Raw genomic sequence first — 57,671 nt, forward strand, 5'->3', positions numbered from 1 at the left:
GCCGAAGATCTGATCGGCGGGCATCGTTTCAAGTGGACCGGCAAATGGCAGAGCATCAGTCTCAATCCTGAGGTCCTGCCCTATGCGATCTGGCGTATTCGCTCAAGGGAGGCATGAATGGACACGATGAATGCAGATAGCGCGCCGCAGCCGCTCTGGTACAAGGATGCGATCATCTACCAGCTGCACATCAAGTCGTTTTACGATGCCAATGGCGACGGGGTCGGCGACTTCGCCGGCCTGCACCAGAAGCTCGATCATATAGCAGCCCTCGGCGTCAACGCCATCTGGCTCCTGCCTTTCTTTCCCTCTCCGCGCCGAGACGACGGTTACGACATTGCCGACTACGGCAGTGTCAGCCCCGATTACGGAACGGTGGAGGATTTCCGGGCTTTCGTCGATGCCGCCCATCAGCGCAATATCCGCGTGATCATCGAACTCGTCATCAACCACACCTCCGATCAGCATCCCTGGTTCCAGCGCGCGCGCCAGGCGCCGGCGGGGTCGCCGGAGCGCGACTTCTACGTCTGGTCGGATACCGATCAGAAATTTCCGGAAACGCGGATCATTTTCATCGATACGGAAAAGTCCAACTGGACATGGGACGCCGTCGCCGGTGCCTACTATTGGCACCGCTTCTATTCCCATCAGCCCGACCTCAATTTCGACAGTCCCCTTGTCATGGAGGAATTGCTGAGGGTGATGCGCTTCTGGCTGGAAACCGGCATCGACGGTTTTCGTCTCGATGCGATCCCCTACCTCGTCGAGCGCGAGGGGACGATCAACGAAAACCTGCCGGAAACCCACGCGATCCTCAAACGCATACGCGCCGCGCTCGATGCCACCCATCCCGGCGTGATGCTGCTTGCCGAGGCCAATCAGTGGCCGGAGGATACGCGCGAATATTTCGGAGAGGGTGACGAATGCCACATGGCCTTCCACTTCCCGCTGATGCCGCGCATGTATATGGCGATCGCCAAGGAGGATCGGTTTCCGATCACCGATATCCTGCGCCAGACGCCGGAGATTCCCGACAACTGCCAATGGGCGATCTTCCTTCGCAACCACGACGAGCTGACGCTCGAAATGGTGACCGACGCCGAGCGGGACTATCTCTGGGAGACCTATGCATCCGACAAACGTGCCCGCATCAATCTCGGCATAAGGCGGCGCCTGGCGCCATTGATGGAGCGCGACCGCCGGCGGATCGAGCTGATGAACGGGCTTCTTCTCTCGATGCCGGGAACGCCGGTGATCTATTACGGTGACGAGATCGGCATGGGCGACAATATCTATCTCGGCGACCGGGACGGGGTAAGGACGCCGATGCAATGGTCTCCGGACCGCAATGGCGGTTTCTCCAGGGCAGATCCGGCCCGTCTCGTCCTGCCGCCCGTCGCTGACCCGCTTTACGGTTTCGAGGCCGTCAACGTCGAGGCGCAGAGCACGGACGCGCATTCGCTGCTCAACTGGACGCGCAGAATGTTGGCGTTGCGCGGCAGGCATCCCGCCTTCGGGCGCGGCACGCTGCGGTTCCTTTCACCGGAAAATCGTAAGATCCTTGCCTATCTCAGGGAGTATGAAGGCGAGGTCTTGCTTTGTGTTGCTAGTCTCTCGCGGCTGCCTCAGGCCGTCGAACTCGACTTGTCGAGCTTCGAGGGGCGCGTTCCCATTGAACTGACCGGCATGTCGCCGTTTCCGCCGATCGGCCAGTTGACCTATCTGCTGACCTTGCCGCCCTACGGTTTCTTCTGGTTCCAGCTGACGGCCGATGCCGACCCGCCGGCGTGGCGCACCGCACCGCCGGAACAGCTTCCCGATCTGTTGACGATGGTCATCCGGCGTAGTCTGCTTGACCTCGTGGATGAACCGGGTCATGCACGCATCCTGAGCGGCGAAATCCTGCCCGCCTATCTCTCCAGGCGGCGGTGGTTCGGGGCAAAGGACCAGGCGCTTCAGGCCGCCCGACTGATCTCCGTGACACCAATCCCATTCGCCGACGGCGTCGTCCTCGGCGAGTTGGAGGTCGTGCTGCCGAACCACAGCGAATCCTACCAACTGCCGCTCGCGGTCGCCTGGGACGATGCCCACCCTTCCGCGCTTGCCCAGCAGCTTGCGCTTGGGAGGATTCGCCAAGGTCGACGCGTCGGTTTCCTCACAGATGGATTCGCCGTGGAGACAATGGCGCGCGGCATTCTGCACGGACTTCGCGACCGCTCGCGCACCACCGGCCGGACCGGCACGCTCGAATTCCTTGGGACGGAACAGCTCGACAATCTCGATATTTCAGGCGAGCTGCCGGTGCATTGGCTATCGGCTGAACAGTCCAACAGCTCGCTGCTCGTCGGCGACGTAGCGATGATCAAACTGATCAGGCACATCTTCCCGGGCATCCATCCGGAAGTCGAGATGACGCGCTATCTTACCCGCGCCGGTTATGACCACACGGCGCCCCTGCTCGGCGAGGTCGCACATACCGATTCCAGCGGACGCCGTTCCACCTTGATCATCGTCCAGGGCGCGATCCGCAATCAGGGCGACGCCTGGAACTGGATGCTGAACAATCTACGCCGTGGGGCCGACGAACTGGTGCTGAACGATCCGGCGGTCCAACCAGACGACGACGTCTTTCGGTCGCTGATCAGTTTCGTCGCGATGGTGGGCCTCAGGCTCGGCGAATTGCATGTCGTGCTCGCTGCGAAGACCGGGGACGAGGCCTTCAGCCCGGTGGTTGCCGGCGACAGCGAGGTCGAGGCGATGAAGAAGGCCGTTGCCGGGGAGCTCGTATATGCCTTGTCGAAGCTCGACGAACGCGACGAGAATGCCGACCCCGCAATCGACCTGCTGGCAGCGCCGCTTCTCGAGCGGCGCTCCGAACTCGCAGAGCTCGCTGGGACGCTGGCGGAGAGCTGCCGCCATACGCTGATGACACGCACGCATGGCGACTTCCATCTCGGCCAGATCCTCGTCAGCGAGGGTGATGCCGTCATCATCGACTTCGAGGGCGAGCCTGCGAAAAACCTGGCCGAGCGCCGCGCCAAGACGAATCCGCTGCGCGATGTCGCCGGGCTTTTGAGATCGCTGAGCTACCTCGTGGCCACCGCCCAGCTCGATAACGACGCGGTCATCGAACATGAGAACGAAGTCCGGCGCGAGGCGATCGCCCGCTTCGGGCGCCATGCCGAGGAGGCCTTTCTCGATGCCTATTCGCAGGCGGTTTCCGTATCGAAGGAGCTTGACATGTCACACGATCAAAGACGGCGCGTTCTCGATGCCTTTCTTCTCGAAAAGGCCGCCTACGAGATCGCCTATGAAGCTCGCAACCGGCCGAAATGGCTTCCGATCCCGCTATCCGGCCTTACCGAAATCGTATCGCGTCTGGCGGGGGTCACGGCATGAATGTTGAGCGCTCGGAACTTCTGGCGGGCATCGGACAGGATGCGCTATGGGCCTTGATTGAGGGGCGCCATGGCGATCCGTTTTCGATCCTCGGTCCCCACCAAAGCGGCGGCATGACGATCGTGCGGGTGTATCTGCCCGGCGCTGAAGCGGTCGATCTCATCGATGCGACGAGCGGCCGGGTGGTGGCGCCGTTCAGCATTGCCCACCCGTCCGGCCTCTTTGCCGCGGCGGCCGCCTCGAGGACGGGATACCGGCTGCGGATCACATGGCCGGATGCAGTTCAGATCACCGAGGACCCCTACAGTTTCGGTCTGCTGCTCGGAGAACTCGACCTTCATCTGATATCGGAGGGCACTCACTACGATCTGAGCCGGACGCTCGGCGCTATGGCGATGTCGATCGACGGAATATCGGGCGTTCGTTTCGCCGTGTGGGCTCCGAATGCGCGCCGCGTTTCGGTCGTCGGCGACTTCAACGCCTGGGACGGGCGGCGAAACCCGATGCGGTTGAGACAGTCGGCGGGCGTTTGGGAGCTGTTCATCCCCCGGCTGGCCCCCGGCGAAAGATACAAGTTCGAGATCGTCGATGCTGAGGGAACCTGCCTGCCGCAGAAGGCCGACCCGGTGGCGAGGGCGAGCGAGGCCGCTCCGTCCACCGCCTCCATCGTCGCATCGTCGACGCCGTTTCGATGGACCGATGACGGTTGGATGAAGGGCCGGTCCCGGCAAGACAGGCTGGAGGGTGCGTTCTCGGTCTATGAAGTGCACGCCGGCTCCTGGCTTCGCGATCTAAAGGACGGCAGCAGGTCGCTCGACTGGGTCGAACTCAGCCAGCGGCTGGTTCCCTATGTCAGCGACATGGGCTTTACTCATATCGAGCTGATGCCGATCATGGAGCATCCGTTCGGCGGGTCCTGGGGCTATCAGCCGCTCGGCCTGTTTGCTCCGACCGGCCGATATGGGACGCCTGAGGATTTCGCCTATTTCATCGACCGATGCCATGGCGCCGGGCTCGGCGTCATCCTCGACTGGGTTCCGGCCCATTTTCCCACAGACGTCTGGGGGCTTGCCCGCTTCGACGGCAGCGCGCTCTACGAACACGAAGATCCGCGCGAAGGCTTTCACCGCGACTGGAACACGCTGATCTACAATCTCGGCCGCAACGAGGTGAAAGGGTTCCTGATCGCCAGCGCGCTGGAATGGCTGGAGCGCTACCATATCGACGGTTTGCGGGTCGATGCCGTTGCCTCGATGCTTTACCGCGACTACAGCCGCAACGAGGGCGAATGGATTCCCAACCAATATGGCGGTCGGGCAAATCTGGAAGCGGTCGAATTCTTCAAGCACCTGAACAGCATCATCCACGAGCGCTGCCCACACGCGATGACCATCGCCGAGGAATCGACGGCCTGGCCCGGCGTGACCAAGCCGCCGGAGCAAGGGGGGCTGGGGTTCGACATCAAATGGAACATGGGCTGGATGCATGACAGTCTGAGCTATATCGAGAAGGATCCGATTTACCGGAGCTACGCCCATGGCACGATGACCTTCGGAATGATCTATGCCTATTCCGAACACTTCATTCTGCCGATTTCGCATGACGAGGTCGTCTACGGGAAAGGCTCGCTGCTGACGAAGATGCCAGGCGACGAATGGCAGAAATTCGCCAATCTGCGCAGCTATCTGGCCTTCATGTGGGGCCATCCCGGCAAGAAGCTGTTGTTCATGGGGAGCGAAGTCGCCCAGCCTGGCGAGTGGAACCATGACGGTTCGGTGACCTGGGATGTGCTGGACCGGCCTCAGCATGTGGGGATTCAGCGGCTGGTGAAGGATCTGAACGGCCTCTACGCGGACGAGCCGGCATTGCAGTTCGGCGACTTTCATCCCGAGGGGTTCGAATGGGCGGCAGCCGACGACGCCGTCAATTCCGTCCTCGGTATGCTCCGCTATGGGCCCAATCGCGCTTCAGCGGTGCTGGTCATGTCGAACTTCACGCCGGTGCCGCGCTACGGCTACAGGATTGGTGTGCCCAGCGACGGTATCTGGATCGAGCGGATGACGACGGACGCGCGGGAATATGGTGGCTCGGGCCTGGTCAACGGCGCGGTGTCGACTGAACCCGTGCCCGCCCACGGCAGACCCGTCTCCCTGTCGCTGACACTGCCGCCCTTGTCGACGATCTTCCTGCAAGGGCCGTCGCCTTGACGAGGTCTGTTGCGGCTTCCCTATCGTTTGGCATCATTCGGCGTGCGGAGCCGGATGAATGAAAGGCCAGGGGCTCGCCTCGGATCCCTTTTCGACCGGAACCTCGATGAGAACGGGTTCGTCGAGAGAGAGGGCCTTCTCGATCGCGTCTTTCAATTCGCCGGGGCTCGTCACTCTGAACGCGCGAATGCCGAAGCTCTCGCCAAGGGCGACAAAGTCCGGATTGGCGAGGTCCGAGCCAAGGTAGCGACCCTTATAGGCCTGTTTCTGGTCGCGCAGTACGTTGCCAAAGGCAGAATTGTTGAAGACGAGAGCGACGACATTGATCTTGTGCTGGACGGCAGTGGCAAGTTCCTGAACGCCGAACATGAAGCCGCCATCGCCGGAAACAGAAATAACAGCTTTGTCGGGGTGGGCGACTTTGACGCCCAAAGCCGTGTTGAAGCCGAAACCCAGATTGTCCTGGTAACCGCATGTCACGTACTGGCGAGGGCCATAGACCGGGAATGCAAATCGGGCGGTAAAGCCCATCTGGCAGATTTCCTCGACGAAGAAGCTGTCCCTTGGGAGAGCTTCTCGGATGGCATCGAGATAGGCCAGCTGCGGCTGTACTGCCTGGAAACGAGACCTGGCCTCCTTGTTGAGTTCGGCAAATTCGAGCGTGCGATCCTCGCGGTTGGAACCTGCCAGGGCATCGAGCAGAGCCTGTGCGCCCGCCTTGGCATCCGAGACGATGCCGACATCGGGCTTGAGGCGGACCATTTCGGTCGGATCGATATCGATGCGGATGACCTTGAGACCTTTGGGCAGCCACTTCCATCGCATGAACTGCAATTCGAGCCGGCTGCCGATTCCGATCAGAACATCAGTATTCTTCCAGTATTCGTAGGCGGCGACGAAATTCAGGAAATTCGGATGGTCGTCGGCGACGATGCCCTTGCCGGAGCGATGGGCGGTGACGGGTGCCTGCAACAATTCTGCAAGTGCTGCGATCTCGGCGCCGGCATCTGCCGCACCGCCGCCGACCATGATCATCGGATTCGTCGCACCTGAAATCAATGCCGCTGCGGCGGCGATCGCATCCAGGTTCACGACCGAAGAAGGTGCTCTCGAACCGACGGGAAGGTCGATTTCGGGGCCGGATTGTCCAAAGACGTCCCATGGCGCTTCGACCGCTCCCGGACCCTGGCGGCCGGAGAGCATTTTACTGACGACCCCGGCCATGACAGGACCGGTTTCGGACTGGTGATTGATGCGTTCCGCCGTCTTTGTGATTCCGCGCATCGTGGCGAGTTGATCCGGCAATTCGTGCAACTGCCCTCTGCCTTGACCGATCAAATGGGACATGATGTTGCCGGTAATGCAAAGCACCGGCGCGTTGGCGCCATAAGCGGTGCAGAGAGCCGCACCGGAATTGAGGACGCCTGGGCCAGGCACGACGGTATAGGCGCCGATCCGGCCGGTGGACTTGGCATAGCCGTAGGCCATGTAGCCGGCGCCCTGCTCGTGCCGGGTGTGAATGAACCGAACCTTATCACCGGCGCCGTAAAGGGCATCGTTGAAATCATACATGTGGTCGCCGGGGATGCCGAAGACCGTGTCGATCCCATGGTCGACGAGGGAACGGGTCATCGCCTGACCGGTCGTTTCTTTCCTGCTCATCTGAAGACTCCAATGCGGGCGTTCGGCTAGACGACCGTCGACGATTTCAGGCAGTCTTCGGCTCGAAGCGCCGCGACAATGGCGCCGGCGTCGGTCGGCTGCATGCCGGCAAGATTCATGCGCCCGGAATCCGCCATGTAGATGCCGTGGCTCGTTCTGAGCGCTACTGCCGTATCCTTCGACATGGAGAGATTGGAGAACAGACCGCGCTGCCGGCCTATGAAGGCCAGATCGGGGGAGGCGGCGGCGAGCGCTGCCCGATTACCGTTGACACGCTGGCACATCTCTTCGAGTTCGGCGCGCCACATTGCCGTCATCTCGGTGCTCTCGAGGATAGTCCTGACGATTGCGGCGCCATGATCGGGCGGCATGGACCAGTTGACTCGAGCAAGGGACGCCATATTACTTTCGGCTTTCCTCAGGTCATCACCATTGCGGGCCATGACATAGAGGGCGCCGACACGCTCGCGATAGAGACCGAAATTCTTGTCGCAGGAATAGGCGATCAGCGCCTCATCGACTGCGTCGAGGACCATGCGTGTTGGCGCGGCATCCTGTTCGAGGCCGTCGCCAAGGCCCTGATAGGCGAGATCGATGAACGGCACCAGCCTATGCGCGACAAGGAGCTCGGTAATCCGCCGCCACTGTTCCATGGTGAAGTCGATACCGCTCGGATTATGGCAGCAACCGTGAAGGAGAACGACGTCGCCTTCCCGATTGGAAGACAAGGCGTCGATCACGCTTTCGAATGTCACCTGCTGCGACGCCAGGTCGACGAAAGCGTACTCCTTTACCGGCAAGCGCGCCGAGCTGAAGATTGGCGCATGATTTGGCCAGCTTGGCGTCCCGAGCAGAACCTTCGCCGACGGATTTGCCGCTTGGATGAGCTCGGCCCCGAGACGCAGGGCGCCGCTTCCGCCCGGTGTCTGAATGCCGACGAGGCGTTGCGTAAACGTCGGCGATTTTCCGAAGATGATGGGCTGCAAGAGGCTGACGAATTGCATATCGCCTTCTGGGCCGAGATATTTCTTGCTGTCCTGGGTCTCCAGGAGATACTGCTCCGCCGCTTTGACGGCTCGCATCACCGGCGTGCGTCCCATGGCGTCACGATAGACGCCGACACCAAGGTCGATCTTTCCGGGGCGATCGTCGGCCTGGAAGGCCTTGATGAGTGCAAGCAGGCTGTCGGCTGGCCGGCTGTTCAGTTCGTCAAACACAAGTCCACCTCGTTTCCGTAATTCTGACTCGCAGACTAGCTGAACTTTCGTGACGAATTTCTGCGATTATCTCCTTGCAGCGGCGCCTTCATGCAGACAATCGGCGCAATATGGCTATAATGTGCAGAAATTCACCGTATGAGGAGGGGTGGCCATGCTTGACCCGTTCGATATCAAATTGCTTGCCGCTCTCCAGCAAAACAGCGAGGTGACGCAGAGCGAGCTGTCTCAGAAGGTCAATCTCTCCGCGACCCAATGCGCGCGCCGTTTGGAAAGACTTCGCAACGAGCAATATATCCAGAGCGTCGTCGCCATCCTCAATCCCGTGAAACTGGGTTTTACCGTCGTTGCCCATACGCTCGTCAGCTTGAGAGCACATACGGAAGGCGGCAACGAGCGGCTTCATCGCTTCATCGAGACCGCGCCGGAGATCCTGGAATGTTATTCGCAGACCGGCGATGCCGACTTTCTGATGAAGGTCATGACGCGCGACCTCGAACATCTCAGCCAGTTTCTCGAACGAATGATCCGGGTCACCGACAATCTGGCGTCGGTCAAGTCAAGCATCGTCCTCAAGACACTGAAAAAGACGACCGCTTTGCCGCTGCAGATCGTGACGTGAGAGCCGCTCTCACCTGAGATAATGGATATGCGGGCGCGAATGATAGGGAGAGGTTTCGATACGGGCCTCGACGGAAAAGACATTCCTGAGAAGATCCTCGCTCAACACGTCCTGCGGTGCGCCGGAGGCGACGATCCTGCCCTGCTGCATGATGATCAGCTGATCGCAGAACATGGCGGCATGGTTGAGATCGTGCAAAGCGACGATGCTTGTAATCGGCAGGCCGGAGACGAGCCGCATCAGGCCGATCTGGTGCTGGATGTCGAGATGGTTCGTCGGCTCGTCGAGAATCAGCTCCTGCGGCGACTGGGCAAGCGCCCTGGCGATATGAGTGCGCTGCTTTTCGCCGCCCGAGAGATTCTGCCAGCGATCGTCGCGCTTCTCCGCCATGCCGGCGCGCGCCAACGCCTCTTCTACCGCCTCTTCGTCGGCCTTCGTCCAGCCTGAAAACATCGACCGGTGCGGGAACCGGCCGAGCTTGACGACGTCGATGACCCGCAGATTGGCATTTGTCGTGGCGTGCTGCTCGACGAAGGCGATCCGCCGGGCGATCGAGCGGCGGCTGATCGTACCGATGTCGCTGCGGTCGAGCGTGACGCGGCCGGAATGCGGCCGCTTCAGGCCAGCCAGAAGCCGCAGGAGTGAGGTCTTGCCCGAGCCGTTCGGCCCGAGCAGGCCGAGCATCCTGCCGGGCGGCGCTTCCAGGGAAACGCCATCGAGAATGGTCTTCTTGCCAATTTTCCAGATGAGGTTGTCGGCCTTGATGCTCATGATGCGCGCTGGAACCGGTAAAGGATGATCGAGAAGAAGGGGACGCCGACCAGGGCCGTGACGACGCCGATCGGCAGGATCTGGTTCGGAATGAGGGCGCGCGCCGCGATGTCGGCGAGCACCATAAAGATCGCCCCGGCAATGGCGCAGGCCGGCAGCAGGCGGACATGCAGCGGCCCGACGACAAAGCGGGCGACATGCGGCACGACGAGGCCGACGAAACCGATCGACCCCACCATGCTGACGATCGTCGCCGTCATCATCGCCGTCAGCGCGAAGAGCACCATCCGCGCGCGACCCACATTGACGCCGAGCGAGGATGCCGCTTCGTCGCCGAAGGCGAAGGCGTCGAGCACGCGGGCGTAAAACAGGCAGCCGACGAGGCCGAGGCCGACAATGATCGAGACCAGTGCGAATTCCGGCCAGCGCACGCCGCCAAAGCTGCCGAGCAGCCAGAACATGACGTCGCGGGCCTGCTGCGCATTGGCCGAGGTGGTGACGATATAGGAGGTCGAGGCGTTGAAGAGCTGCGATGCGGCGACACCGGCAAGGATGGTGCGGTCCGCCCCGCCGCGCGTGCCATTCGACAACAGCGCGACGAAGAAGAAGGCTGCGAAGGCGCCGGCAAACGCGCCGGCGGAAAGCGAAACCGCACCGGCGCCCATTCCCAGGATGACGATTGCGACGGCGCCGGTCGAAGCGCCGGCGGAGATGCCGAGAACATAGGGCTCGGCAAGTGGATTGCGCAGCAGCGACTGCATGATCGCGCCCGACAGCGCAAGGCCCGCGCCGCAGAAGGCGGCGACGAGCGCCCGGCTGAGACGATAATCCCAGATGACGGTCTCATGGATGCGGTTCAGTTCGACCGCTGTCCATCCCAGCCGGTTGGTGACGGCCGAAAACGTGGTCGCCAGCGGGATCGGCAGGTCGCCGATCCCGACGCTGACGCCAATGGCGACAGCGATGAGGCCGAAAGAGGCGAGGAGCAGAGCAAGGACGGCTCCCAGCTGCCGGAAGATACGGCCCGCTTCCGTCACTTCAACAGACCGAGAGCCTTCAGCTGGCCGGCCACCTGTTCAGCGCCGTAGACCGTGCGGACGGTCGGGTTCATGGCCTGGCCATCCATGATCACGATCGCCTTGTTCTTGACGGCGGGGATCTGGCTGACGGCCGGATCGGTGTTCAGGAAATTGATCTTGGCCTCCGGCTTATCGAGCTCCCAACGGTTGCGGTCGAGACTGGCGACGACGATGACATCGGGATTGGAGGCGATGATGCCTTCCCAGCCGAGCGTCGGCCATTCCGCTTCCGCTGATATCGCGTTGTGTCCGCCGAGCAGGTCGGCGATAAAGCCGGACGCGCTGTTCTTGCCGCCGAGATAGGCATCGGCCGACGGGCTGGGGCTGGAGAACCAGAAGACGTAGGAAAGGTTCTTGCCGTCCTTCGAAACGCTGGAGCGAAGCTTGGCTTCGCGCGCCTTGAAGTCGGCGATCAGCGCCTGGCCGCGATCGGCGACGTCGAAGATCTGCGACAGTTCGTCGATCTCCTTGTAGAGAATATCCATGTTCCACAGCTCGGCACGGCTGCCGTACTGGTCCTTGACGTCCTTGGTGCTGAGGCAGGTGCTGGGCGAGAGATAGGTGGCGACGCCGACCTTGTCGAAATCTTCGCGCTTGGCGACCTTGCTATTCGGCCCGATCAGGCTCGGCAGAGCCGCCGCCACGAAATCGGGATTTTCGGCGAGGATCGCTTCGAAGGTCGGCATCTCGACGGTCAGAAGCTTGACCTTGGCATTGGCTTCTGCGAGCTGCGGCAGGACGTTGCTCGGCCAGAAGGCGGTGCCGGCCATCTTGTCCTCGAGGCCAAGCAGCAGCAGGATTTCCGCGCTGTTCTGGCCGAGGCCGACCGCCCGCTCGGGCGCCTTCTGGAAAGTCACCTGCGCGCCGCAGTTTTCCAGTGTCAGCGGGTAGGTCGTCGAACCGGCTAAAGACGGACTTGCGGCAAGGCCGATCATGGCGGAGAGGCCGCAGGCGGCCAGAATTGATTTGAGGCTGGTCACGTAGAGATCCCGGTGCATGAGTGTGTACGGCCGGGGTATAGCCACAGGAGCCGCCGAGAAACAAGACCAAATGGATCAACTTATAGCAAAACCGGCAGCGCTGAACATTCTGCCCGGATGGCGCACTACCGAAGCGTGTCTCGATTTCAAGTTCTATCGGTGTTCGAGAAACTCCCGGATCGTCTGCGAGAGCGCTTCAGGATTCTCTTCGGCCACGTGATGGCCGCTGTCTATGCCGCAGCCGTGCACGTCATCCGCCCAGTTCCGCCAGATGGCGACGGGATCGCCATAGATCTGCTCCATGTCGTCGCGTAGCGACCAGAGACAGAGCATGGGGCAGGTCACTTTCCGGCCGGCGTCGCGGTCCTCGCGGTCGTGGAGATGGTCGATGCGGAGGCCGGCGCGGTAGTCCTCGATCATCCCATGGATCGCGGCTGGATCGCGGACGACGTCGACGAGGTCGTCATAGGCTTGCCTTCCCATCAGCGCTGGCGAGAGTTTGTCATACCATGCGAGGGGATCGGCCAAGATCGCCCGTTCCGGCTTTTCCGGTTGAGCGAAGAAGAACCAGTGGTACCAGTCTCTCGCAAATTTCCAGTCGGCGCGTTCGAGATGCTCGATCACGGGGATGCCGTCGGCGATGATGAGTCTCTGCACACGGTCGGGATGATCCATCGCCATGCGGAAGGCAGTCAAGCTTCCGCGGTCGTGACCGACCACCGCGAAGTTCTCGTGCCCCAGTCTCAGCATCAGTTCAACCAGGGCTTCCGCCTTTGCGCGCTTCGAAGAGTTGCGGCTGTCGGGAGCATCGAGCGGCTGGTAGGAGCGGCCGAAACCGGGAAGGTCGGGGCAGACGACCGTGAAATGGGGCGACAGCAGATCGGCCACCTTGCCCCAGGTCATATGTGTCCTGGGATGGCCGTGGAGAAGCAGAACGGCCGGTCCCGTTCCGCCGTGACGGACGCGAAGCGACCCCGGCCCGGCGTCGACGGTATCGAGAGAAAAGCCTTCGAACATGCTCAGCTGAGCTTCCCCACACGCTTGGCATAGTCTGAAAACGTGGCCCCTTCACCCTTCCGACCGGCTTCGCCGGCAAGCTGCAGCACGCGGATCGGAAACAGGATCGCCGCCCGGTTGGCGCCTGACAGCTCGTGGTCGTCATCCTCCTCGATCGCCTTTTGAGCCTTCCAGAGCGCAGCGTCGATCTCCTCGCGCGTGAGCAGTTGCTTATCGACGATCGCATCACATATCGAGGCCATCGCCATAATCAGGCCCTTGAGCTGCAGATTGGCGGTATTCATGAGAACTCCCAGGTGAAGTAAGGATTTCTAGTCCGGTTCGACCGGCCGGATCGTGTCGACCGAGACCGTACCGTCGAGGATGCCGCGCTTTATATCACGTCTGTTCCGATCGATTTCGATCACGGTGTAAAGCTTGTCGTCGCGGAAGGCGCTGGCATTGACTGTCGTCACGTCCTCGGCGGGCGCTGCGTCGACTTCCATGAAGTCAAGTTCGCGCGCCGCGGCGACGATCCTGGCATCGCCTGGCGTTCTCGCGGCGACGACGACGGTACCGTGTCCGGGAGAATTGTCCCATCTCGGATCGTCGGGTGCGGCGATCGGCTCCAACCGGTAGATGTTGAGCATCTCGCCACCGGCGTCGGGCGACGCTTGCGCAGCCGCATCCTCAATTTGCGCCTGGCTCTCGACCGACTTTCCGAAGGTGGTCGGGCTGGTCGCGTTGTTGATCTCTTCCTTGCCTGTCCTTGAGACGTTCGACATGTCGCTCTCCATTGTCAAGACGGAAACGACAGCCGGCGGCAAAGTGTTCCCGCGCAAGAAAAACCGTAAATTCCACAGAGATGGTTTCCGGCGAGCATTTCCGATATCTGCAACTATCAGGCTCATTTTGGGCGGTGAATCATGTTAGAATGCACGCGGGACGGCCCATACCATTTTCTGAGTTGAGCGCTAAATTACCGATCGTCGAAGAGGGGGATTTTCGTGAGCAACCAAACCAGCGAATTCGCGCGCGACAGCGTTGCGGTAGACAGCCTCAATGGGCACGACCCAAAAACGATGGCGTTCGACGACGCCAGCGCGTTTCTGGAAGTCCTTGTCGCGGTCAGGCGCGGCGACTTTTCCGTACGGATGCGGTCCGACCTGACGGGTCTCACCGGCAAGGTCGCCGATGCCCTCAACGACATCATCGCCGCCAATCAGCGCATGGCCCAGCAGCTCGAGCATGTCGGGCAGGTGGTCGGCCGGGACGGGCGCACGAGCACACGCGTACGCTTCGGCCTGTCGGACGGCTCCTGGTCCGAAATGGAGGGATCGATCAACGGTCTGATCGACGATCTCCTGTGGCCGACGACCGCCGTTACCCGGACGATCACCGCCGTTGCCAAGGGAGATCTCTTGCAGACCGTGCCGCTCGACGTCGACGGGCGGGCGCTCAAAGGGGAATTCCTGCGTTCGGCCGATATCGTCAACACGATGATCAAGCAGCTGAGCGTCTTCACTTCGGAAGTGACGCGCGTCGCGCGCGAGGTCGGCACCGACGGAAAACTCGGCGGCCAGGCACAGGTGCCGGAGGTGACGGGCGTTTGGAAGGACCTCACCGAAAGCGTGAACTCGATGGCGTCGAACCTGACGGCGCAGGTGCGCAATATCGCGGAAGTGACGATCGCCGTTGCGAATGGCGATCTTTCCAAGAAGATCACCGTCGACGTGCGCGGCGAGATCCTGCAGCTGAAGGAGGCGATCAACACCATGGTCGACCAGCTCAGGTCCTTCGCCTCGGAGGTGACGCGCGTCGCCCGCGAAGTCGGCACCGAAGGCAAGCTCGGCGGACAGGCGCTGGTGCCGGGCGTGGCCGGCACCTGGAAGGACCTGACCGATTCCGTCAACGCCATGTGCGGCAACCTGACCGCCCAGGTCCGCAACATCGCCCAGGTGACGACGGCTGTGGCGCGCGGCGACCTGTCGCGCAAGATCACCGTCGACGTCTCCGGCGAAATCCTGGAGCTCAAGGAAACCATCAACACGATGGTCGACCAGCTGAACGGCTTTGCCGGCGAGGTGACGCGCGTGGCGCGTGAAGTCGGCACTGAAGGTCGGCTCGGCGGACAGGCGCAGGTGCCCGGCGTCGCCGGTACCTGGAAGGACCTCACCGACAACGTCAATTCCATGGCCTCGAACCTCACCGCGCAGGTGCGCAACATCGCCGAGGTCTCGACGGCGATCGCCAATGGCGACCTGTCGAAGAAGATCACGGTCATGGTGTCGGGGGAAATCCTCGAGCTGAAGGAGACCATCAACACGATGGTCGATCAGTTGAACGCCTTTGCGTCGGAAGTCACCCGCGTCGCTCGCGAAGTGGGCACGGAGGGCCGGCTCGGCGGTCAGGCCAATGTGCGCGGCGTCGCCGGCACCTGGAAGGATCTGACCGAGAACGTCAACTCGATGGGCGGCAACCTGACGGCGCAGGTGCGCAATATCGCCGAGGTCTCGACTGCGATTGCCAATGGCGACCTGTCGAAGAAGATCACCGTCGACGTGAAGGGCGAGATCCTCGAATTGAAGGAAACCATCAATACGATGGTGGACCAGCTGAATGCCTTCGCTTCGGAAGTGACCCGCGTCGCCCGCGAAGTGGGCACGGAGGGCCGGCTCGGCGGCCAGGCCAATGTGCGCGGCGTCGCCGGCACCTGGAAGGACCTGACCGACAGCGTCAATTCCATGGCCTCCAACCTGACGGGCCAAGTGCGCAACATCGCCGAAGTCGCGACCGCCGTCGCCCAGGGCGACCTCTCCAAGAAGATCACCGTCACCGTGTCGGGGGAAATCCTCGAACTGAAGGAGACCATCAACACGATGGTCGATCAGCTCAACGGCTTTGCCGGCGAGGTGACGCGCGTGGCGCGCGAGGTAGGCACGGAAGGGCGACTCGGCGGCCAGGCGAACGTGCTCGGCGTCGCCGGCACGTGGAAGGACCTGACCGACAGCGTCAATTCCATGGCCGGCAATCTGACGGCGCAGGTGCGCAACATCGCCGAAGTCTCGACCGCAATCGCCAATGGCGATCTGTCGAAGAAGATCACGGTATCGGTCTCGGGCGAAATCCTTGAGCTCAAGGAAACGCTGAACACCATGGTCGACCAGCTGAACCGCTTCGCCTCTGAGGTGACGCGCGTCGCGCGCGAGGTCGGAACGGAAGGCAAGCTCGGCGGCCAGGCGCAGGTGCCGGGTGTCGCCGGCACCTGGAAGGACCTCACCGAAAACGTCAACTCCATGGCCTCCAACCTCACCGGCCAGGTGCGCAACATCGCCGAAGTCACGACGGCGGTGGCGCGCGGCGACCTGTCGCGCAAGATCACCGTCGACGTGAAGGGCGAAATTCTCGAACTGAAGAACACCATCAACACGATGGTCGATCAGTTGAACGCCTTTGCCGGCGAGGTGACGCGTGTGGCCCGTGAAGTCGGCACCGAAGGCAAGCTCGGCGGCCAGGCGCAGGTCTCCGGCGTCGCCGGCACCTGGAAGGATCTGACCGACAGCGTCAATTCCATGGCCGGCAACCTGACGGCGCAGGTGCGCAACATCGCCGAAGTGGCGACCGCAATCGCCAATGGCGACCTGTCGCGCAAGATCACCGTCGACGTGCGCGGCGAAATCCTGCTCTTGAAGGATACTTTGAATACCATGGTCGATCAGCTTCGCTCCTTTGCCGGCGAGGTGACGCGTGTCGCCCGCGAGGTCGGCACCGATGGCAGGCTCGGCGGCCAGGCGGTCGTTCCCGGCGTCGCCGGCACGTGGAAGGACCTGACCGACAACGTCAACCTGCTTGCCGCCAATCTGACGACCCAGGTTCGAAACATTGCCGAAGTCACCACCGCCGTGGCGCGCGGCGACCTGTCGCGCAAGATCACCGTCGATGTGAAGGGCGAAATTCTCGAACTGAAGAACACCATCAACACGATGGTCGATCAGCTGAACGCCTTTGCCGGCGAGGTGACGCGCGTTGCCCGCGAAGTTGGTACCGAAGGCAAGCTCGGCGGGCAGGCGCAAGTGCCGGGTGTCGCCGGCACCTGGAAGGACCTGACCGACACCGTCAACGTCATGGCCGCCAACCTGACCGAGCAGGTCCGCGGCATCGTCAAGGTGGTGACGGCGGTGGCGAACGGCGACCTCAAGCAGAATCTCACCGTCGCATCCAAGGGCGAGGTGGCCGCCCTTGCCGAAACCATCAACAACATGACCAATACGCTCGCGACCTTTGCCGATCAGGTGACCACGGTGGCACGTGAGGTGGGCGTGGAAGGCCGCCTCGGCGGTCAGGCGAACGTGCCCGGTACCGCGGGAACCTGGAAGGATTTGACCGGCAACGTCAACCTGCTTGCCGCCAATCTGACGACGCAGGTGCGCGCTATTGCCGAAGTGGCGACGGCCGTCACCAAGGGCGACCTGACGCGCTCGATCAAGGTCGACGCGCGCGGCGAAGTGGCCGAGCTCAAGGACAACATCAACACGATGATCGACAATTTGCGCCTGACCACCGAGCGCAACACCGAGCAGGACTGGCTGAAGACCAATCTGGCGCGCTTCACCAATATGCTGCAGGGACAGCGCGATCTGACGCTGGTTGGCAAGATGCTGCTGTCGGAGCTCGCACCTCTGGTCGGCGCCCATCAGGGGGTCATCTACCAGGTGGATGCCGACGAGCGGCAGCCGGTCTTGTCGCTGCTCTCCGTCTATGCGCAAGGGGGCGAGGCGGCGCATCCGGCGCGGCTCGAATTCGGCCAGGGACTTGTCGGTCAATGCGCCAGCGATGCCCGTCGGATCCTGGTCACCGACCTTCCCGACAACGTCGTTCCGATAAGCTCCGGCGTGTTCACGACCCTGCCGAGAAGCGCCATCGTGCTGCCGGTGCATTTCGAGGGGCAGGTGAAGGCGGTGATCGAGCTTGCCTCCGCCGGCGAATTCACCGAGTTGCAACTGTCCTTCCTCGACCAACTGACGACATCGATCGGCATCGTCCTCAACTCGATCGAAGCGACGATGCAGACCGAAGGCCTGCTCAAGCAGTCCCAGCAGCTCGCCGCCGAGCTTCAGACGCAGCAGCGCGAACTGCAGCAGACCAACGAGCAGCTCGGGCAGAAGGCGCAGCAGCTCGAAGAACGCAACGTCGAAGTCGAGGCGAAGAACCAGGAGATCGAGCAGGCCCGGCGCGCGCTGGAGGAAAAGGCCACAGAGCTCGCGCTGACATCGAAGTACAAATCCGAATTCCTCGCCAACATGTCGCATGAGCTGCGCACGCCTTTGAACTCGATCCTCATCCTCGGCCAGCAGCTGGGAGAAAACCCTGACGGCAACCTGTCTGGAAAACAGGTCGAGTTCGCCAAGACGATCCACGGCGCGGGCACCGATCTGCTGAACCTCATCAGCGACATCCTCGACCTGTCGAAGATCGAGTCCGGAACGGTCTCGGTCGATGCCGAGGAGATCTTCGTCAGCAACCTGCTCGAGATGATGGCGCGGCCATTCCGGCATGAGGCCGAAAACCGGAGCCTGTCGTTCTCGGTCGATGTCGGCGCCGATGTCGCAAAGAGCCTCATCACGGATTCGAAGCGACTGCAGCAGATCCTCAAGAACCTGCTGTCGAATGCCTTCAAGTTCACCGCGCAGGGCGGCGTGACGCTTCGCGTTGCCTCGGCGACGAGCGGCTGGTCGTCCGATCATCCCTCGCTCAGGCACGCACCTTCGGTGATCGCCTTCGAAGTCGTCGACACCGGCATCGGCATCCCACCTGAAAAACAGCGCATCATTTTCGAGGCGTTCCAGCAGGCGGATGCCTCGACAAGCCGCAAATATGGCGGTACCGGCCTTGGTCTGGCGATCAGCCGCGAACTGGCAAACCTCTTGGGCGGTGAGATCCAGCTGCGCAGCACGCCGGGGGTCGGCAGTACCTTCGTCCTCTACCTGCCGCTCACCTATGTCGGTGCCAGCGCGGTTGCGCCGAAGTCGGTACCGCCGGCAAATGTCGTGGAATTCGCCGAGGCGGCAGCAAACCGCCGTGCCGAGAAGACCGTCGAACATGTCGAAGACGATCGCCACCAGATAGTGGCCGGCGACTCGGTGTTGCTCGTCGTCGAGGACGATGCGCATTACGCCCGCGTCCTGGTGGATCTCGCCCGCGACAACGGATTCAAGGTTCTGGTGGCTATGCGCGGCAGCGACGCGCTCGCACTCGCGCAGGACTACAGGCCGGCGGCGATCTCGCTCGACATCTTCCTGCCTGACATGCTCGGCTGGACGGTGCTCAGCCAGCTCAAGCAGAATCCGCAGACGCGGCATATTCCGGTCCAGATCATCAGCCTCGACGAGGATCGCCAGCATGGGCTGACACGCGGCGCCTTCGCGTTCATGAGCAAGCCGACGACGCCGGAAGGGCTCGGCAAGGCGCTGTCGCGATTGAAGGCCTATGCTGAGCCGCGTCGCAAGCATCTGCTGCTCGTCGAAGACAATGAGGCCGAACGTCTGAGCGTCACTGCTCTTCTCGGGCACGACGATATCGACATCACCAGTGTCGGCTCCGGATCGGAGGCTCTTGCCGCTCTTCGGCAGAATGCCGCCGACTGCGTGGTGCTCGACCTTTCGCTTCCCGACATGTCCGGCTTCGACGTGCTGGAGCAAATCCGCGACGATGCCGAAATCGGCGAGGTGCCGGTGGTCGTGTTTACCGGTCGGGAGCTTTCCGCTGAGGAAGATGCGACGCTGCACAGCATGGCCCGCAGCGTCGTGGTCAAGGGGGTCGAATCGCCTGAGCGTCTGCTGGATGAGACGGCCCTGTTCCTGCATCGGGTCGTCGCCGACCTTCCGGCCGCAAAACAGGCGACGCTGCGGGAGTTGCACAGCTCCGACGAGGATCTGGTCGGTGAGACTGTGCTGCTCGTCGACGACGACGCCCGTAACATCTTCGCGCTGAGCAGCGTCCTCGAACGCCGGGGAATGAAGGTCCTGACCGCGACGACAGGCAGCGAAGCTATCGACGTCATCAACAACGAACCCTCGGTCGCGATCGTCCTGATGGACATCATGATGCCTGGAATGGACGGCTACGAGACGATGCAGGTCATCCGTTCGGAGCCCCGGTTCCGGCGGCTGCCGATCCTGGCGCTGACGGCCAAGGCGATGAAGGGCGACCGCGAGAAATGCCTGGAAGCGGGCGCGTCCGATTATCTGGCGAAGCCGGTCAATACCGAACAGCTTCTATCGGCTCTTCGCATGTGGCTGCATCGCTGAGGACATGGCCATGAACCCTGTCAACATCCTCCTCGTCGACGACCAGCCGGCAAAGCTCCTGAGTTACGAGGTCATTCTCGAAGAGCTCGAGGAAAACCTCATCAAGGCGCAATCCGCTCGTGAAGCCTTCGAGCATCTGTTGCGCACCGAAATCGCGGTCATTCTCGTCGATGTCTGCATGCCCGAACAGGATGGGTTCGAGCTCGTCAGCATGATCCGGCAGCATCCGCGCTATCAGAATACGCCGATCATCTTCGTTTCCGCCGTCATGCTGGCGGAACCGGACCGGCTGCGCGGCTATGCGGTGGGAGCGGTCGACTACGTCTCTGTCCCGATCGTCCCCGAGGTGCTGAGAGCCAAGGTGCGGGTCTTTGCCGATCTCTACAGGAAAACGAGGGAACTCGAACGCCTGAACGTCGAGCTGGAGGCGCGCGTTCACCAGCGCACCGCCGAGCTCGAGGCGTCGGCAGCGCAGTTGCGTGAGCTCAACGAGGAACTCGAGCACCGGATCGATCAACGGACGCGCGAGCGCGAAGAGGCGCTCGCACAGCTGTTCGAGGCGCAGAAGCTCGACACGATCGGCCACCTGACCGGTGGCGTGGCCCACGACTTTAATAACCTTCTCATGGCGGTTCTCGGCAGCCTGAACCTTCTGAAGAAACGGCTTCCGGCCGATGAACGCAGTGAACGCCTGGTGACGAACGCGATCCAGGCGGCCGAGCGCGGTACCGCGCTGACCCAGCGCCTGCTTGCCTTCGCACGCCGCCAGGAGCTCAAGCCGCAGGCGGTCGACTTCTTCAGGCTGTTCGAAAACGTCGAGGATCTTCTCGCCAAGGCGGTGGGGCCGCGCATCGAAATCCGCAAAAGCATCCCGGCGGATCTGGCGCCCCTTCTGGTCGACAGCAACCAGCTGGAACTGGCGCTGCTTAACCTGTTCGTCAATGCCCGGGATGCGCTCGAAAGCGGCGGAGCCGTGACGGTGGCCGCGGCGGCAGCCGAAGACGCCAGGCCGACCGGCCTCGCGGGCGGAAATTACATCAGGATATCGGTGTCGGACGATGGCGAGGGGATGGACGAGGCAACGGTCTCGCGTGCCGCCGAACCGTTTTTCACCACCAAGGGGGTTGGCAAGGGTACCGGTCTCGGGCTGTCCATGGTTCATGGCCTGGCGGCGCAATCCGGCGGCTCTATCCAGATATCGAGCGTCAGGGGCAAGGGCACGACCGTTTCCCTGTGGCTGCCCGTTGCCGAGACATTCGTCAAGGTGCAGCCTCCCGTCGAGCCTCCGGCGACGGAGCCTTTGAAACCGGCGTCGCGGCCGCTTGCCATTCTGGTCGTCGATGACGACGCCCTTGTCAGGACGGGAACCGTGGCGATGCTGGAGGATCTCGGGCACCTGCCGCAGGAAGCGTCTTCCGCTTCCCAGGCTTTGGAATTCTTTGCCGATGGGCAGGGTTGCGATCTCGTCATCACCGATCATGCCATGCCGGGCATGACGGGCGCCGAGCTTGCGCGTCACCTTCGCTCTTCCTTTCCAGGCCTGCCCATCATCCTTGCCTCGGGCAACGCCGAGTTCTCAGAAGACCATGGCGTCGGCCGGATGCTGCGGATGAAGAAGCCATTCACGCAGGAACAGCTTCAGGCGGCCATGGATCAGGCGATCTCGGGCAAAGTCGTGGCGGCCTGACGGTCGAAGTGGGGATGTGCCGGAGTCTATTGCGTTCTGAGCCGGCTCTAACTCTCGTCGCTTTCAAACCGCTGCCCGGCATAGAGGATGCGGAGGATAACAACCTCGGTGGGATCAACCACGAATGCCACGCTTACCCGGCGCTCGAAACCGACAATGCGTAACCCCGGTCGGACATGATCGCGGATGCTGCCGCGCTCGGGGTACGTTTCGAACCCACTTACAAAGGCCTTGATGCGGGCCACGTAAATCGCGGGCGACGGCAGAAGATGCGGATGTCTTGCGGACGAAACTATAGATACCCGACAAATCCAATTCCGCCTCATCAGTGAGGCGGATATTATAGCGCTTCATCAATCTTCTTCCCGATCGATTTCGTCCATGCGCGCTTCGAGGCGCTTCCAGACCTCGTCGAGGGGTTTGGCCTTGGTGGGATCGGCCTTGTGGGCATCATAGGTGGCCGCAACTTCTGTTCGCAGCCAATGCTCGACGGCATTCTCGCGTTCCTGCAAAGCCCGCAGTCCCTCGCGTATGACTTCGCTCTCCGAGGCGTAATCGCCGTTGGACACCCGCTGTTTAACGCGCTTCGCCATTTCCATGGGCAACGTGATGCTCATCTGTTGCGTCGAGCGCATCGATTAAACTCCTGCTTTTTGCAGGTTTATAACACGGGATAGGATAAAATCCTACTCCCGATAGGATGGAATCATACTCTTCGGGTGTCTCCCGGAGGGGCACCTCGCGACGGTGGCCCCTTTTGCGCTCTCCGTGCCTGCGAAACTTTTTGCCCTGACAAAAGTTACCTAAATCCCATCCCCATTTTCATCGAAGGCTTTCCTTTGACCCAAATGATGTTCGGACCTGCATTCACCGAAGAGGGCATTCTATTCCGCCTCTGGGCTCCCCTGCATGAAAGCGTGTCGCTGAAGATCGAAGGCGCTGATCCGCGGCAGATGCAGGCGGTCGGGGACGGCTGGCACCATTGCACGGTCGCGGATGCCAGTGTCGGTACGCGCTACCGCTTTGTCCTGCCGGATGGTCTCGAAATTCCCGATCCCGCCTCGCGGTTTCAGCCGCAGGATGTGCACGGGCCGAGCGAAGTGGTCGACCTTTCCTCCTATCGCTGGAAGACGAGTGACTGGACGGGTCGGCCCTGGGAGGAGATGGTCATCTATGAGATGCATATCGGCTGCTTCACGCCGGAGGGTACTTTCAAGGCCGCGATCGAGCGGCTCGACCATCTGCAGGCGCTGGGCGTTACGGCGCTGCAGATCATGCCGCTGAGTGAATTTCCCGGCCGTTACAGCTGGGGTTATGATGGCGTGCTTCTTTATGCTCCGGACAGCAGCTACGGCCGGCCGGAAGATTTCATGGTGCTGGTGGACGCAGCGCACCAGCGCGGCATCTCGGTTTTCCTGGACGTGGTCTACAATCACTTCGGGCCTGACGGGAACTATATCCCCTCCTATGCGCCGCTCTTTACCGACCGTCACAAGACGCCCTGGGGCAACGGCATCAATTATGATGGCGACGGATCGGAGATGATCCGCGAGTTCATCATCGAGAACGCCATCTATTGGATTACCGAGTTCAGGCTCGACGGTTTCCGCTTCGATGCCGTCCACGCCATCAAGGACGACAGCGCCGAGCACCTGCTTCATGCGCTTGCCCGCCGCGTCAGGGCCGCCGCCGGCGACCGGCATGTGCACTTGATCGTCGAAAACGAGGAAAACGACAGCGAGTTGTTGGAGCGTGGCGAAGACGGGGAGGCGAGCCTCTTCACCGCTCAATGGAACGACGACATGCACCATGTGCTGCATATCACCGCCACGGGCGAAACCTTCGGCTATTATGCCGATTACGCCGGTGACGCCGGCAAGCTCGGCCGAGCGCTGGCGGAAGGCTTCGTGTTTCAGGGGGAGCACATGCCCTACCGCGGCGCAAGCCGCGGCAGGCCGAGCGGCCATCTCCCGCCCACCGCTTTCATTTCCTTCATCCAGAACCATGACCAGATCGGCAATCGGGCGCTGGGGGACCGGGTTCTGGCTTCGAGCCCGGCTGATGTCGTCAAGGCCGTCGCCGCCATTTACCTGCTGGCGCCCGAGATTCCGATGCTGTTCATGGGGGAGGAATGGGGCGCCAAAGAACCTTTCCCATTCTTCTGCGATTTCGACGAGGACCTGAACGAGAAGGTCAGGAAAGGCCGCCGCGAGGAGCTTTCCCGTCTGCCGGGCTTCGACGCCGACGACCTTCTCGACCCGACGGCGCCATTGACCTTCGCCGCCGCCAAGCTGGATTGGTCGAAACTCGCCTCTTCCGAGGTCCTTGGTTTTTACAGAACGCTTCTCGACCTCCGACGCCGAAGGATCGTGCCTTTGCTGAAGGGTGCCGGCGTCGGAAACGCGGCCTATCGCTCGGCGGGAAGCGCGCTCGCGGTGGATTGGACCCTGGCGCAAAACCGGCGTCTTCATCTGCGTGCCAACCTCGGCTCCGAGGCGGCGCCGCTCGCCTCGCAGCAGGGTGACGGCGAGTCGATCTTCCGTCTCGGCGGCAGCGATGGCGGCAATCTCGCGCCCTGGACGGTGATCTGGAGCATCGGCGAGGCGTGACGGCGTGCTGACAGGAAGGCGATCGACCGATGAAATCTGCTGAGCTCGACAAGCTCGCCCGCCGGCACGGCATCAGCCTGACCAGGCCCAGTCCGGACAATCGGGAGGTGGCGATATCAAGCGAGACCAAGCGCAAGATTCTTTCGGCGTTGAAGATCGACTTGCCGGGAGCGGCCGATCACGAGACCGGCGCGCCGCGGCAGGAGCCCAAACCAGCGGCTAAGAAGATCGCCAGGTCGTTTCTGCCGGATTTCCTTTCCGGCACGCGGGTCTGGGGGGTGAGCCTGCAGCTTTACGAGCTTCGTTCGGCACGCAACTGGGGCATAGGAGACTTCGAGGATCTGTCCGATATGGCGGATTTCGCGGGATCGCTGGGCGCCGATTTCATCGGCCTCACCCCGCTTCACGCGCCGTTTCTCGCCGATCCCGACCGTTGCAGCCCCTATGAGCCCTCGAGCCGCCAGCATCTTAACCCGCTCTACATCGCAGTCGACCGGCTGCCGGGTTTTGCCTGTAGTCCCGAACTCGAACGGCAATTGGCAAGCCTTCGCCAAACCGATCTCGTCGACTACGTCGGCGTTGCACAGATCAAGCTGAGGGTTCTGCGCGATCTTTGGCCGAGCTGGCGACAGCGCAGCGTGATTGACAAGGCTTATGATCCGGCGGATTTCGATGCCTTCATCACGCAAGGCGGTGACAGCCTGCGACTGCACGCACTTTTCGAATGTCTGTCGTTTTCCATGGTCGAGCGCGGTGCGAGCGCCGGCTGGCAATGTTGGCCGTCCGATTTCCAGCGCTTCGACAGCGCCGCCGTCGCCGAATTCGAGCGCGGACACGCGGATGATGTCGCCTTCCACATGTGGCTGCAATGGCTCGCCCACCGGCAGCTGATGCAGGCGGCGGACCGGGCGCGGAAGGCCGGCCTGCGGATCGGGCTCTATCTCGATCTTGCCGTCGGGGAGGCGGTCGATGGCTCGGCGACATGGAGCGAGCCGGACACCTATGTCTCCAAGGCCACCATCGGCAGCCCACCCGATCCCTTCGCCGTGGACGGGCAGGACTGGCACCTTGCCGGATATCTGCCTTCCGCGATTGCCGCAGGAGAAATGTCGCCATTCCGGCGCATGCTGAACGCTGCCATGCGATATGCGGGCGCCATCCGCATCGACCACGCTGCAGCACTTCGCCGCCTCTTCCTGGTGCCGTTGGGCAGCAGGCCGGACGGCGGCGCCTATGTCCGCTATCCCGCGGATCGGCTTCTGCAGATCCTCGCCGAAGTGTCCGCCGAGCATCGGTGCCTCGTTATCGGAGAAGACCTCGGACTGATCCCCAAGGGATTGCAGGACGATCTGGCGGCGGCTCACATTCTCTCCTATCGCATCCTTTCTTATGAACAGGACGAGAAGGGCTTCAAGCCTGCGGACGTCTATCCCGTCCTGGCTTTGGCCTGCATTTCGACGCACGACCACCAGACCCTTGCCGGCTGGTGGCGTGGCGCCGACATTCAGGCCCGGTGCGACCACGGCATCGTGCCGCCCGATCTCACCGAGAAACATCTCGAAGACCGCAAGCGCGAGCGGAGGAACCTGAAAGCGGCGCTGAAGGCTGCCGGCCTCAACCTGCCGGCCAGGCTTTCCCAAGCGCGGGCAAGCGAGGAAACACTGAGGGAATTGACCGTCAGCGCCTATCGCTTCATCGCCAGGACGCCCTCGCTTCTCGCCGCGGTCCGTCTCGCCGATCTCACCGACGAAAAAAGACCGACCAATGTGCCAGGCACCAGCAACAGCTATCCCAACTGGAAGCCGAAGCTATCGGTTTTACTCGCGGATCTGATGTCGAGCCCGCTGCTGAAGAGCGTGACGGCGGCAATGCGGGAGGAGAGGCCGCGGGAGTGATTAAGGCTGGCGGGCCGTCAGCTTCGTCATTGTCGTTCGTGGGCCTGCCGCGCATATGGAAATCGCTTCGCGCAGGGAACGAATAGGAAGCCGGCGAATTTTGAAGGAATAGGGACAGGCATTGCCGAGATGAGGACCCGTCCGCTTTCGCCGCGTCGGATGCGGCGACTATATTGATGGAAAAAAGACCATGACGAGCGCATTCATCCTTATCGCATTGGCTCTGATCATCACCTACGCCGGTCCGACATTGCTGTTCATCTGCGTCGGATATGCCGATTATATGCTGGAGCGGCGAAGGCATATGGTGGCGTTGAAGCACGCCGTGAAGCGTCGCAGCGACGAGTTTTAGAGCATTCGCGGGAAAACCGCATCGCACTTCTCCTGGAACGGCTCGAGGTGGTGGACACCTTTCGTCGGCTTGGATGTTACTCGGCTTTCCCAGGGAAAGGATCCAGAGGCAGGTCGGCAAACCCGCCTCCGGCAGCCGGCGTTCGTGAAACGCCTCTGCGAATAGTTAGTCGTTCGCCGTGACCTTGACGCCAAGCACCGAAGGAATGGTGTTCGGTGCCCCCATGGCCGCGCCGATGATCATCGGGACGGGAACCGGCTTTTCCGGTGCGGCGCTGATCGTCAGGCTTTTCGGTCCGTCGAGATAAGTGTTGACGGCAGCCGCCACCTGGTTTTGCAGCTCGGGCATGTTGAGCTGCGACATCATCATCGGCACGAGACCTTTCAGCGATTGCGCCAGCTGGTCGCCCGTCACGCCCTGCTGCGAGCCGGCATAGTCGAGCGCCTTCTTGGTGATCGAGGCATCGTCGAAGCGGATCGAGGCGCTGTTGATCGTCAGCTGCTGCATCAGCCCCAGCATCGCAAGGCCGGCGGCCTGATTGGCCTCTTCCTTGTTCGGATTGGCCTCGGCGGTCTTCACCGCTTCCTGCAGCGACTTGATGAAGCCCAACGTGTAACCGGAGAAATCGACGGCGAAATTCAGCCGGCCGATATTCTTGAAGTCGAAAGCATATTCGTCGACAGCGACCTTGCCGCTTTCGACCTCCCAGATGCCCTTCATGGTCACCGTGCCGTCCAGCGTCGTCAGCCCCAGTTTCTCGATGGCGTCTTTCGCATTCGCATCCTCGACCTGCGACAGGTCGGCCTTGAGACCGGCGACATTGGCGTCATAGGTAAAGCCGCCATCCTGGCGTCCGAGGTTCGACTCGATGCTCTCGATCGCGAGTACGTCCTTGCCCTTGATGTTGAGAGCGATCGGCCCGGTGCTGACGGTTTCATAGAGGAGGATGTCGTTCAGCGTATCGCCCGTTGCATTGGCGGGAATCGTGAGACCTGTGATCTGGATCTCGTTTGCGGAAAAACGTCCTTCCTCCTGGCTGATATCGATATCCGGGAAGGAGACGGTCTTGGCGTGATAGCCACCGCCTTCGATTTCCTCGACGCCCTCGAAGGTGAGGTCGCCGATCTTCAAAGTGTCGCCGGGCAGGCTCGAAGATCCCACCTGGACACCGGTCGCCGTTATCGTGTCACCATCGGCTTCCGCCTTTTCGAAGGTGATGACCGTACCGCCGGCACTGGTTGCGGCATTGAGCTTCTTCATCATGTCCGCGCCATCAAGGGCAAGCGCCGGGCCGGCCAGCGTCAGGAACGCCGTGCTTGCCATCGTCAGGTGGAGTTTACGCATATGCTTCATGGAGATGTCCTTATGTAGAAAATAGATGCGAGGATTTCGAAATTTCCCAGACGGCCCGCTTTCAGGTCGGAAAGGCGTCCACGAAGAGCGCCGCTCGATATCACGGCCTTCATCCGGTCAGCTAATTTGGGGGCGGTGAGGTCAGGATCAGCCGGAACGCTTGGGCTGAAGAAACATAGATATCCTTCCGACGGCGGTAATATTTACTCTAGCAGAGGTAGCGTTGCGACTCATCCATTACACAAAAAGTGTATTTCTTCGATTCTTGCAACCCTTCGAACTTCGGATGACGAGATGGGAGTCACTCGTCCGCGGGGCTGCATGATTCAATTGCGCATTTCCGACACTCGCCCGCGCAGCAAATAGGCGAGCGCAAAGATCGCCAGGAAGGGATAAACGAGCACGATCAGCGGCAGACCGGCAGCCAGCGCATCGTCCTGCATATAGACGTTGAGGACACCGGCTCCGAGCACCAAGGGGTACAGCGGCGCAAACCTGTCGAACCACATCCTGAAAGGCCCCGCCAGGAGAAGAACGAGCGCCGGCAGAATGAAAATGCCGAGATTTCTTGCAACATTCATGAGCTCAGGACCGAACGGTTCGGTGGAGGAATAAAGTCGGCCCGTCTGACGGGCCGCCCACAGAGCAGCGATTGCGGCCCCGGCATATCCGGATGGTCTTGCTAGCATCGCCGAACTTCCTTTTGTTCACGCGCCGCGTCGGTACGGTCGTCCTCTGACTATTACCGGCGCATATTATCTGCGGCGTCGACGCATTCAAGAATTGTCGTGCGGCAAACGCCGGCTTCCTGCTGCATGGGAGGTCGCGCGCGCCAGGCTCGGTAGGCGATCCGGAATTCGATGTCCTTGTAAAAATAGGTCTTGGCTTTTCGCCTCAGGCGGCTCCTGTCCAAAGCGTCAGCCGTTACGACAACATGTGCGGCAAGCCGTTTGAATTGCCATGGCGGCGAAGCTCGCTCCTTCTCGATCACCTCGACATGGTAGTAAGGATCGTGATTGGCGGGCTCCGGATGTTTGTGGACGGTGGCCCAGCGAACGGTCCGCGGTGAGACGGAGAGAATGACGGTGGAAACATCAGGTGGTTTCACCGCTTCGGCACGCGCGAAGACCGGTGCGCCTAAAATGGTCGCGACGGCCAAGAGGATAGCTTCAGGACTTATTCGCATGTGCGATCGCTATAGGTAGGATTTTCGCTTCGCGTCGAATATCGGCGGATAGTCCTCTTCGTCCAGCATGTCGAGAAAAGGGTCCAGTCCCTTCTCCTTGATGAAACGATACTCCGCATCGGAAATCAAATTCACCGTGAGGATCTCGACCGGATCGTTCTCCACCATAAGCGCTTCCGCAATGCGCTGGTCAGTTTCGATGATCGGCGTGAGAAAGAGAAATGTCCTGAAATCGCATCCCTCGACCGGTGGGGTCGGCATCGGCACCCGATGGCCGTAACCGAACCAGGTCGCGTCCATGAATGGGAGTTCGGCGAGCCAACGCAGATTGACGATAATTTCGGGCGTCGGCTCACGCACGTACCACATCAGTTCGGCTCTCTGCTTTTCGCCCTTTTCCCGGTGCGAGGTCGGCAGCGTCATTCGCCGATCGCTCATGCCGTTGGTCAGCAGCACGTAACCTTCGTCCGTACCGACCGGCGCGAAGTCGCGTCCGAACGCATGAATTTCAATGCCGCCCGATCGGTCGTCTGCGAAGGAATATTCCGGGTCGTCCAGTTCGTTTTCATAAATGGCGCGACGGTGTGCATTTAGGGATGTCGTTTCTGCTCCTGGCATCGTCGCCGTCTCTCCATTCTTTCCATTCCACGCAGACGTGGCAGGTCGGGCCGGCGCAGCACTACAGGCCAAGGTCATGGCCAGAAAACGCCTTCGGCTGCATGCTCTGAGAAAGGGGATCATTTTTGAAGCACAACCACGCCTTGAATGGATTTTTAATGCCACCGGCCTCTGAAAAATTCAACGTCAACGTGAGGGGAGAGACGACTGCTTGCGCTCCGACCGGGCGACGCGATGGCGCGGTCGTTCCGGTTTCGGGCCGAGGTCTCGCCTGCACTGATGTCTCCGGCCAAATTCTGGAACAATCTCTGTCGTCCCCTGTTACATTGACAATAAAGCGAGTGTTGCGTGAAGACGAGGCAGCCGGAGGGATCGATGAAGCAAAGTATAGCAGTTGGGCTGGTTTTTGCGCTTGTGCTGACAGGTTGCACGACCAGCGCAGGCAGTTATTCGTCGGCAGGACTGGCGCCCATTCCCGGTAGCATCACGTATAGTGGCCAGCCTCGCACGAAGTTGACGAAATCGCCCGTGGGTTCTTCCTTCCCGCATACTTTCACAGATCAGTGGGGACGCCAGGTCGAGGAGATCTACATCATCCGGCCCGACCGGAGCTTGCTGATCGCCGAGCGCCACTACCGGCCGGTCTTCTCGCTCGACGACGACTAGACAGGAGGATTTCAGACCTGGTCAACCTAATTCTGAATCCTGTTCTACATTAGATAGTTAGCGCATGATGTCGTCCGAAAGCGCTCACACTTTTCGGCATCATCCAGGAAGGAGAAATGATCATGCCGCGCCGCAAAAGCACTGAGACGACGACCCTCGACACCAGGGGAGCCAAGATCGGCGAGCCCGTTCCGAAAGCCATTATCGATACGAATACGGCCTCCGTCGGCGTTCCCCGGCAGTCTGATCATGACCTGGGCGAAGAGCTCGGCGCGCTGCGAAAGCAGATCGGCTTGCTCCAGCAGCAGGTCCTCGATGCCGCCCGCTCGGCAAAGGGCAGCGCCGGGAAAGCCATGCGTCAGACGGAGGCGACGGTGAAGCTCTACCCGGCATCGACGCTCCTGCTCGTCGCGGCGGTCGCCGGCGCGCTGGCATTCGCCGTTCGTCGCGCCGCTCTGCCGCGCTATCGGCCTCAACCCGCACTGCGTGAGTTAAGGGATCTCTACGACACCATCCGCGAGCGTCTCTGACAAGATTTCAGGATTGTCAGCGTCACGATTATGGCCGACGCTTCACTATCGAAGCGAGGGGATAAGCATGTTCGACATCATCATACGCAGCGCTCTTGATATCGTTGGGCGAACTGAGGGCCTTATCGATGCTATGAGGCGAGTGCTTCAGAGTGACGACCTCGACGAAGTCCAGGTCTACGAGCTCGACTATGAGATCGAGCGGCTCGGGGATGTGGTTTTCAACGTGGACGAAGCCGTTCGATCGTTGGCGCGCACGGTCGAATGCTGGCCGCAGACCGCTCTTGCACACGGGATCCGTCGGACATTGCATTGAAGGTTGATCGCCGCTTTGGCAACTGACGCGTCACGAATCCGACCCTGAGTTGGCAGTGTCGATTCTGCATGTCACGCCGATGTCACGCGACCGTCGCAGCAATATGTGCTTGATAGGCGCCGTTAGGCTCAGACCCGGCGCGGTGGGGCTAAAATTGCTTTTTTCGTTGGGGCATCGCAATGACCTTGAAAACCGCGGGGGAGAAATCTCAACCCCATGAATTCATCTTTCCGGTTCACACCCGGACGATCGCAGAGATCAGATACGATAGTCTGAGCCGCGTCATGACGGTGGTCTATCACGACGGCCACTCCTGCACGACTTCCGGCATCCAAAGCCCCGCAATGCTGAGGATCCTCGCTCAGCGTCCGTTGGAGCGCTCGCCATTTCTGTTGCAGACGGTCATCTGAGGGGAAAGACGTCGCCGACCCTTGTCGGTCCATAGGGTCGCCGCTTGTTAAATCAGCGTGATCGTGCATCCATTTCCCGCGGCCTGCGTTCATCCCCCAACAGACACATGGAGGGAACGCCGATGACCTTTCCACCACCGAAGACGGAATCTCCCGCGCAACGTTTCGAAGAGGCGACCGCTGCCGCACGCGACGCTTTGGAAGGGCTGATTGCAGCCGCCAATGAAGCCGGTTGGGGCACCGAAGAAATCACCGTAGCGCTGCTTAAGGCAGCGCAGTTTATGAGCGATGCCAACAAAAGAGATCCCGATCCGGCCGACGATCCCTTAATCAGCGACACACCTGCCAGACAGGCGCAGATTGGTCGCGGCGAACTCTACGATTAGAGCATGATGCCGAAAGGTGTGAGCGGTTTTCGGACGACATCCGGTTCTAAAGGATCTCACCGGTCGATCGTTGCTACGGAGCCGCGCACGACGAGGCTCGTGCCGACGCGCAGACGTTCGACGGCAAGAGGGGTGCGTTCGATACGGGCGATGAGCCGCTCGCCGGCGAGCTTGCCCATCTCGTAGACGCGCTGGTCGACGATGGTGATCGGCGGAACGGTGACGTTGGTCCAGTCGGCGTCGAGAAACGAAATCATCGACACGTCCTTGGGGATCGACAGGCCGAGCGACTGCAGCGACTTGAAGATGCGCAAGCCGACGAGGCTGTCCGATGCCAGGAGCGCCGTTGGCGCAGCACTGTCCGAGAGCAGGCGCTTGATCACGCCGTCCGTCTGTTGCTGGTTCGTGGCGCCGAGCCTGACATAATGAAGAGGGTTCGGCAGGCCCGCCTCGGTCAGGACGCTGACAAAACCTTCCACGCGTTCGCGTACGGCGGAATTCGAGATCCGCCCGATATCGGTAAGCCCGCCGCCTTCGGCATCCATGGCAGAAACGTAGGCGAGGCGGTGATGTCCTTGCCCGATCAAATGTCGGGTCGCCGCGATGGCCGCATCCCGGTCGTCGCCGGTCACGGAGTCGACATCGAGATCCGGAATAGACCGATCGAACAGCACCAGCGGCACGCCGGCACGGCAGACGTGCTGCAGATGGTCGAAACTGTCGCAGCGGGCAGGCGTCACGATCAGGCCATCGACTCGCTTGCCGATCAGGAGGTCGACGGCCGATTTTTCCGCATCGAGCTCTTCGCCCGAATTCGCGATGATGACGTTGAATCCCGCAAGGCGGGCCGCATCGCTGATGCCGCGCACCGCCAGACTGAAGAAAGCGTTCTCGATATCGCCGACCACCACCCCGATGATGCCGGACCTTCCGGTGCTCATGCTCCGGGCGAGCTCGTTCGGGCGGTATTCGAGCGCCGCCGCCGCCGCCATGACCCGATCTGTGATCTTGGCGCTGACCACGCCGTAGCTGCCGAGAACGCGCGCGGCTGTCGCCTTCGATACCTTTGCGGCCTTCGCGACGTCGGCGACGGTGACTGCACGTTTCGGATGAGCGGAATCTTCCATGGGCCGAGGACTACAAGAATTGTTGACGTGCGGTCAATTGACGGATATCAAATATGTCGTGAGACCGGTCTCTTTATATCAGAGACCGGTATCTTGTCCATCAATCCCTGTCGCAACGCGCGGCAGCGGCGGGACGATCTACAATGCCGACAAGAGCATTCCTTTCAGAGCGGAGAACGACGATGAAGCCTTTTTTATCAATTCCGGCCATCATGGCCCCGTTGCGGGCCGGCCTTGTCACATGCCTTCTTGCGATGGGGGCAGGCTCTGCCGCCGCCGCCGACAATCCCTATAAGCTTATCGAGCCCGGGGTGATCAGCGTCGGCACGATGGGCGATTCCAAGCCCTATACGTTTGCGACGGCGGACGGCCAGTTCACCGGTTTCGATATCGAGCTGTTTCTCAACGTCGTCTCCCGCCTCGGTTTTCAAAAAGACAAGGTCACGTTCACCGGCCAGGAATTTTCAGCACTCCTGCCGTCGGTCGCAAACGAGCGGTTCGACGTTGCCGTTGCGGCGATCGGAACCACCGAAGCCCGCAAGAAGACCGTCGACTTTTCCGACGGCTATCTTGCCGGTTATCTCTCCGTCCTGACCCCTGATGCCGGTATCAAGGATGCCGATGGTCTCAAGGGCAAGCGTCTCGGCGTCGTGCAGGGGACCTTGCAGGAAGTCTATGCAGCCAAGAATTTCGGGGGAACCGATCTGGTGAAATTCCCCGACAACAATTCTGCCGTGGCCGCCCTCAACAACGGAACGGTCGATGCGCATTTTCTCGATTACGAGGCCGCCAAGCAATATGGCGAGCGATATCCCGCGCTGAAGGTTGCAGTGAATATCCCGTCCTTCGATGCGCCTGCCGGCTTCGTGGTCCGGAAAGGAAATGATGCCTTCCGCACGGCGTTGAACGGCGCGCTTCACGACGCGATGCAGGACGGCACCTGGAAGACCCTTTACGAAAAATGGTTCCCCGGCTCGCCGATGCCGGAACAGTATCTTCCCAAGAAGTGACGCCGTAAGCCGCCCGCTCACGGCGGGCGGCTTACCAAGGCACTGCTAAAGCATGTCGCGCAAAAGTGTGCAGCGGTTTTGCGCTAACGACATGCGTAAAAACAAAGACCTAAAGCGCGACAAGCGAATCTGAAAGATCGCGATGCGCTTTAGGCGGCGTCTGCACCGGGCAAGAATTCATGGGGATCTGAATGAACTGGCTTGAAAATCTGCGCCGCAGCTTCCTGGACTGGGACGCCATGGCGGAAGTTCTGCCGAGCATGATCAGCGTCGGCTTGAAGAATACCCTGATCCTCGCCGCTGCCTCGACCGTGCTCGGCGTCGTCATCGGCATGGCGCTTGCCGTGATGGGCATCTCGCAATCCCGCTGGCTGCGGCTGCCGGCACGCATCTACACCGATGTTTTCCGCGGGCTGCCGGCGATCGTCACGATCCTGATCATCGGCCAGGGTTTTGCCCGGATCGGGCGCGAGATCTTCGGTCCGTCGCCATTTCCGCTCGGCATCCTGGCGCTCAGCCTGATCGCCGGAGCCTATATCGGTGAAATCTTCCGGTCAGGCATCCAAAGTGTCGAACGCGGCCAGATGGAAGCCTGCCGGGCGCTCAGCATGAGCCACGGGCAGGGCATGCGCCTGATCGTCATCCCACAAGGCATCAGGCGGGTTCTGCCGGCGCTGGTCAATCAATTCATCGGAAATGTCAAGGATTCCAGCCTTGTCTACTTCCTTGGATTGCTCGCCTCCGAGCGGGAGATCTTCCGTGTCGGCCAGGATCAGGCCGTCGTCACCGGCAATCTGTCGCCGCTGCTGCTGGCGGGCGTCTTTTATCTCGTCATCACCGTGCCGCTGACCCACTTCGTCAATTATATCGATGCGAGACTGCGGCTCGGAAAGCAAGGCCGCGGCTCGGGTGCTGCGAGCGGATTGGTCGAGGTGAGCGAACTGCGGGCCGCGGCCGGCAAGCATCCCGCGGTCAAGGCGGTCGAGGAGAGTACGCCGCGCTTCAAAGGCGGTGCCCTGAACATCCGGGATCTCACCATGGCTTACGGCGATCTCGCCGTGCTGAAGGGTGTCGATCTCGGCATCGCCGCCGGTACAGTCACCTGCATTATCGGCCCTTCCGGCTCGGGAAAATCGACGCTGCTGCGCTGCATGAACAGGCTTGTCGAACCGAAAGGCGGCGACATCCTGCTCGATGGCGAGAGCATCCTGGCGATGAAGCCGGAGAGGCTGCGCCGGCGTGTGGGCATGGTGTTCCAGCACTTCAACCTGTTTCCCGACCACACGGCACTCGAGAACGTCATGCTTTCGCTGACGAAGATCAAGAAAATGCCGAGGCAGGAGGCGCGGCGCATCGCCGAGGCACGTCTGGCCGATGTCGGTTTGGCAGAGCGTAGGGATCACCGGCCGGCAGGTCTGTCGGGTGGGCAGCAGCAGCGTGTCGCCATCGCACGCGCGCTGGCCATGGATCCGGAGGTCATGCTGTTTGACGAGGTGACCAGTGCGCTCGATCCGGAACTGGTGAAGGGCGTGCTTGACCTGATGGCCGCTCTCGGCCGTCAGGGCATGACGATGGCCGTGGTGACGCATGAGATGGGATTTGCGCGCAGGGTGGCCGATCAGGTCGTCTTCATGGATGAGGGCCGCATCGTCGAGGCCGGCTGCCCGCAGCAGATCTTCGACAATCCCAAAAGCGAGCGGCTGAAGCGCTTCCTTGCGGAAGTTCTCTGAAGCGCCTGAGGCAAGGCATGGTGCCCCGGTCGTCCTCATGCCGGGTGCACCGGATTTCATTCGATCTAGCAAGAGCAGAAAACAAGGTTATCGACATGAATGCTTCCACCAAAACTTCGAAGGTCGTCGTCATTGGCGGCGGGATCTTTGGCGTCTCGACCGCTGTCCATCTGGCACGGCTCGGGGTCCGCACCGTGCTCATCAATGATGGCCCGCTTGCCAACGGGGCCTCCGGTCGTTCGCTCGCCTGGCTCAACTCGGCGCGCAAACGCACCGATGCCTATCACCGGCTGCGGTTGGCCGGCATAGATCGCTATCGCACGCTGGCCGTCCGGTATCCCGATGCGTCGTGGCTGCGCTTCGACGGGGGCTTGACCTGGGATGCGGACGATGGCGCCAACGAGATCGCCGAAATCTTCGACTATGAGCGCGATCTCGGCTATCACGCGCAATGGCTCGCCCCAGAAAGAATTGCCGCGGCGACGCCGGGTGTCGATGCAAGTGCGGTGACGCGGCAAGGCGCAATCTTCAACCCCGGCGAGGGCTGGGTCGATCTTCCGTCCTTGATCGGCACGCTCGTGGAAGAATTCCATACGCTGGGCGGCGAGATCGTCACGGACGCGGGTCGCGCGACGGTCGATGTCGAAGGTGCGGGCGTCCGCGGTGTGATCACGGCGGACGGCACGCGCCGCGATGCGGATGCCGTGCTGCTTGCTGCCGGCAGCGAGGTTCCGGCAATCGTCGCCGAGGCCGGCCAGCATATCGGCGATTCAACGCCTGTCGCCCTTCTCGTCCGGACCAAGCCGATCCGCCATCCCCTGAAGGCCGTGCTCAACACCCCTCGCGTCGCCATCCGGCCGACGCCCGACGGTGGCTTCGCGCTCGACGCCGCCTGGTCCGAGGAAGAGGTGAGCGTCAAGCCCGACGGCAGCTATGATGTCAGACAATCGACGCTGGAGGGATTGCTGCGCGAGGCCTCCAGGGTTCTCGAAGGCAATCCGATGCTGGAGGTCGAAGATTATGGGGTCGGCCCGAAGCCTATCCCGGGCGACGGCGAGCCCGTCTTCGGCGAGCTGCCGTCGATCTCGGGTTACTTCGTCGCCTTCAGCCATAGCGGCGCCACTCTCGGCCTGATTGCCGGCGAACTGCTGGCGGACGAGATCGTCACCGGACGCCGTCATCCGCTGCTGGCGGAATTTCGGCCGGCGCGTTTCAGCGCGTCGCGAAGATGAAGGCAGGAGCGGAGGCCGATGCATCCTTCTGAGCCGTCGAGCGTTCTATCGCCAGGAACAACTGGAGACGCATCATGTTCAAGGACGAACTCGGGGAAACCGGCACAGACAAGGATATGCGCGACGGTGTAGAAACCGCGCCGGCCTCCTTCGAAGAGGCGACCATCAACCCAGATCTTATCAGACCTGAGGGTTTCGCCAGCGAGGCCGAATATCGGGCGTATATTGCGACGTTCGGTGGTCGTGCGTCCGTTGGAGACACCGTTGAGCAGCCTCTCCCGATCTACGAAGGTCATGCCTTGGAAGGCCGGCTGCGAGAACTGAGAGAAGAGATCGAAAACCTCCGCGCTCGTCTTCACGTGATCCAACATCAGGCTGCGACAGTCGTTACGGAAAACGTCCGATGGGCCGATGCAAGCGCTCATGCGCAGCTCGGCAATCAGCCTTGGCTCAAGCTGGCAGGCGCGATGGCGGCGACCTTCGTCGTTACGCGGGGCATCAGGCGGCTGCCTCTGGGGGGCGTGGCGACGACGGTGCTACCATTGTTGGCGGCAGCGATGAACCGGAAGCTCGCCCAACGTCGATGACTATCAAGCGAAACCGATTTCCGCCAGCAGAGGCAGGTGGTCGGAGGCGACCCTTGTCAGCCGGTTTTCCAGGACCGCCGCCTGTTTGACGATGAGATCCTGGGTGACGAAGATGTGGTCGAGACGCATCAGCGGGTAGCGGGATGGAAAGGTTGCTCTCGGCGCGTTGCCGCCCGCGAGTTGGGCGTCTTTCAATGAACGCGCGGCAAGTCGGTAAGTCGCCGATGACGGAATGGCGTTGAAATCGCCGCAGAGAATGCTGGGAAGCGCTTCGTCTGCTGTACCGCGCAGCCAGCCCGAATTCAACAGCGTCGTCATCTGCCGGATACGTTCGCGGCCGCGAAGGCCGAGATGGGTGTTGACGACAAGCAGTTTTCTGTCGCCGACCAGTATTTCGACGGACAGCGCCCCGCGCTGTTCGCCGATGGACGGCAGCGGGCCGGCCTTGACCGCGCCTGTCGGCAGCGCGGTGATGATCGCGTCGCCATACTGCTCCTCGGCAACCGACAGCGCCGGATGGAAATGCGCCTGCATCTTCAGCAGCGAGGCAATCATATGGGCCTGGTCGACGCCGCCGGTCCTGCGCCGGAGGACATCGACCTCCTGAAGCGCGACGATATCGGCCTCAGCCTCGGCGATGACGGAAGCGATGCGGCCGGGATCGAGCTTCCGGTCGCTGCCGATACAGCTGTGCACGTTATAGGTCAGAAGTTTGATCGATTTATCCGGCATAGGCCCCGCTGAAAAGCTTGTTCCCTCCGGGAGAACACGGAACTCGTTCCTCCCCAGGGAGAACATAGAACGTGTTCGCCTTGGGAACACAAAACTCGTTTGATCGTTCCAGATCATCGAGCCGTGGCGCTCGCATCTCGGAAACGGATAATCGATGAGCTTGAAACGCATAATCTTGAATGGACTGCTCGTGGCCGCCCTTTGCCTTGCGATCTTTCTTCTCTATCGGATCTTCCAACAATATAGTCTCGAGCAGATCATCCAATCGGTTCGCAGCATTCCTTTTTCGAGCTTCTGCACGGCCCTTCTCTTTGCGGCGGCATCCTATCTGTGCCTCAGTTGTTTCGATCTCCTGGCGATCCGTTCGCTCGGCAAATCCTTGCCCTATTCCAGGATCGCGCTGACCTCGTTCATCAGCCTGTCGCTCGGCCACAATATCGGCTTTGCCGGCCTGAGCAGCGGCGCCTTCCGCTATCGTTTCTATTCTCGCTGGGGGCTGACGGCGGAGGACGTGGCGAAGATCATCCTGTTTTGCGGCGTCACGGTGGGGCTGGGGTTGATCACGCTTGGCGGTCTTGCCATGATCGTCAATCCCGGCGATGCCGGGCGCCTGCTGCACATCCATCCGGCGAGTGTGCGCATCTTCGGTGCGCTGGCGCTGGTCGTGCCGGTCGTCTATGCGGGCTTGGCGTTCTTCATCCGCGGCACGTTGCGGCTGTGGCGCTGGTCGTTTCAGCTACCGCGATTTTCGATCGCAGTAGCACAGATCGGGGTCGGGACAATCAATTTCATGCTCGTCTCCGCCTGTCTACACCAGATGCTTTCGGCCTTCGGCGACGTTGCCTTCTTCAGGTCGGTGACAGCTTACGTGCTTGCCAATTCAGCGATCCTTGCAACGCATGTTCCGGGCGGTCTCGGCGTGCTCGAGGCGACGGTCTCCTATGTCGTGCCGAAGGAGGCGTCGATCGGCGCGCTGATTGCGTTCCGCTGCGCCTATTTTTTTATCCCGCTGGCGCTCGGCTCTACGCTTCTCATCATCAGCGAGGTGATCTTCAGGCGGAGATCACGCGGGGCGGATGAGGAGGCGGACGAGCGCGCCGAGGCCCAGTCGGTCTAAGGGTGCGAAGGGTCGAACCGGGTCGAAGAGCGCGGTGCCTGAAATCGGCGAAATGCTGCCCGACAATTCGACGGTGAATTCCCGCAAGCGCCGAGGCCCGTCATTGAGCGTATCGACCGCAGCGATGACCGAGCCGCTTTGCACAAAGGCTGCGGCAAAGCTTTCGGGCGTGGTTCCGAGATATTCCGAAAGCAGGCGATTGCGCAGATCCGCGATTGCGCGGCGGTGCTCGTCATTGTCGGCCTCGAACAGCATGTCGCATTCGCAATCCAGCCCTTCCGAGCGATTGTTGAGGTTGGAGGAGCCGATGCGCACCAGCTCGTCATCGGCGATGATCAGTTTGGAATGGACGAGCACCTCGACTTCGCCGTCTTCTCCCGGCGTGACTGCGTAATAGACGCGCAAGCGACCGGCGCGATCGGCACGTTTGAGGCGGCGGATGACGCGGTCGCGATTGCCGCCCATGACAAGCTTTTCGATCAGTCCGTGAGAGCTGCGCGTACAGATGATGACGACTTCAGGCCCGTCTTCCTCCTGCAGCCGCGCGGCAATGGCGTCGGCAACGCGGAAGGAGGCGAGATATTGCGCCTCGATGTAAAGCTGCCGCTGCGCCCGGGCGATGACGTCCAATGTCATGGCGATGCCGTCGCTGATGCCGGGGCAAATTGCGGTCGAGGGCTCCGTCAGCGCGAAGCTGACCGCGACCTCCCTCATGGAAATGGCGAGATCGTCCGGCCAGGCGAAGGGGATATTTTCGGCCAATGGCAGGTGGCTTTCGCCGGTGGCCTTTTCCCAGCGCTGCCTGGCGATATCGCCGATCAGCCTGGCGGCATCGCCGGTGACCATTGCCTGAACGTCATGCAGCGGATCGTAGGAAACGCCCTCGGGGTCGCGCCGCAGTTTCTCATCGGCGCGATGGCGCCTTGTATCCCACCGCCGCGATGTCAGGTCTATGCCGCCGATGAAGGCGACGGCATCGTCGATGCAGACGAGTTTCTGATGGTGGCAGCCGCGCAATGTCGGCTGAAGTTCGAAGCGCAGATCGATCCGCGCATTCCTGGGAAAGTTCTTCTTTCGCAGCACCTGCAGCGACTTTTCCGAATAGATCGGCCCGAGCGTCCAGATGAGGATGCGTATTTCAAGCTCGGAATTTGCCGCGACCAGGGCATGCAGCAGATCGGCCAATGTTTCGTCGGATTTTTCCGGTTGCATCCGGATGTCGGGATTGAAATCCCATCCGATGATCCAGACAGTGCGCCGCGCCTGCCGCAGTACGCGCGCCAATTCGGCGAAATAGCTGTTGCCGTTGATCAGGAAGGCTGCCTTCGCAGCGCTTCCTTCCAGGCGCAAGGCGCCGCCCTCCTGTTTTTGGAGGTCGCCTGGTCGTTGTGATTTCGTCTGGGGCAAGCTCGGGTCATTGAAGATAGTTTCGAATGTCGTCATGATTGCCTCGGCCTCTCACTGGGAGAGCAAACGCTTGAAATATTTTTGGGTTCCCTGTCGCGCCGGATGAGGCGAGCATGCCAGCACCGACGGGCGATACAAAGTGCAAGGAAGCAAGATGTCACTACGAGCAGGCAGCGCCGATCTTCCCCTTCACGGGGGACGCGTGCCGCATTGGCTCGGCGACCGGATGACGCGGCTCGGCACGCTGATCACCGAGGCGATCGTTCATCACTATGGCCGTGACGAATTTCTGCGCAGGCTCGCGCATCCCTTCTGGTTCCAGTCCTTCGGTGCGGTCATGGGCATGGACTGGCATTCCTCCGGTATCACGACCAGCGTTCTCGGCGCGCTGAAGCGCGGGCTGAAGCCGCGTGCCGGCGAACTCGGCCTGCATGTCTGCGGCGGCCGCGGCACGCATTCGCGCAAGACCCCGCAGGAACTCGTTTCGATCGGCGAGCGTGTCGGTCTCGACGGGGAGGGGCTGGCGACCACGAGCCGTCTCATCGCTAAGGTCGACAGTGCTGCCCTTCAGGACGGGTTCGATCTTTATCTCCATGGCTTCATCGTCGCCGACGACGGCCATTGGGTGGTGGTGCAGCAGGGCATGAACGGCGACAAGCGGCAGGCCCGGCGTTACCACTGGCTGTCGGAGGGGCTGGAGAGTTTCGTCGACTCGCCGCATGCGGCAATCGAGGGAAGGAGCCAGGGCGAGATCGTCAATCTTGCCGACCGGCGTGCCGAACGATCGCGGCGCGGTCAGCTCGATCTGCTGGCGACGCTCGGCCCCGACCGGATCATCCGCGAAGCCGCCGCCTTGCAGCGTGCCGAAGAGCCAGCGCCCGAACCCGCCGAACAGCCGATGCTACCGCACCTGATCATGCCTGCTCATCACGATGTCCGCGAGAGCGACGTCAACATGCGGCGCCTGCATGGAAATCTGGCTGCCGCTGCCGATCGCGGGCCGGCGGATTTCGAAGAGCTGCTGCTCGTTCCAGGCGTCGGCGCCCGCACGGTGAAGGCGTTGGCGATGGTGGCGGAAGTCGTCCACGGCGCGCCCTGCCGTTTTTCCGATCCGGCGCGCTTCTCGATCGCCCATGGCGGCAAGGACCGCCATCCTTTTCCGGTTCCGCTCAAGGTCTATGACGAGACGATCGCCGTGATGAAATCGGCGGTGCAGAAGGGCAGGCTCGGACGCGAGGAGGAATTGCAGGCGCTCAGGCGCCTGGACGATCAGTCCAGGCAGATGGAACGCTACGTGACGGGTCCCGACCTCAAGGAAATCATTGCCGGTGAATTCCGCCAATCCGCCGATTTCGGCGGCCGGAGCGTCTTCGGCTGGGAGGAGCCGCCCGCGAAGTAAGGCATCCCTTTATGCCATTACCTTAAGTCGCTGAGCCAGGCAGGGCGACCTTGCCGTTCCGGGCGGTGACACGAAGCTAAAGATAAGCAGCGCTGTAGCTTCAATGGCCGTCGCGTGGGACGGCCTCAATCGGAACCGTCTCTTTCAGATTTTTCCGATGGAAGATGAAGAGCCCCGCCACGACGATGATTGTGGCGCCAATGATGACCTGCGCGTCGGGAATATCTTTGAAGAAGAGGTAGCCGAGGACGATCGCCCAGAGCAGCAGCGTATATTGCAGCGGCGCGAGCAGCGATGCCGGTGCGAGCTTCAGCGAGCGGGTGATGAGCAGATGTGCGCAGGAGGCGACGATGCCGAGCAGCAGCATGCCGGACCAATCGATGAGCGTTGCCGGCTGCCAGTGGCCGACGCTTAAAACGATGCCGGTGATCAGCGCGGCGATCGTCTGCCATGTCACGAGCGTCGTGTCGCTGGTCGAGCGCAGATAACGGCTCATCACCAGCGACAGCGCAAAGGCAAGGCTGCCCGCAAGACCGAAGAGCGATGGAAGCGACAGCATCGCCGTGGACGGACGCAGAGCGATGACGACGCCGGCAAAGCCGATCAGAACGGCAAGCCAGCGGCGCCAGCCGATCTTCTCTCCGAGAAAGAAATGCGAAAGCGCCGCGATATAGATCGGTCCGGCCATATAGAAGGTCATGACGTCTGCGAGCGGCAGATAGGCGACGGCAGCGTAGAACAGGGCGACATCGCAGGTGGCCATGAAAACACGGATGAACTGCAGGCCCTTCTGCTCGACGCGGAACAAGGCCAACGGCCCTTGCCGGAGGATCATTGGCCCGAGCACGATGAAAGCGCCGACCGAGCGGATCACCAATACTTGGCCGACGGCAAAGCTCGCCACCAGCCACTTGCCCATTGCATCGTTCAGCGCAAAGAGGAGATCGCCAAGCAGCATCAGCACGACGCCGGTCATGATCAGGTTTCCGGCATTGGCGGTAGCCGTCGTTGTCTTCATCTCTGGAATCCTCGCGAGAGCGGCCGTGCATGGGCGGCCGGTGCGGCTTCGTCCTTAAGAGCCTCGATGTCAATGGTTCGTTCGAGGCGCACGCACTCGAATATGGCATGAACGTCACTGCGGCACTGCTGTCACGAGCGGCATAAGACGGCGTGGTTTGAACTTCCGGATGTGGTCGGAATGGCGGTCGGCTCCATTCGGAACTTCGATAGCCATCGCATGCTCCGTGGGGCTGAGAGCCTGGGGATGCCTATCCAACCCGCGGCGAGAGCAGATGGTTCCGTTGCAGTACCTTCGAAAGAGCAACCTTCATCGCTCAAATACTGCTCACCTGCTCTGTCCCCTGTCAGCGGTAATAATCCAGGCGCGAGAATCAAGCAGTACGCCTTCCAAACGCCTAAGGCGCTATCGACATTCCGCCAACCAGACTTGTGAAATATATTTCACTGTATGAATTATATTGACAGCGCTCTGCTGTTGCGGTTATCTGCCCATACCGGACTTCGAGGAGGAACTCCGGTCTTCAATGGATCATCGGCAGCCGCTGAGGCGCCGCCGGATATTTGGGAGGGGCTTCGGCCTCGAGGAGGAAACTTGCGCAAATTTCTAAGCACGACCGCATTGGCGGTCCTCGCATCGACGCTTTATGCCGGCGTGGCCAGCGCGGACACGGAAAATCCGTTCCGCTGCAAGCCGGGTGAAAAATACGTCATGAACGTCATGGTATCGGGCGTCGAATATTGGTTCCCGGTCTATGAAATGTTCAAGCAGGCCGGTCAGCAGCTCGGTTGCGAGACTGCCTATACCGGCACGCCGGAATATGACGTCAACAAGCAAATCGCCACTTTCGACCAGGCGCTGGCCCAGAACCCGGCCGGTATTCTCGTTCACCCGATGAACTCCGACCCGTTTATCGAGCCGATCAACCGGGCGATCGACCAGGGCACGGCGGTCGTCACCTTCGCAGCCGATGCGCCGCTTTCCAAGCGCATCTCGTTCGTCACGTCGGACAATACCCGCGAAGGTACTTATGCGGCCGACGCGATTGCCGAAAAGATGGGTGGCAAGGGTGAATATGCCGTTCTGGAAAATCCGGGCCAGGACAACCACGACAAGCGTATCGCCGCCTTCATCGCCCGTATGGAGGAAAAATATCCTGATATGAAGCTGGTCGGCCGCGCTGCGTCCAACCAGGACCCGAACAAGGCCTATCAGGGCCTGATGAGCTTGGTGCAGGCACATCCGAACATTGGCGCCGTCTTCATGCCGGAAGCGAACTCGGCCATCGGCGCTTCGCAGGCCAACAAGGAAAGCGGCGGCAAGATCCTCGTGATGTGCGCCGACGTCAACGCCAACATCCTCGACATGATCAAGGCGGGCGAAGTGTTCGGCTCGATCAATCCGAACCAGGGCATGCAGGGTTACATGGGCTTCATGCTCCTCTGGCTTGCCAAGCATCCGGAACTCATCGACCCGATGAACGACGCCAAGCGCGTTGGCTTCAACCCGATGAGCATTCCGTTCGTCGACAACGGCCTGTCGATCGTCACGGCTGATAATGCCGACGACTTCTACTGGGACAAGTATCTGAAGCGGCGGGGCACCAAAGGCATCGAGGAGTAAGCCTTTGTGCCGGCTGTCCGGGGCAGGAAACTCCGGACAGCCACCGCGAGCGTGAGGAGAAGACGATGATGGCGTCGGTGCCGGTTCTGGAAATTCGCAATGTCAGCAAGCACTTCGGTGCGGTGAAGGCGTTGACGGATGTGAGCTTCAGCCTGGAGAAGGGGGAAGTTCATGCGCTTTGCGGCGAAAACGGCGCGGGCAAGTCGACGTTGATGAACATCATTGCCGGCGTGCTGCAGCCGACCGAGGGGGACGTTCTCGTCGACGGCGCGCCGGTAAAAGTGACGTCGCCGGCCGTGGCGCAATCGCTCGGGCTTGGCCTCGTGCATCAGGAAATCGCGCTCTGCCCCGATGCGACGGTGGCCGAGAACATGTTCATGGCCGCGACCAACCGCCGCCGCTCGCCTTTAATGAATTATGGCAGCCTGGAACGGGATGCGCAGGTGGTGATGAATCGTCTGGCGCCGATCGACGTTCGCCGTAAAGTCGGCGATTTGTCGATTTCCAGCCAGCAGCTTGTCGAGATCGCCAAGGCGCTGACGCTCGATTGTCGGGTGCTGATCTTCGACGAACCGACGGCGGCATTGACGGAATCGGAGACGCAGGTCCTGTTCGGAATCATCCGCGACCTCAAGGCGCAGGGTATTTCGATCATCTATATCAGCCACCGCATGGCCGAAATCTTCAGCCTGTGCGACCGGGTCACCGTGTTTCGCGATGGCCGCTATGTCTCGACGGAGAAGGTGGCGGATTTGACGCCGGATGATGTTGTGCGCCGCATGGTCGGGCGCGAGATCACCCAGCTCTATCCGGAAAAGCAGGCGCCGGCGGAGCGGACCGACGAGATCATTCTGAGCGTCCGCGATCTCGGCGACGGCAGCCGCTTCGCGGAAGTGAGCTTCGAACTGCGCAAGGGTGAAATTCTCGGCGTCGGCGGGTTGATCGGCTCGGGCCGCACCGAGATCGCCGAAGGCATTTGCGGATTGCGGCCGGTAATCGCCGGCGCGGTGCAACTGCATGGGCAGCGGCTGCGGGCGCGTTCCTATGCGCAGGCCGCGAAGGCGGGCGTCGTCTATCTGTCGGAAGACCGGAAAGGCTCCGGCATCTTTCTCGATCTTTCCATCGCCCAGAACATTGCCGTTCTCGATTTGAAATCGCTGAGCGGACCGCTGGGACTGTTGAATTCCAAGGCTGAGGCCGATCGTGCCCGCGACCTGGTTCGGCGGCTGGGTGTGCGGATGGGTGGCATCGACATGCCGGTCTCGTCGTTGTCGGGCGGAAACCAGCAGAAGGTGGCGATTGCCAAACAACTGGCGGTCAATCCCAAGGTCATCCTCATGGACGAGCCGACCCGCGGCATCGATGTCGGCGCCAAATCGGAAATCCACCGGCTGCTGCGCGATCTCGCGCGCTCCGGCATCGGCATCATCGTCATCTCGTCGGAACTGCCGGAGCTTCTCGGCCTGTGCGACCGGGTGCTGGTCATCCACGAGGGCACCGTTGCAGGCGAGGTCGAGGGCGAGGCGATGACGGAGGAAGCGATCATGCGGCTCGCCTCGGGGATCGGCGGCCACAACAATTCAAAGGCATCAGAGCATGCCGCGTAGGGAAAAAGCAGGGGCAGGAGACAGGGTCATGGCGGACGCTACATTGGCAACGGCACATCAGGCACGCGCGCCCGGCTGGAAACGGCTGGGGACGATGCGCGAGGCGGGACTGATCGCGATCATCCTGACGCTCTGCATCGTCATGAGTTTTGCCTCGCCGCATTTTCTGACGCTCGGCAATTTCCGGGCGATGCTGATGTCGTTTTCAGTGGAAGGGATCGTCGTCGTCGGCATGACTATCCTGTTGATCGTCGGCGGCATCGACCTGTCGGTCGGCTCGGTCGTCTGCTTCTCGATGGTGCTGTCGGGTTCACTGTTCCTGATGGGGCTCGATCCGTGGAGCGCATCCCTGATCGGGATCATTGCCAGCGGCCTGATTGGCTGTGTCGTGGGCTTCTTCGTCACGGTTGTCGGGCTCAACCACTTCATCACCTCGCTTGCGGCCATGGTGATCGTGCGTGGTATATGCCTGATCATCACCAAGGGCACGCCGCTCTCGCTCTTCACCTTGCCGCCCTCGTTCAAGGCGGTCGGGCAGGGCACATTCTATGGCGTCCCCTATGTGATCCTGATTTTTGTCGCGGTCGTCGTGCTGTTCGATTTCCTGCTGCGACGGGCAACCGCCTTCCGCAAGGTGTTCTACACCGGCAGCAACGAGAAGGCGGCGCTCTATTCCGGTATCAAGACCAACCAGGTGAAGTTCTGGGTGACGGTGCTCTGCGCCACGCTGTCCGGCGTGGCCGGGGTGATCTACATGTCCCGCTTCGGTGCCGCGACCCCGACCTTTGGTGTCGGCATGGAGCTCAACATCATCGCAGCCGCGGTGATCGGTGGTGCGTCGCTGAATGGCGGCTCCGGCACGATCCTCGGGGCAATTCTCGGCATTGCCCTTCTGTCGGTTGTAACAAGCTCGTTGATCTTGCTCGACGTGTCCGTCTATTGGCAAGACATGATCAAAGGCTGCATTCTGCTTGCTGCCGTCTCGATCGACCATTTCCTCCACAAGCGGAAGGCTGCCTGATATGCCGATAGCCAAACTCAAACCCGCAAATGCGCCGCGCGAGGAAATCGTCATCGCCCGGCAGATGCACCAGGCTCTGGTGCTGCATTTCCTCGAGGGACTGACACAGGCGCAGATTGCCGATCAGCTCGGCATCTCGCACGCCACCGTCAACCGCTTGATCAAGCGCGGCCGCCAGCTCGGCCTGGTCGAGATCAAGATCAAGTCGCCGGTCGAGCCGCTGGTCGACATGGAAGAGCGGCTACGCGCGCTTGGCGGCATCGGCCGCGCCGTGGTGGTGCCGACAGTCTCCGACAATCCGCAGACAGCACTTCAGGCCGTCGGCGAAGCGGCAGCGCGGTTGCTGCTGGAAGAGATCATCGACGGCGATACGATCTGCATCACCGGTGGCAAAGGCGTGAGCGCCGTCGTCGCCGGTCTGCATCCACCGCGTCGTTTCGATGTCGAGGTCATTCCCGCAACGGGCTGCGTGCAGGGTAAGCACTATACCGACGTCAACCATGTCTCGACCTTGATGGCCGACCGGCTTGGGGGGCGTTCCTACCAGATCCACGCGCCGCTCTTTGCCGACGATGCCGAGCAGCGGGCGATGCTGATCAACATGCGTTCCGTCGCAGACGTTTTCAAACGGGCGCGCGAGGCGAAGGTGGCGGTGGTCGGCATCGGCTCGATCCTGTCGGACGATTCGAGCTATTACGACCTGCATCCGTCCTCAAGCACCGACCGCGCTGCGATCGAGCGCTCCGGCGCCTCCTGCGAACTGCTGGCGCATCTGCTCGATGATCATGGCCAGGTCTGCGACTACAGCCTCAACCGTTCGCTGGTGTCGCTGACGCTGCCGGAATTCGCCTCCATCCCCACCAAGATCGGTGTGGCGAGCGGGCCGAACAAGGCAGGCCCGATCCTCAGCGTTCTCAGGGGCAATCATCTGGATACGCTGGTGACCGATGAAGCGACGGGTGCGCGGGTGCTCGCACTGGCGAATGGCGAAGGAAAATGGACATGAGCGGACAGCAACTGACACGTGAGATCGGCAAATCGGGCGTTTCCGCCTCGGCGGTCGGACTGGGCACCTGGGCGATCGGCGGCTGGATGTGGGGCGGGACCGACGAGGCCGAATCCATCGCCGCGATCCAGGCATCGCTCGATGCCGGCGTGACGCTGATCGACACGGCGCCGGCCTATGGGCTTGGACGTTCCGAGGAGATCGTCGGCAAGGCGCTGGTTGGGCGCCGCGACAAGGCTGTCATCGCCACCAAATGCGGCCTTGTCTGGCATACGCAGAAGGGCCGTCATTTCTTCGACCAGGACGGCAAGCCGGTGCACCGTTATCTCGGCCGCGACGCGATCCTGCATGAGGTCGAGGAAAGCCTGAGGCGGCTCGGAACCGACTATATCGACCTCTATATCACCCATTGGCAGGACCCGACCACCCCGATCGAGGAAACGATGCGGGCGCTGGAAGACCTGCGCACATCGGGCAAGATCCGGGCGATCGGCGCAAGCAATGTCAGCCCCGACGACCTCGGTGCCTATATCGCTGCCGGTGGCCTCGATGCGATCCAGGAGCGGTTCAGCATGATCGACCGGGAGATCGAGGCGGAGCTTCTGCCGCTGACCAAGGCCAACGGCATTGCGACGCTGAGCTACTCGTCGCTGGCGTTAGGATTGCTGTCCGGCACCATCGGTCCGGACCGCGTGTTCTCAGGCGACGACCAGCGCAAGGGCAATCCGCGCTTTTCAGTCGGCAACCGCCAGAAGGCAACGGCGCTGGCCGACGCCATCCAACCGGTCGCCGAAAAACACGGCGCCAGCATCGCCCAGATCGTGATTGCCTGGACGCTGGCGCAGCCGGGCGTCACCTTTGCACTTTGCGGGGCGCGCAATCCGGCACAAGCGCTCGACAATGCACGGGCCGGGACCATCCGGCTGGATGCGGCCGATCTTGCGGCCATCGATACGGCCATTGCGGCGAAACTGACTGACATGGACAGGTAGCGGATCGCCATCATGAAACGGCAAGAAATATTGGACGGGCTCCGCCAGAGCCCGAAGGTCGACGTCTGTGTCATCGGCGGCGGCATCAACGGCATCAGCGTCTTTCGCGAGCTGTCGCTGCAGGGACTGAACGTGCTGCTCGTCGAGAAACACGACTATTGCTCCGGCGCCAGCTCGGCGCTGTCGCGCATGGTCCATGGCGGGCTTCGCTATCTTGAAAACGGCGAGTTCAAGCTGGTGCAGGAATCGCTGGTCGAGCGGGACCGGCTGCTGCGCAACGCGCCGCATTACGTCGCGCCGCTGCCGACGACGGTGCCGGTGTTCGATATATTTTCCGGGCTCGGCAATGGCATCGTCCGCTTCCTGGGCCTCAGCCGCCGCCCGAGCCGGCGTGGCGCCGTTGCCATCAAGGCGGGCCTGAGCATCTATGATTTCCTGACGCGCAAGCGGGCATTGATGCCGCGCCACCAGTTTCGCGGCCGGCGCTCGACGCTTGCCAAGTGGCCGGCGCTCAATCCCGACATCAAGAGTTCAGCCACCTATTTCGATGCCTGGGTCAGCCATCCGGAGCGGCTGGGCATCGAGCTTCTGCAGGACGGTCTTTCAGCAAAGTTTGGGGCAATGGCGCTGAATTATGCGGAACTGCGGCGGATAGAGGATGGTCGGTACCGCGTCGAAGACCAGATCGGCGGCGCATCCGTTGCCGTCGAACCGGCGCTGATCATCAACGCCACCGGCGGCTGGATCGACATCGCCAATCAGACCCTGCTTTCGCCAGACGCCCGGCCGTCACCACTGATGGGCGGCACCAAGGGCTCGCATCTGATCATCGACAATGCCGACCTGCGCGACGCACTTGCCGATCACATGATTTACTACGAGAACGAGGACGGCCGGATCTGCATCCTCTTTCCCTATCTCGGCAAGGTTCTGGTCGGTTCCACCGATATCCGCGTCGATGATCCGGAAAAGGTGCGCTGCGAGGCGGACGAGCGGGATTATATCCTGCAGTCGCTCGCCTTCGTGCTGCCAGGCATCGCCATCCGGCCGGAGCAAATCGTTTTCCAGTTTTCCGGCGTGCGGCCGCTGCCGGCCAGCACCGACAGTTTTACAGGGCGCATTCCGCGCGATCATTTCTGCACGGTCGTAGAGCCGAAGGATGGTGGTCCACCGGTTCTGTGCATGATCGGCGGCAAGTGGACGACATTCCGGTCCTTCGGGGAACTGGCGGCCGACATGGCTTTGGAACGGCTAGGCAGGCAGCGCCGTGTTGCGACAACCGATCGGCCGATCGGCGGCGGGCAGGCATTTCCTGCCAACGCGCCTGTCTGGCTTGCGCAGGCGGCGGCCAGCAAAGGCCTTTCCATCCGGCGCATGGCTGAGCTGTTTGCCCGATATGGCACGAATGCCGAGGCGGTTGCCGGTTTCATCGCGGCGAGCCCCGATGCCGTGTTGCCGCACGCCGGCTACTCGGTGCGCGAATTGCTGTTCCTGATCCGCTGTGAAGCGGCGGAGCATCTCGACGACCTGCTTTTGCGGCGCACGACGCTGGCCGTTTCGGGCGAGCTTTCGCTCGACATGATGGATGCCGTACTCGACCTGCTGGCGCAGGAAAAGCGTTGGACGCTCACGCATCGCGCCCGTGAGCGCGACCGTTTTCTCACCCTTCTCAACGAACGCCACGGCGTCGACGAAGACATGCTTTCGGCAAGGGACGAACCAAGGAGCATAGAATGCGACACAACAGCAAAGTCCGGATGAACCGGCTGTTCGGCGGCGGCCGCTGCCTCGACGTGGCGATCGATCACGGCGTCTGCAACGAACCGTCCTTCCTCAACGGGCTGGAGGATATTCAGGCCGTCGTCAAGGCCCTGGTTTCTGCCGGGCCGGATGCGATCCAGATGAATTACGGCCAGGCGGACCTGCTGCAGGACGCGCCCGGCAAGCACAAGCCGGCGCTGGTCATGCGCATCGACATGGGCAATCCCTATAACCGGATCCGCCACCGCGACATGTGGGCGGTGCTGCAGAACGAGGCCGAGCCGTTGATCGGCGCGCTCGAAATGGATGCGGCCTGCGTCGTCGTCAACCTGTTCATGCTGCCGGACGAGCCGGACCTGTTCCGCCAGTGCGTACAAAACATTTCCCGCGTGCGGGCCGATTGCGACAAGTATGGCATGCCGCTGATGATCGAGCCGCTGGTGATGCAGCCGGTCACCGAAAAGGGCGGCTACATGGTCGATGGCGATGCCGACAAGATCGTTACGTTGACGCGGCTCGCCCGTGAGATGGGGGCGGATATCGTCAAGGCGGATCCGACCACCAATGCCGAGGATTTCCACAGAGTGGTGGAAGCAGCCCGTTGCCCGGTTCTGGTGCGCGGCGGCGGCAAGGAAGATCTTCGTGCCGTCTTCGACAAATCCGCAGCATTGATGCGACAGGGCGCAATGGGCATGGTTTATGGGCGCAACATCTATCAGCACACCAATCCGAGTGCCGTGGTGCGCGGGCTGATGGCGATCGTGCACGAGGATGCGAGCGGCGAACAGGCCTTTGCGCTCTACCAGCAGGGCTGAGTAGCGATTTCAAACCTTGGGAGGGGTCTGCATGGGAAACTATCTTTTGGGGCTCGACGCCGGAAACACCGTCATCAAGGCGGTAATTTTCGACCGGGTGGGCAACGAGATCGCGGCTGCGTCGGAAGAGGGACAAAGCCGCATGCCGAGCCCGGGGCATGTCGAGCGGGGGCTGGACGAACTCTGGACGAATGCACGAGAAGTCATCCGCGCCTGCATCGAAAAGGCAAGGATCAAGCCGGAGGAAATCGCCGCGATCGGTTGCGCCGGGCATGGCAACGGTCTCTATGCGCTTGATCGCGACGGCGCTCCGCTCATCGGCATCCAGTCGCTGGACACGCGGGCGGCCGGGCTGGTCGATGAATGGCGAGAAGCCGGCATTGGTGACCGGACCTATCCGATTGCCCGCCAGCGCCCGTGGCCATCCCAGACGCCGACATTGCTTGCCTGGCTGAGGCGTCACCGGCCGGACCTGTTCAACCGCATCGGTACGGTGTTCTTCTCCAAGGATTTCGTCGTCAACCGCCTGACCGGCCGCCGCGTCAGCGAGGTGTCCGACATGTCGGGGGCGGGTCTGCTCGATCTTGCCGCGCGCCGCTACGACAAGGCGCTGATGGAAGCCTATGGGCTGGGCGATTGCATGGATCTGTTGCCGCCGCTCATCGAAAGCGCCGACATTGCCGGGAGGGTAACGGACGAGGTGGCGACGCAAACCGGGCTCGCCGCCGGTACGCCTGTGGTCGGCGGGCTGTTCGATGTCGTCGCTTCGGCGCTCGGCTCGGGCGTTTCGCGCACCGGCAGCGCCTCGATCATTGCCGGCACCTGGAGCATCAATCAGGTCGTTATCGACAGTCCCGACCTCGAGGGGCCGGTCTTCATGTCCTCGACTTTCGATCGCAGCCGCTACATGGCGATGGAGAACAGCGCCACCTCGGCTGCCAATCTCGAATGGCTAGTGCGGGAGTTCTTCGAAGGCGAGCATGCGCAAGGCGTTTCGCCCTTCGATGCCTGCTGCGCGCTGGCCGGGGCGATCGAGCCCGCGGCAGACGACCCGCTCTACCATCCCTATCTCTATGGCGCCCAGCAGGACGGCCACGCACGCGCCGGCTTCTACGGCATTGCCGGCTGGCAGACCAAGGGGCATCTCGTTCGCGCGCTTCTCGAAGGCGTCGCCTTCGGTCATCGCCAGCACATCGAGACGATCCGAAAGGCCGGCGCGGTGTTCAACGAGGCCGTGCTCTCCGGCGGCGGCTCGCGCAGCCTGATCTGGCCGCAGATCTTTGCCGATGTGCTCGCCGTACCCGTCACCGTTGCCCGCTCGCGTGAAACCGGTGCCCTGGGAGCGGCGATCGCGGCCGGAACCGGCGTCGGCGTCTTTGCGGACTTCGGCGCTGGTGCTGCGGCCATGGTCCGGACCGAGCGGCATTATCGCCCGGATGTCTCGCTTGAGGCGCATTACGCGCGCCGCTACGCTCTCCATCAGGATATCGCCGAAGCGATGGCACCGCTCTGGCGGCGTCTGACGGCGGTCCCGCCGGCGGTAGCGGGAGGGGCGGCGTGACGATGCGTGTGAATGATGCGGCCATTGATGCGGGAAGCTACGACTTCATCATCGTCGGCGCGGGATCGGCGGGATGCGTTCTGGCCAACCGGCTGTCGGCCGATCCGAAAACCCGCGTCCTGCTGCTCGAAGCCGGCGGCAGCGACCGGTATCATTGGGTGCATGTGCCGATCGGCTATCTCTACTGCATGGGCAATCCACGCACCGATTGGATGATGAGGACGGCCGCGGAAGCCGGACTGAACGGTCGGTCACTGCCCTATCCGCGTGGAAAACTGCTGGGCGGCTGCTCGTCGATCAACGGCATGATCTATATGCGCGGCCAGGCGGCCGATTACGACGGCTGGCGGCAGGCGGGTAATTCCGGCTGGGGCTGGGACGACGTGCTGCCCTATTTCCTGAAATCCGAGGACAACTATCGTGGCAAGTCGCGGATGCACGGGGCAGGCGGCGAATGGCGGGTGGAAAAGCAACGGCTTTCCTGGCCGATCCTCGATGCCTTTCGCGACGCGGCTGAAGAACTCGGTATCCCGAAGACCGACGATTTCAACGATGGCGACAATGAGGGCTCGGGCTATTTCGAGGTCAACCAGCGCGGCGGCCTGCGCTGGAATACGACCAAGGCCTTTCTGCGCCCGGCGATGAAGCGGCCCAATCTTCGTGTGCTGACCAGCGCCGAAACCGAGCGGCTGGAATTTGACGGCAGGATGGTGGCCGGGGTGCGGTTCCGGTTGAACGGGCAGAACCATCTGGCTCGCGCCGGTCGCGAGGTCATCCTGTCCGCCGGTGCGATCAATTCGCCGAAAATCCTGGAGCTTTCCGGGGTCGGTCGCTCGGATGTGTTGTCCGCTGCCGGACTGGACGTCGCCCATGAACTTCCGGGTGTCGGCGAAAACCTGCAGGACCATCTGCAAATCCGGACGGTCTTCCGCATCGAGGGCGCAAAGACGCTGAACCAGCTCTATCACAACCTGTTCACCCGGGCGGGCATGGGGCTTGAATATATGCTGCGCCGGTCCGGGCCGCTGTCTATGGCGCCGAGCCAGCTCGGTATCTTTGCCAAGAGCGATCCGGCTGTTGCGACCGCCGATCTCGAATATCACGTGCAGCCCTTGAGCACCGACCGGCTCGGCGAGCCGCTGCACAAATATCCCGCCGTCACCGTTTCCGTCTGCAATCTGCGGCCGGAGAGCCGGGGGACCGTGCATGTTGGTGGCCCGGACTTTTCCGTGGCGCCGGAAATCCGCCCGAATTATCTTTCGACCGTCGGCGACCGGATTGTTGCGGCGAAATCGATCCGGCACGCCCGCCGGCTCATGGAGGCCGGTGCGATCGCCAAGTACCGGCCGCAGGAGATGCTGCCGGGCATGGAATACCGGACTGACGAGGAACTGATCCGTCGCGTCGGCGATATCGCCACAACGATCTTCCATCCGGTCGGTACCTGCAAGATGGGCAGCGACACGATGGCGGTTGTCGATCCGCAATTGCGGGTGCATGGGCTGGCGAAACTGCGGGTAGTCGATGCCTCGATCATGCCGACGATTGTGTCGGGCAACACCAACTCGCCGGTGATCATGATTGCCGAGAAGGCCGCGGAGAGCATTCTATCAGGGGTGTGATGAGATTAGCGCCTCGCATTGTCTAAAGCGAATGCCTGACCATCCTTTGTCAGAGAGAAAATGCTCTGGTTGCCGCCCCTGCGCTGGCATGGGCGTCGTCACATCATATTCGGGATTTCCAAGGCGCGGGCGTTAAACAACACGTCCTCTATCGCCGGCGTTTCGGCTTAAAGCATGTCAGTGTGCAGCGGTTTTGCGACAACGACATGCGTAACACAGCGCGAAGATCGCGACGCGCTTTAGAGTACGAAGGCATTCGCGCCCGCGACTCGTGAGGATGAGCCCAACCCGCTCAACGCAAGCTGGGCCACCTTCCATTTCGATCAGAGGGTCGAGACGTTCTCAGCCTTCGATTTTCCGGTCTTGCGATCCTGTCCAACTTCGAAGCTGACCTTGTCGCCTTCGCGGAGCGATCCGCCGCTCTGCAGCGCAGACACGTGAACAAAAACGTCCTGGCCGCCACCCTCAGGGGTGATGAAGCCGAAGCCCTTGTCGTCATTGAAGAATTTAACGGTACCTGTCGGCATGAGATAACTATTTCCTTGTATCGTTCGACGATTTGCGAAGGCGAAACTATAGCTTCGGGGCTTCTCTATCAACCCTTTAGCACGCCAACGGCTCTTTGACCGCAAAAAGATATCAACTCCGGCGAAGCTCAATGCGGCTCGTAACAACCGATCGACCTGTCGCGGGGTCGGTATCGATGGTTGTGAGACGCATGCCCGATGCCCCGGTTTTTTCGATCGTCATCTGCGCACGTCGATCGCCATTCACTTCTTTCGCCCATTTGATCGCCAGCCTTATGGCATTACCAGCGCGTTTTCCGCCAAGACCGGCGGTACCGCTGCCCGCGCCCACATAGGAGCCGGTGTAGCTGTCACCGCTGGCCTTGAGGTTAGCGCTGATGACACGGGAAAAAACGACGAGACTGGTGCAGCGCCCATTGAGTGCAAGGGAGCTTGCATTCGCGTCCGACTTGAACCGGCAAGTGACTTTCATGGTGGGTGCATTTGTCCGCACTTTCACCGTACCCTTACCGCTCCAATTTCCCGCCAGTGTTTTGAGGAAGGCGGATTCGTCGGCGTGGGCAGCGCCGGCCATGAGCATTGACGCCGTCGCAGTGGCGATGGCGCAGGCAAGGATCTTCATCATCTGAGTAACTTTCGGGCCGCTTAACATCCGCATCATAACGCTCGGCTGATCGAGGAGAGGGGTGTCATATAACCGCTCGGCGATCATTTCGTTCCGTATGGGAGGCATCGATTGGGCTCGCAGCAACCACTATCTCGCGAAAAGACCTTCGCCGGGGCCTTCGCGGGCTCGTCCGCACGGCAGCCTGAAATCAAAAACACCCCCAGTCGCCTCGGCCTCAAACCGAGACAACCTCCTGAAAGCTCACATCTAGAGCGCCCAGTCCTCCCCATTTTTGACTTCGGCAGCTTTATCCTCGCGGCAAATCGTTTCCAGCGCCAATGAGGCACGACTGGAGTGCCTTTGCTTATGCCGCAGGATTGCAAATTGACGGGACGGTAGAGGAAAGCGCACCTTCACCAGCAGACCTTGCGTCAAGAGCGGCGCGGCCACGGCACCTGAGACGACCGTTGCGCAGAGGCCTTCTCTTGCTGCCGATATGACCGCCTCGTTCGACGGCAGCTCAAGCGCGACAGCCAGATCTCCGGGGGCTATGCCGAGATTGGAAATCGCCGCCTCGAAAGCCGACCGGGTTCCGGACCCTTTTTCTCGCATGACCCATTTCGTGCCTGAAACCAGGTCCGTCGGTGCAATTGGTTTGCCACGCGCCCAGGGATGGCGCGGACCGACGACGACAAGGAGTTCGTCCTCGGCAAGCGGCTGAACATCCAGCGCCGGCTCATCAACGCTGCCTTCGACGAAACCGACTTCGGCCAATCCATCGAGAACCGCTTTTGCCGCCGTGGTCGTGTTGCCGATCATCAGCTTCAGGTCGATGCCCGGATAGCGGATCTTGAAACGCATCAGCATCGCCGGCAGCCAATAGCTTGCGATCGTCTGGCTTGCAAAAACCACCAGTTCACCC

At 61.6% G+C, this 57,671-nt stretch carries 49 protein-coding genes (2 of these 49 cut by a window edge); 29 read left to right on the top strand and 20 right to left on the bottom strand.

The features are described 5' to 3' along the window. The 3 genes in view from G9X68_RS19580 to glgB are tightly spaced (each overlapping or abutting the next) and all read left to right on the top strand, a layout consistent with a single transcriptional unit that may run on beyond the window. Window positions 1-117, top strand: the final stretch of a protein-coding gene (locus tag G9X68_RS19580; RefSeq protein ID WP_171603793.1) for an alpha-1,4-glucan--maltose-1-phosphate maltosyltransferase. 3,108 nt of this gene lie to the left of the window's left edge; 117 of the gene's 3,225 nt are visible here — the last part of the coding sequence; its start codon lies beyond the left edge, outside the window; the stop codon is at window positions 115-117. Beyond that, window positions 118-3,399: a maltose alpha-D-glucosyltransferase gene (gene treS / locus G9X68_RS19585; RefSeq protein WP_171603794.1), complete on the top strand. Its 3,282-nt coding sequence runs from the start codon at window positions 118-120 to the stop codon at window positions 3,397-3,399. Beyond that, window positions 3,396-5,606, top strand: a complete 2,211-nt coding sequence (gene glgB / locus G9X68_RS19590; RefSeq protein ID WP_171603795.1) for a 1,4-alpha-glucan branching protein GlgB — start codon at window positions 3,396-3,398, stop codon at window positions 5,604-5,606. The genes treS and glgB overlap by 4 nt, the downstream gene beginning before the upstream one ends. Window positions 5,607-5,639: 33 nt before the next feature. Here the strand turns inward: glgB and G9X68_RS19595 are convergent, their stop codons facing one another. Next, entirely contained in the window at window positions 5,640-7,268 is a 1,629-nt protein-coding gene (locus G9X68_RS19595; protein ID WP_171603796.1) for a thiamine pyrophosphate-dependent enzyme, read from the bottom strand. 26 nt (window positions 7,269-7,294) lie between these two features. After that, window positions 7,295-8,485: an aromatic amino acid transaminase gene (locus G9X68_RS19600; RefSeq protein WP_171603797.1), complete on the bottom strand. Its 1,191-nt coding sequence runs from the start codon at window positions 8,483-8,485 to the stop codon at window positions 7,295-7,297. 154 nt (window positions 8,486-8,639) lie between these two features. On the opposite strand from G9X68_RS19600, the gene G9X68_RS19605 reads away from it, so the two are divergent. Next, entirely contained in the window at window positions 8,640-9,107 is a 468-nt protein-coding gene (locus G9X68_RS19605; RefSeq protein ID WP_048338445.1) for an Lrp/AsnC family transcriptional regulator, read from the top strand. 9 nt (window positions 9,108-9,116) lie between these two features. Here the strand turns inward: G9X68_RS19605 and G9X68_RS19610 are convergent, their stop codons facing one another. The 6 genes from G9X68_RS19610 to G9X68_RS19635 form a co-directional block, all read right to left on the bottom strand. Beyond that, window positions 9,117-9,878 carry an ABC transporter ATP-binding protein gene (locus G9X68_RS19610; protein ID WP_171603798.1) on the bottom strand — a complete coding sequence of 254 codons (762 nt, stop codon included), beginning with the start codon at window positions 9,876-9,878 and terminating at the stop codon, window positions 9,117-9,119. Next, window positions 9,875-10,915 carry a FecCD family ABC transporter permease gene (locus G9X68_RS19615; RefSeq protein WP_171603799.1) on the bottom strand — a complete coding sequence of 347 codons (1,041 nt, stop codon included), beginning with the start codon at window positions 10,913-10,915 and terminating at the stop codon, window positions 9,875-9,877. Before G9X68_RS19615 ends, G9X68_RS19610 begins: the two co-directional genes overlap by 4 nt. Continuing rightward, a complete protein-coding gene (locus G9X68_RS19620; RefSeq protein ID WP_171603800.1) occupies window positions 10,912-11,937 on the bottom strand; it encodes an ABC transporter substrate-binding protein in 1,026 nt (341 codons plus the stop codon). The genes G9X68_RS19615 and G9X68_RS19620 overlap by 4 nt, the downstream gene beginning before the upstream one ends. Before the next feature lie 153 nt (window positions 11,938-12,090). Continuing rightward, window positions 12,091-12,954, bottom strand: a complete 864-nt coding sequence (locus G9X68_RS19625; RefSeq protein WP_168308294.1) for an alpha/beta fold hydrolase — start codon at window positions 12,952-12,954, stop codon at window positions 12,091-12,093. Window positions 12,955-12,956: 2 nt separating this feature from the next. Next, entirely contained in the window at window positions 12,957-13,238 is a 282-nt protein-coding gene (locus G9X68_RS19630) for a hypothetical protein (protein ID WP_171603801.1), read from the bottom strand. Window positions 13,239-13,265: 27 nt separating this feature from the next. Beyond that, window positions 13,266-13,730 carry a hypothetical protein gene (locus tag G9X68_RS19635; RefSeq protein WP_171603936.1) on the bottom strand — a complete coding sequence of 155 codons (465 nt, stop codon included), beginning with the start codon at window positions 13,728-13,730 and terminating at the stop codon, window positions 13,266-13,268. 210 nt (window positions 13,731-13,940) lie between these two features. On the opposite strand from G9X68_RS19635, the gene G9X68_RS19640 reads away from it, so the two are divergent. Beyond that, window positions 13,941-20,240: a HAMP domain-containing protein gene (locus tag G9X68_RS19640; RefSeq protein WP_171603802.1), complete on the top strand. Its 6,300-nt coding sequence runs from the start codon at window positions 13,941-13,943 to the stop codon at window positions 20,238-20,240. A gap of 10 nt (window positions 20,241-20,250) precedes the next feature. Further along, window positions 20,251-21,927, top strand: a complete 1,677-nt coding sequence (locus tag G9X68_RS19645) for a response regulator (protein WP_171603803.1) — start codon at window positions 20,251-20,253, stop codon at window positions 21,925-21,927. A gap of 353 nt (window positions 21,928-22,280) precedes the next feature. On the opposite strand, the gene G9X68_RS19650 is transcribed toward G9X68_RS19645, so the two are convergent. Further along, window positions 22,281-22,562 (bottom strand): type II toxin-antitoxin system ParD family antitoxin, encoded by a 282-nt coding sequence (locus G9X68_RS19650; RefSeq protein WP_171603804.1) that lies wholly within the window; start codon window positions 22,560-22,562, stop codon window positions 22,281-22,283. A gap of 213 nt (window positions 22,563-22,775) precedes the next feature. Between G9X68_RS19650 and treZ the strand changes: the two genes are divergently transcribed. The 3 genes from treZ (at window position 22,776) to G9X68_RS19665 (ending at window position 26,783) form a co-directional block, all read left to right on the top strand. Next, window positions 22,776-24,536, top strand: coding sequence for a malto-oligosyltrehalose trehalohydrolase (treZ, locus tag G9X68_RS19655; RefSeq protein ID WP_240604774.1), 1,761 nt, complete (start codon window positions 22,776-22,778; stop codon window positions 24,534-24,536). 29 nt (window positions 24,537-24,565) lie between these two features. Beyond that, complete coding sequence (gene malQ, locus G9X68_RS19660) at window positions 24,566-26,431, top strand: 4-alpha-glucanotransferase (RefSeq protein WP_171603806.1); 1,866 nt, start codon at window positions 24,566-24,568, stop codon at window positions 26,429-26,431. A gap of 190 nt (window positions 26,432-26,621) precedes the next feature. Continuing rightward, window positions 26,622-26,783 carry a hypothetical protein gene (locus tag G9X68_RS19665; protein ID WP_171603807.1) on the top strand — a complete coding sequence of 54 codons (162 nt, stop codon included), beginning with the start codon at window positions 26,622-26,624 and terminating at the stop codon, window positions 26,781-26,783. A gap of 165 nt (window positions 26,784-26,948) precedes the next feature. On the opposite strand, the gene G9X68_RS19670 is transcribed toward G9X68_RS19665, so the two are convergent. The 4 genes from G9X68_RS19670 to G9X68_RS19685 all read right to left on the bottom strand — a co-directional run bounded on the left by G9X68_RS19670 (window position 26,949) and on the right by G9X68_RS19685 (window position 30,018). Then, a complete protein-coding gene (locus G9X68_RS19670; protein ID WP_171603808.1) occupies window positions 26,949-28,136 on the bottom strand; it encodes a hypothetical protein in 1,188 nt (395 codons plus the stop codon). Window positions 28,137-28,462: 326 nt separating this feature from the next. Beyond that, complete coding sequence (locus G9X68_RS19675; protein WP_171603809.1) at window positions 28,463-28,825, bottom strand: hypothetical protein; 363 nt, start codon at window positions 28,823-28,825, stop codon at window positions 28,463-28,465. 53 nt (window positions 28,826-28,878) lie between these two features. Then, the gene (locus G9X68_RS19680) at window positions 28,879-29,295 is read right to left on the bottom strand and encodes a DUF5086 family protein (RefSeq protein WP_240604706.1); all 417 of its coding nucleotides are present in this window, start codon (window positions 29,293-29,295) and stop codon (window positions 28,879-28,881) included. Window positions 29,296-29,331: 36 nt separating this feature from the next. Beyond that, entirely contained in the window at window positions 29,332-30,018 is a 687-nt protein-coding gene (locus G9X68_RS19685; protein WP_244956197.1) for a suppressor of fused domain protein, read from the bottom strand. Window positions 30,019-30,315: 297 nt separating this feature from the next. Between G9X68_RS19685 and G9X68_RS32345 the strand changes: the two genes are divergently transcribed. The 5 genes from G9X68_RS32345 (at window position 30,316) to G9X68_RS19710 (ending at window position 32,248) form a co-directional block, all read left to right on the top strand. Then, entirely contained in the window at window positions 30,316-30,606 is a 291-nt protein-coding gene (locus G9X68_RS32345; RefSeq protein WP_171603811.1) for a hypothetical protein, read from the top strand. A gap of 122 nt (window positions 30,607-30,728) precedes the next feature. Then, on the top strand, window positions 30,729-31,136 hold the full coding sequence (locus G9X68_RS19695; RefSeq protein ID WP_171603812.1) for a hypothetical protein: 408 nt from the start codon (window positions 30,729-30,731) through the stop codon (window positions 31,134-31,136). Window positions 31,137-31,203: 67 nt separating this feature from the next. Continuing rightward, window positions 31,204-31,452 (top strand): hypothetical protein, encoded by a 249-nt coding sequence (locus G9X68_RS19700; RefSeq protein WP_171603813.1) that lies wholly within the window; start codon window positions 31,204-31,206, stop codon window positions 31,450-31,452. Between the two features lie 179 nt (window positions 31,453-31,631). Continuing rightward, complete coding sequence (locus G9X68_RS19705) at window positions 31,632-31,862, top strand: hypothetical protein (RefSeq protein ID WP_171603814.1); 231 nt, start codon at window positions 31,632-31,634, stop codon at window positions 31,860-31,862. 122 nt (window positions 31,863-31,984) lie between these two features. Next, window positions 31,985-32,248: a hypothetical protein gene (locus G9X68_RS19710; RefSeq protein WP_171603815.1), complete on the top strand. Its 264-nt coding sequence runs from the start codon at window positions 31,985-31,987 to the stop codon at window positions 32,246-32,248. Between the two features lie 56 nt (window positions 32,249-32,304). Here G9X68_RS19710 and G9X68_RS19715 read toward each other — a convergent pair whose 3' ends face one another. Then, window positions 32,305-33,375 (bottom strand): LacI family DNA-binding transcriptional regulator, encoded by a 1,071-nt coding sequence (locus tag G9X68_RS19715; protein ID WP_171603816.1) that lies wholly within the window; start codon window positions 33,373-33,375, stop codon window positions 32,305-32,307. Between the two features lie 182 nt (window positions 33,376-33,557). Between G9X68_RS19715 and G9X68_RS19720 the strand changes: the two genes are divergently transcribed. From G9X68_RS19720 to G9X68_RS19735, 4 genes are all read left to right on the top strand, one after another. Beyond that, a complete protein-coding gene (locus G9X68_RS19720) occupies window positions 33,558-34,385 on the top strand; it encodes an ABC transporter substrate-binding protein (protein ID WP_171603817.1) in 828 nt (275 codons plus the stop codon). Window positions 34,386-34,576: 191 nt separating this feature from the next. Continuing rightward, window positions 34,577-36,115, top strand: coding sequence for an amino acid ABC transporter permease/ATP-binding protein (locus G9X68_RS32205; RefSeq protein WP_171603818.1), 1,539 nt, complete (start codon window positions 34,577-34,579; stop codon window positions 36,113-36,115). A gap of 95 nt (window positions 36,116-36,210) precedes the next feature. Beyond that, complete coding sequence (locus G9X68_RS19730; RefSeq protein ID WP_171603819.1) at window positions 36,211-37,347, top strand: NAD(P)/FAD-dependent oxidoreductase; 1,137 nt, start codon at window positions 36,211-36,213, stop codon at window positions 37,345-37,347. Between the two features lie 74 nt (window positions 37,348-37,421). After that, window positions 37,422-37,934 (top strand): hypothetical protein, encoded by a 513-nt coding sequence (locus G9X68_RS19735; RefSeq protein ID WP_171603820.1) that lies wholly within the window; start codon window positions 37,422-37,424, stop codon window positions 37,932-37,934. Between the two features lie 3 nt (window positions 37,935-37,937). Here the strand turns inward: G9X68_RS19735 and G9X68_RS19740 are convergent, their stop codons facing one another. Next, on the bottom strand, window positions 37,938-38,666 hold the full coding sequence (locus G9X68_RS19740; protein ID WP_171603821.1) for an endonuclease/exonuclease/phosphatase family protein: 729 nt from the start codon (window positions 38,664-38,666) through the stop codon (window positions 37,938-37,940). 154 nt (window positions 38,667-38,820) lie between these two features. Between G9X68_RS19740 and G9X68_RS19745 the strand changes: the two genes are divergently transcribed. Further along, window positions 38,821-39,783, top strand: coding sequence for a lysylphosphatidylglycerol synthase domain-containing protein (locus tag G9X68_RS19745; RefSeq protein ID WP_171603822.1), 963 nt, complete (start codon window positions 38,821-38,823; stop codon window positions 39,781-39,783). Here G9X68_RS19745 and G9X68_RS19750 read toward each other — a convergent pair. Continuing rightward, a complete protein-coding gene (locus G9X68_RS19750) occupies window positions 39,730-41,226 on the bottom strand; it encodes a phospholipase D-like domain-containing protein (RefSeq protein WP_171603823.1) in 1,497 nt (498 codons plus the stop codon). The genes G9X68_RS19745 and G9X68_RS19750 overlap by 54 nt on opposite strands. Before the next feature lie 118 nt (window positions 41,227-41,344). Here G9X68_RS19750 and G9X68_RS19755 point away from each other — a divergent pair, with 118 nt between their 5' ends. Continuing rightward, complete coding sequence (locus G9X68_RS19755; RefSeq protein WP_171603824.1) at window positions 41,345-42,589, top strand: DUF763 domain-containing protein; 1,245 nt, start codon at window positions 41,345-41,347, stop codon at window positions 42,587-42,589. A 100-nt stretch (window positions 42,590-42,689) separates the two neighbouring features. Here G9X68_RS19755 and G9X68_RS19760 read toward each other — a convergent pair whose 3' ends face one another. Next, window positions 42,690-43,607: a DMT family transporter gene (locus tag G9X68_RS19760; protein ID WP_171603825.1), complete on the bottom strand. Its 918-nt coding sequence runs from the start codon at window positions 43,605-43,607 to the stop codon at window positions 42,690-42,692. Between the two features lie 594 nt (window positions 43,608-44,201). Between G9X68_RS19760 and G9X68_RS19765 the strand changes: the two genes are divergently transcribed. The 9 genes from G9X68_RS19765 (at window position 44,202) to G9X68_RS19805 (ending at window position 55,615) form a co-directional block, all read left to right on the top strand. Further along, complete coding sequence (locus G9X68_RS19765; RefSeq protein ID WP_171603826.1) at window positions 44,202-45,230, top strand: substrate-binding domain-containing protein; 1,029 nt, start codon at window positions 44,202-44,204, stop codon at window positions 45,228-45,230. A 68-nt stretch (window positions 45,231-45,298) separates the two neighbouring features. Continuing rightward, window positions 45,299-46,837 (top strand): sugar ABC transporter ATP-binding protein, encoded by a 1,539-nt coding sequence (locus tag G9X68_RS19770; protein ID WP_171603938.1) that lies wholly within the window; start codon window positions 45,299-45,301, stop codon window positions 46,835-46,837. A gap of 28 nt (window positions 46,838-46,865) precedes the next feature. Continuing rightward, window positions 46,866-47,858, top strand: coding sequence for an ABC transporter permease (locus G9X68_RS19775; RefSeq protein ID WP_171603827.1), 993 nt, complete (start codon window positions 46,866-46,868; stop codon window positions 47,856-47,858). 1 nt (window position 47,859) lies between these two features. After that, a complete protein-coding gene (locus tag G9X68_RS19780; RefSeq protein WP_171603828.1) occupies window positions 47,860-48,864 on the top strand; it encodes a sugar-binding transcriptional regulator in 1,005 nt (334 codons plus the stop codon). Then, on the top strand, window positions 48,861-49,856 hold the full coding sequence (locus G9X68_RS19785) for an aldo/keto reductase (RefSeq protein ID WP_171603829.1): 996 nt from the start codon (window positions 48,861-48,863) through the stop codon (window positions 49,854-49,856). Before G9X68_RS19780 ends, G9X68_RS19785 begins: the two co-directional genes overlap by 4 nt. Window positions 49,857-49,868: 12 nt before the next feature. Next, window positions 49,869-51,617: a glycerol-3-phosphate dehydrogenase/oxidase gene (locus tag G9X68_RS19790; protein WP_171603830.1), complete on the top strand. Its 1,749-nt coding sequence runs from the start codon at window positions 49,869-49,871 to the stop codon at window positions 51,615-51,617. Next, window positions 51,590-52,432 carry a class I fructose-bisphosphate aldolase gene (locus G9X68_RS19795; RefSeq protein WP_171603831.1) on the top strand — a complete coding sequence of 281 codons (843 nt, stop codon included), beginning with the start codon at window positions 51,590-51,592 and terminating at the stop codon, window positions 52,430-52,432. Before G9X68_RS19790 ends, G9X68_RS19795 begins: the two co-directional genes overlap by 28 nt. A gap of 31 nt (window positions 52,433-52,463) precedes the next feature. Next, window positions 52,464-53,993: an FGGY-family carbohydrate kinase gene (locus G9X68_RS19800; RefSeq protein WP_171603832.1), complete on the top strand. Its 1,530-nt coding sequence runs from the start codon at window positions 52,464-52,466 to the stop codon at window positions 53,991-53,993. Between the two features lie 2 nt (window positions 53,994-53,995). Next, a complete protein-coding gene (locus G9X68_RS19805; RefSeq protein WP_206679808.1) occupies window positions 53,996-55,615 on the top strand; it encodes a GMC family oxidoreductase in 1,620 nt (539 codons plus the stop codon). Between the two features lie 323 nt (window positions 55,616-55,938). Here the strand turns inward: G9X68_RS19805 and G9X68_RS19810 are convergent, their stop codons facing one another. The 3 genes from G9X68_RS19810 to G9X68_RS19820 form a co-directional block, all read right to left on the bottom strand. Next, window positions 55,939-56,142 carry a cold-shock protein gene (locus G9X68_RS19810; protein ID WP_003550088.1) on the bottom strand — a complete coding sequence of 68 codons (204 nt, stop codon included), beginning with the start codon at window positions 56,140-56,142 and terminating at the stop codon, window positions 55,939-55,941. 112 nt (window positions 56,143-56,254) lie between these two features. Beyond that, the gene (locus G9X68_RS19815; protein WP_171603834.1) at window positions 56,255-56,875 is read right to left on the bottom strand and encodes a hypothetical protein; all 621 of its coding nucleotides are present in this window, start codon (window positions 56,873-56,875) and stop codon (window positions 56,255-56,257) included. A gap of 141 nt (window positions 56,876-57,016) precedes the next feature. Then, on the bottom strand, window positions 57,017-57,671 hold the 3' portion of the coding sequence (locus tag G9X68_RS19820; protein WP_171603835.1) for a LysR family transcriptional regulator. It continues 269 nt past the right edge of the window; 655 of the gene's 924 nt are visible here — the last part of the coding sequence; its start codon lies off the right edge, out of view; it ends in the stop codon at window positions 57,017-57,019.

Source organism: Rhizobium changzhiense (genome assembly GCF_013087625.1).
In the GTDB taxonomy this organism is placed as follows: domain Bacteria; phylum Pseudomonadota; class Alphaproteobacteria; order Rhizobiales; family Rhizobiaceae; genus Rhizobium; species Rhizobium sophorae.

Bases quoted from the DNA above. Each gene is read 5' to 3' on its own strand.
- treS (WP_171603794.1), top strand. From the start codon at position 118: ATGGACACGATGAATGCAGATAGCGCGCCGCAGCCGCTCTGGTACAAG.
- glgB (WP_171603795.1), top strand. From the start codon at position 3,396: ATGAATGTTGAGCGCTCGGAACTTCTGGCGGGCATCGGACAGGATGCG.
- G9X68_RS19595 (WP_171603796.1), bottom strand. From the start codon at position 7,268: ATGAGCAGGAAAGAAACGACCGGTCAGGCGATGACCCGTTCCCTCGTC.
- G9X68_RS19605 (WP_048338445.1), top strand. From the start codon at position 8,640: ATGCTTGACCCGTTCGATATCAAATTGCTTGCCGCTCTCCAGCAAAAC.
- G9X68_RS19610 (WP_171603798.1), bottom strand. From the start codon at position 9,878: ATGAGCATCAAGGCCGACAACCTCATCTGGAAAATTGGCAAGAAGACC.
- G9X68_RS19625 (WP_168308294.1), bottom strand. From the start codon at position 12,954: ATGTTCGAAGGCTTTTCTCTCGATACCGTCGACGCCGGGCCGGGGTCG.
- G9X68_RS19630 (WP_171603801.1), bottom strand. From the start codon at position 13,238: ATGAATACCGCCAATCTGCAGCTCAAGGGCCTGATTATGGCGATGGCC.
- G9X68_RS19635 (WP_171603936.1), bottom strand. From the start codon at position 13,730: ATGGAGAGCGACATGTCGAACGTCTCAAGGACAGGCAAGGAAGAGATC.
- G9X68_RS19645 (WP_171603803.1), top strand. From the start codon at position 20,251: ATGAACCCTGTCAACATCCTCCTCGTCGACGACCAGCCGGCAAAGCTC.
- G9X68_RS19650 (WP_171603804.1), bottom strand. From the start codon at position 22,562: ATGCGCTCGACGCAACAGATGAGCATCACGTTGCCCATGGAAATGGCG.
- treZ (WP_240604774.1), top strand. From the start codon at position 22,776: ATGATGTTCGGACCTGCATTCACCGAAGAGGGCATTCTATTCCGCCTC.
- malQ (WP_171603806.1), top strand. From the start codon at position 24,566: ATGAAATCTGCTGAGCTCGACAAGCTCGCCCGCCGGCACGGCATCAGC.
- G9X68_RS19665 (WP_171603807.1), top strand. From the start codon at position 26,622: ATGACGAGCGCATTCATCCTTATCGCATTGGCTCTGATCATCACCTAC.
- G9X68_RS19670 (WP_171603808.1), bottom strand. From the start codon at position 28,136: ATGAAGCATATGCGTAAACTCCACCTGACGATGGCAAGCACGGCGTTC.
- G9X68_RS19675 (WP_171603809.1), bottom strand. From the start codon at position 28,825: ATGCTAGCAAGACCATCCGGATATGCCGGGGCCGCAATCGCTGCTCTG.
- G9X68_RS19685 (WP_244956197.1), bottom strand. From the start codon at position 30,018: ATGACCTTGGCCTGTAGTGCTGCGCCGGCCCGACCTGCCACGTCTGCG.
- G9X68_RS32345 (WP_171603811.1), top strand. From the start codon at position 30,316: ATGAAGCAAAGTATAGCAGTTGGGCTGGTTTTTGCGCTTGTGCTGACA.
- G9X68_RS19695 (WP_171603812.1), top strand. From the start codon at position 30,729: ATGCCGCGCCGCAAAAGCACTGAGACGACGACCCTCGACACCAGGGGA.
- G9X68_RS19700 (WP_171603813.1), top strand. From the start codon at position 31,204: ATGTTCGACATCATCATACGCAGCGCTCTTGATATCGTTGGGCGAACT.
- G9X68_RS19705 (WP_171603814.1), top strand. From the start codon at position 31,632: ATGACCTTGAAAACCGCGGGGGAGAAATCTCAACCCCATGAATTCATC.
- G9X68_RS19710 (WP_171603815.1), top strand. From the start codon at position 31,985: ATGACCTTTCCACCACCGAAGACGGAATCTCCCGCGCAACGTTTCGAA.
- G9X68_RS19715 (WP_171603816.1), bottom strand. From the start codon at position 33,375: ATGGAAGATTCCGCTCATCCGAAACGTGCAGTCACCGTCGCCGACGTC.
- G9X68_RS19720 (WP_171603817.1), top strand. From the start codon at position 33,558: ATGAAGCCTTTTTTATCAATTCCGGCCATCATGGCCCCGTTGCGGGCC.
- G9X68_RS32205 (WP_171603818.1), top strand. From the start codon at position 34,577: ATGAACTGGCTTGAAAATCTGCGCCGCAGCTTCCTGGACTGGGACGCC.
- G9X68_RS19730 (WP_171603819.1), top strand. From the start codon at position 36,211: ATGAATGCTTCCACCAAAACTTCGAAGGTCGTCGTCATTGGCGGCGGG.
- G9X68_RS19735 (WP_171603820.1), top strand. From the start codon at position 37,422: ATGTTCAAGGACGAACTCGGGGAAACCGGCACAGACAAGGATATGCGC.
- G9X68_RS19740 (WP_171603821.1), bottom strand. From the start codon at position 38,666: ATGCCGGATAAATCGATCAAACTTCTGACCTATAACGTGCACAGCTGT.
- G9X68_RS19745 (WP_171603822.1), top strand. From the start codon at position 38,821: ATGAGCTTGAAACGCATAATCTTGAATGGACTGCTCGTGGCCGCCCTT.
- G9X68_RS19750 (WP_171603823.1), bottom strand. From the start codon at position 41,226: ATGACGACATTCGAAACTATCTTCAATGACCCGAGCTTGCCCCAGACG.
- G9X68_RS19755 (WP_171603824.1), top strand. From the start codon at position 41,345: ATGTCACTACGAGCAGGCAGCGCCGATCTTCCCCTTCACGGGGGACGC.
- G9X68_RS19760 (WP_171603825.1), bottom strand. From the start codon at position 43,607: ATGAAGACAACGACGGCTACCGCCAATGCCGGAAACCTGATCATGACC.
- G9X68_RS19770 (WP_171603938.1), top strand. From the start codon at position 45,299: ATGGCGTCGGTGCCGGTTCTGGAAATTCGCAATGTCAGCAAGCACTTC.
- G9X68_RS19775 (WP_171603827.1), top strand. From the start codon at position 46,866: ATGGCGGACGCTACATTGGCAACGGCACATCAGGCACGCGCGCCCGGC.
- G9X68_RS19780 (WP_171603828.1), top strand. From the start codon at position 47,860: ATGCCGATAGCCAAACTCAAACCCGCAAATGCGCCGCGCGAGGAAATC.
- G9X68_RS19785 (WP_171603829.1), top strand. From the start codon at position 48,861: ATGAGCGGACAGCAACTGACACGTGAGATCGGCAAATCGGGCGTTTCC.
- G9X68_RS19790 (WP_171603830.1), top strand. From the start codon at position 49,869: ATGAAACGGCAAGAAATATTGGACGGGCTCCGCCAGAGCCCGAAGGTC.
- G9X68_RS19795 (WP_171603831.1), top strand. From the start codon at position 51,590: ATGCGACACAACAGCAAAGTCCGGATGAACCGGCTGTTCGGCGGCGGC.
- G9X68_RS19800 (WP_171603832.1), top strand. From the start codon at position 52,464: ATGGGAAACTATCTTTTGGGGCTCGACGCCGGAAACACCGTCATCAAG.
- G9X68_RS19805 (WP_206679808.1), top strand. From the start codon at position 53,996: ATGCGTGTGAATGATGCGGCCATTGATGCGGGAAGCTACGACTTCATC.
- G9X68_RS19810 (WP_003550088.1), bottom strand. From the start codon at position 56,142: ATGCCGACAGGTACCGTTAAATTCTTCAATGACGACAAGGGCTTCGGC.
- G9X68_RS19815 (WP_171603834.1), bottom strand. From the start codon at position 56,875: ATGCCTCCCATACGGAACGAAATGATCGCCGAGCGGTTATATGACACC.